A 57671-nucleotide genomic window follows, 5' to 3' on the forward strand; every position below is an offset into this window, starting at 1 on the left:
TGTCGTTATCTAATACATTGCCGGTAGCAACGGTATCTTCAGCGATAGTATTACTGTCATTAACCAGTACCGACGGATCATCAACAGGGGTCACTGTGATGGTTAATGTCGCGGTAATACCGGTATTGGTGGTGTAAGTGATCACAGGAACGCTGCCGTTCCAGTTTTCATTTGGGGTAAAGGTGTATGAGCCATCTTCATTGATAACTAAAACGCCACCTTCTAGAGTGACTTCTGTACCGGCATCATAGGTGTCGCCGTTCACTTCAAAGCTGACGACGCTGAGATCAGAATCTGGATCACTGTCGTTATCTAATACATTGCCGGTAGCAACGGTATCTTCAGCGATAGTATTACTGTCATTAACCAGTACCGACGGATCATCAACAGGGGTCACTGTGATGGTTAATGTCGCGGTAATACCGGTATTGGTGGTGTAAGTGATCACAGGAACGCTGCCGTTCCAGTTTTCATTTGGTGTAAAGGTGTACGAGCCATCAGCATTAAGTACTAAGATACCGCCTTCTAGGGTCACTTCAGTACCGGCATCATAGGTGTCGCCGTTCACTTCAAAGCTGACGATGCTGAGATCTGAGTCTGGATCACTGTCGTTATCTAATACATTGCCGGTAGCAACGGTATCTTCAGCGATAGTATTACTGTCATTAACCAGTACCGACGGATCATCAACAGGGGTCACTGTGATGGTTAATGTCGCGGTAACACCGGTATTGGTGGTGTAAGTGATCACAGGAACGCTGCCGTTCCAGTTTTCATTTGGTGTAAAGGTGTACGAGCCATCTTCATTGATAACTAAAACGCCACCTTCTAGAGTGACTTCAGTACCGGCATCATAGGTTTCGCCGTTCACTTCAAAGCTGACGATGCTGAGATCTGAGTCTGGATCACTGTCGTTATCTAATACATTGCCGGTAGCAACGGTATCTTCGGCGATAGTATTACTGTCATTAACCAGTACCGACGGATCATCAACAGGGGTCACTGTGATGGTTAATGTCGCGGTAACACCGGTATTGGTGGTGTAAGTGATCACAGGAACGCTGCCGTTCCAGTTTTCGTTTGGTGTAAAGGTGTATGAGCCATCTTCATTGATAACTAAAACGCCACCTTCTAGGGTCACTTCAGTACCGGCATCATAGGTTTCGCCGTTCACTTCAAAGCTGACCACACTTAATGCTGTATCTGCATCTGTGTCATTGCTTAAAACATTACCTGAAGCAATTTGATCTTCGCTAATTGTGATAGCATCGTTGACTAAAACTGATGGGGAATCGTTTTCACCTACGCCTTCTTCTTGAATAACAGCTGTTGGGGCAGCCGCTTGTCCAGTCGTGTCGTAGCCATTATCTGCAAGTGTTTCGCTTCCATCACGGGAAACCGCAATGTAACCTGAGTTGCCTTGATTAGCTGTTGGTGAGCCTGCGGCCGTTTCAGGTAATTCTTCTGTTGGATCTTCACCAGATGCAATAAGCGCTTGAAGAGCTTCAATTTCATCTAAAGCCGCTTGATCGACAACTTGATCGTCTTGTGCTGCATTAACAAGCGTGTCATCGCTAGGCAATTCTGAGCTATTAAAGATGGTACCATCATCAAAAGTGATAACGAAACTGATGTCTTCGTTACTTAAAACTTTAGCGCCCGCTGGAACGGTTTGGCCGAGTTGCAGCTCAACAGTTTCATTATTAATTGTTACGGTCACTTGGCCTTCTGAGGCAGAAAGTATACCATTTTGTGATGTTATCATCGATCCCATTTGAAGCTCCCAACAGCTTTGATAAACCAGATAATTAATACCTAAGTATGTACGATCTTGCGAAACTAGATACTAATACTATTAGTTAAAAAAATTTTTTAACTACAATCTAACAATACTACCACCTAACACCAATATGGTCAATTTTTTGACGTTACAGGAATATTAAATAAGTATCTGAAAAATAATTTGTTAACTTAAATTGACACAATGTTAGCCGTGTAAGAATTATACAAAATTTTACTTATGGTATTAGTAATTTTTATCGGCATAGATGAGTAATACTAAATAAAAAACCGCACAAAATGCGGTTTTTTATGTATGTGAAGATTTAAAATAATACTTAAGTACTAGGTTGTGATTGCGGCCTTGCGATAGCTTTGCGTCGCTGACGTGTTTTCACCAAGTTGCTCTTGCGCTTGAGCAAGTGCTAACCAAGTTTGTCGCGTAGGTGCTATTCTACAAACGTTTTGCCAATGGAGCTTAGCTTGTTTCGCATCACGTTTTTGCATCGCAAGCTTGGCGAGACAGGTTTGGAAGTCAGCATCATTTTCATGTGTTGGTTCTAGGCGCTCAATTAATTTATGTATTTCGACATCGTCTGCAGAAATTAAATCTGGTAATGCGTTAAATAGTGTTGATGATGGTTGTGTTTTTAGTTGTTTACTGAGTAATTTTAAAGCCTTTTCTTTGCGTTTAAAGGCGTTTAAACCATGCGCATAGGTAATAACAAGTTGCTCATTGCTACGTTCAGCTTTGCTCAGCCATTGCCAACACTTCTCTAGTTCAGCTTCAGATTCTTTAGCAGCATTTGTCAATAAAATGGTATTAGTTTGTATTGTTAATGTCGCTAGCTCGTTCTCGCTGAGTAACTTACGTTTAGCGACAATGGGTAATATTAATTTAAGCGCTTGCCAGTCTTGTTGCTGTTGATAAAGATCCATCGCTAATTTTAAAACAGGAGCACTACTTTTGCTGGTAGGACTAAGTTTATCAACAATGGCTCTTGCTTTAACTAAGTCACCTTGTTTGATGAAATAGCGTGCCCGAGACGTATTAACAGCCGTTTGAGCAACAGGATTTTTTTCTGCTTGAGTTAAATAGTGATCACGTGCGGTTGTTTTGCCTTGATAGTGAGCCGCTCGTGCTGCTGCGAATAAGTTTAACAAGGGGATTTCGCCTTGTTGTGCTCCCTTAGCCATTGCTGACTCTGCGGCTGGCCAGTCTTCTTCGGCAATGGCAAGTGCGCCAATCAAAGTGTGTTTTTTAGCTGCCTTTTTTCGCCACTTAGCAGGTAAATAACGGCTACTTAATATTATATTAAGGAGCAGTACCAACAGCCATTCAATTAATTGCAGTGCAAAATAAAAGACAATTAAACCAACAACGGCAGCAACCAAACTGGTTTCAATTTGATATTCACCTATTGCGATATAAACATAACCACTTTGCCCAATAATGAGCGGGCTTAAACATAACCCAATTAATATAATCAACACATACACTAATGTTTTAATCATTGTGCAAGTTCCTCCGCCGGCATGATTTCACCGTAGGTAACCAGTTGTTGAAGCAAGGGTGAGGCTTGGAATTTGTTGAGCGTCACTTTCTCAATTTTGACTTTAGCAAGCTTATCTAATGCTTCAATAGCCTGCTGGGTTTTTGGATCTGTTAAATCAAAATATTGTTGCAACCATTTGTCAGCTAGCGCAATAGACTGCTGATAATTAGTTTGGTCAAAGCGGTATAAAGACAGCTGTGCTTGCAGCAATTTATTACGAATATTTTCGACCAAATACCATTGTTGCTCTGGTGATAACAGTGGTTCTAAATCCGTGGTACGTTTACGGATGGTGATAAAACCGTCGGTGAGATCATGCCAGGTACGCGCGAGGTTTTGTTGCCAGTCGTCAATTGAGTTTGTAATTGGCTGTGTGCCAGATCCCTTGGCAAAATTTTCGTTTGCTCGGTTCAGTGGCAATAGCGTTAGACTGTCGATAACGGTGTCTAATTCAAAAATAGTATTGGTAATATCAGTGGTTTTTAATGTTTTTACTTTGTTTATGTCATCCGCTAACGCTTTACGTAAAGCGGTTAACGCAGGATCTTTCATTGCACTGATACGTTCATCTGCTGATTGCAATAGGCCCATTGCAGTTTGTGGGTCATTTTCTAGCCACAGTTTTCTACCGGCCATTCGCACTAGATATTCAGCTTCAGAAGCCATCCAATGATTAGGGCTACGTTGAGCAATAACGTTGACACGCTCTTGTAATAACTTAGTTGATTGTTGAAGCTCAGCAAGCTTGGCATACGCTTTGGTATCGTTAAGTTGCTGCTGTTCTAATGTTGACAAGCGTTTATTGCTAGTCATTTCAACTTGTTGTATTTCATACTTTAATGATTGATTTTGCTTGACTTGCTCGGAGATGTTTTTCCCTAATTGAGCTTGACTACCGTCTTGCTTATCTAATTGTAAATAAAGCCAATAGCAGCCTAAGGTTGCAGTAATCGCTATCACTAAACTCAATAGCACGCCAAGCCTAATCCACCAAGAACTGGATTGGCGATGGCCTTGCTGATTCGTGGGTGTGCTTTTGCTCTGCTCATGCGGCTTATTTTTGCCAGTTGAGGATTGGTTCGTTTGAGTTTTTTTGGCCGTTGCAGGCTTTTCATCAGCGCTAGGAGCAGGAGAGATGATTTTCTCTTCCTGGTTTGCTGGTGAGTTTGGATCTTTTTTATTGTTTTCCATGAACAGTCCTTGAAAGCAAAAATACAACCAATAAAAGCAATGTTAATTAATGCATGTCGATGCTACATAACAATATCATAACAAATTTATGCCCAAACTCGTAAGTGTCGCTTGAGTATTTGCTCCATTTGCATTGGTAATATGGCTTAATCCCATTGCTTTTGCTTGTATTTCGACGCGATTACTGGGGACTATGATATGACATGAGCGTAACCATGCAAATGATTCTTTTGGCGCAAGGTTAACTAGGTTGGATAATATTTCACCGCTGGTGACCACAATGGTGTCAATACCAAATGATTGCCATTGCCGGTAGATGTCATGACCGTTAAGCGCTGGTGTTGTGCGTTGATACACTTGCCAGTAGTTGACCTTGGCGCCACGTGCGGTTAATTGCTCTGCTAATGTTTCTCTGCCACCGACACCACGAATAATCAGAAAGTTTTGGTTTTCAACATGTTGTAGTTGTGGCAAAGACAGCAGTCCTTCACTGTCTTGGCTTGAGTCTGGGGATGTATAGGCATGAATATTAAATTGTGAGAGGCTATCAGTCGTGGCCTGACCGACGGCAAAATAACGACAATGACTTGGAAAGTGCTGCAATTTTTGAGCTGCAAACTTTACGGCATTGGTACTAATAAACAGTAAATTATCTGTGTGGAGCAGACTCGATTGATTGAATGCTTCGCTTGTTGCTGTGATGTCGAGTAAAGGCGTAACAAGATAAGCAACTCCGTTGAGTGCGAGTTGCTCCTCCATTGCTTGATTGCGCCCTTGTGGGCGCGTTAGCAAGACTTTCATTTTTATTATCTCATTGCCATAAGTTAGCTGGCATATACAGCATCTAAAATGGTTTTAGCGCCTCGACTTAATAAATCATCAGCTAATGCCTGGCCTAGGGTTACCGCATCTGTTTTAAGGCCAGAGACTGTGCCATGAATAATGTGGCTGCCATCTGGATTACCCACTAAACCACGTAAAGTTAACGTATCGCCATCGATTTCTGCAAATGCACCAATAGGAACCTGACAGCCGCCTTCTAAGCGAGTGTTCATGGCACGTTCAGCAAGTACTCTGTAACGTGTTTCTAGATGTTCAAGAGGGGCCAATAGTGCTTTTACGCGCTCGTCATCAGTACGACACTCAATTCCTACAGCACCTTGCCCATTCGCTGGCAGTGACTCTTCGGCAGAAATAAAGCTGGCAATACGATCATTAAGTTTTAAACGGATAAGGCCTGCAGCAGCAAGAATAATGGCGTCGTAGTCTCCACTGTCGAGTTTAGCTAAACGCGTGCCGACATTACCACGTAAGTCTTTAATGATTAAATCTGGTCGAGCAGCACGAATTTGACATTGGCGACGTAAGCTTGAAGTGCCCACTACAGCGCCCTGAGGTAGTTCGTTAATCGCTTTGTAGTTGTTTGAAACAAACGCATCACGTGGGTCTTCGCGCTCACAAATGACTTGTAATCCTAATCCATCAGGAAAATCGACCGGCACGTCTTTCATTGAATGGACCGCAATGTCTGCACGATTCTCTAACATGGCGACTTCAAGTTCTTTTACAAATAAGCCTTTACCGCCCACTTTTGCTAATGGAGTATCAAGAATGACATCACCTTTGGTGCTCATGGGCAGTAGTTCAACCCGTAATCCTGGGTGGAGACGTTCAAGCTCAGCTTGAACAAATTCTGCTTGCCACATAGCCAGTGGACTTTTACGGGTTGCAATACGAATTACATTTTCAGACATAGTAGTAAATCCAAGTCAGATAGCCTTAGTTAAGCTAATGCTATCATTGCCTAAGCTTGGATGTAACAAATCGATGCTAATTGTTTGAAGTCTGTAGTGCTTATTGGTCTTGTTGATATCTTTTTAGTGTAAGTTAATGGGTGATTCAATGTTACGATGATCACAGTTTTGATATAATTGTGATGTCCAACATTGCTTTATTAGTGGTAAATTCAATTATCATTAGTGTTAGCTCTGTTACGTATGCATTTAGCGAAAGATATAAGGAAGTAAGCTTTGGCAATTGTCACGGCATGTCATCAACAAGCATTAGCTCAGCAGCTTAATCGTATTCGAATGGCGCGAGTACTGAGTGTGCTGCCTCAAGCGCAACAGCAGTTATTTCATCTAATCCCGTTAATGTTGCAAGTTAACCATGCTGACTTACCCGGTGCCTTGAATGAGAATACGCCTTGTGGCATCGACTATTTTTCGTTGAGTGACGAGGCAATCGCAGCGTGTAAAGCCATGTCATTGCCTATCCCAACAGTGCTACAGCCTAACTCGATGGCCTTTGAAGGCGTTTATGCCATGGGCAGTTCGGCAAGTTTTGGCCAAAATCAGCAAAGTGATATTGATGTGTGGCTGGTGTATAAACACGGGCTAACCCAGGCAGAGCTAAACTTAGTCAATGATAAAAACAAACTATTGACAGATTGGTTTGCCAGTTTTGATTTTGAAGTTAATTTTTACCTTGTGCACCCAATGCAATTTCGTGACTCAAACGTATGTGAGAGCGGTCAATCTCTGGGTTTAGAGCACAGTGGCAGTAGCCAACATTGGTTATTGCTCGAGGAATTTTATCGGACACACATTTGTTTAGCGGGCAAAACCGTTGCATGGTGGCCAAGTGCCAGTCAGCACGCTACTGCACAATATCCGCATTTATTGTATCTAGGCGATGTCACGTCGTTACCAGCAGCAGAATACTTTGGTGCCTCGTTATGGCAGTTATACAAAGGGCTAAATAAGCCTCATAAAGCATTGTTGAAAGTTTTACTGCTTGAGACGTACGCGGCTGAGTACCCTAATACAACGCTTATTACACAACAAATTTGGCAATTGTGTGAGCAGCAAAATTTTAGTTGTGATAACGACGCTTATTTGCTGCTTTATTACAGAATTGAACAATATTTATTAGCACAAGAAGATCATCATCGTTTAGAAATAGTGAGACGTTGCTTTTACTTAAAGTCAGGGGTGATGTTATCGCAACTCTCTTTGCAAAATGAGCATGATTGGCGTGCTCATAAAATGAGGCAGTTAGTGGCTCAATGGCACTGGAGTCCAGAGTTAATAGCTGCGTTAGATAACAGCCCTAATTGGCACTCTGGACAGCTTAAATGGTTTAATCAGCAATTAAGCGAATTACTCCTCACCAGTTATAAAAATTTACTGCAATTTGCTTCTACCCAAGCGTTAAGTGATCGTATGCGTGTAGAAGAACTCGGTTTACTTGCGCGTAAGTTACACACCTATTTTAGTGATGATGACCATATACTGCAGCCGCTCAATCGGTTGTGGAGTTTGTCTATTCAAGAGCCTCAATTAGTTGTTCGCTATTGTGAGGCGTCTACTCGATTTTATCTCTACCGCCAGATGCCACCAGAAAGTGTCGCCTCAGAAGATGAGCTTTGCGATTCGTTGGCGAGCATTCATGCAAACCAGGTGATTCATGATGCAGACAATGTGTGTAGCCTTGTTTCGTGGGCAGTAATGAACGGCCTTGCCACAGCGGATACTAAGTGGACACAAGTGGGGAGAGGGCGCCGCCGCGCGGATAAACTTGGGTATTTAAGCCGTAAACTGATCCCTGTTTTACATAATGTGCCTATGGTGTCAAAACGCCATTTATGTGAGCCCTGGTTTTATCAAAAAATTGTATTTGTGGTTAACGTTGATGATGACCCAACAGTAAACTGGCAGGGACAAGAATTGATGTTTGATTATCTTGACCTTAATGTGTTGTCGTTTGGTCGTGATAAAACCAACCTGATATCTTCGGTTGCGGTGGTGTGTTTAAACAGTTGGGGTGAATGGCACAGTCACCGTTTTCATGGTGATACCGCATTATTAGAAGCGATTTCGTTTATTGTTTTGGGGTTAAAACGATCTGACGATAAGGTGGATTTGTCTATTATTAGTTGCTCGGCAAAATTGAAGCAGCCAATTTTTAATCAGCTTAAAGGGCTGTTATTTCGCTGTTATGGCTTGATGAAAAAAGTCAGTCAAACAAACACCTTAATGCATCAAATTACCGTGGGTGAATTTCGGTATGGCATGTACTTCAATTCATTAGGAATGATGTACCGCAAAATTGATACTACAGTGAAAAAAGACTTGGTGGAAAATTTGGTCTTAGCAAGGCCAGAACTAATTGATGATCCTTATGCCAGTGTTCCTTCGGTTATTCAGCAATTTGTAGCCACAGGTGCAAAGCAATATTTTTTGCGAGAGCGAAATGAAATATTAGATGTCTTTATTGTTGATGAAAATAATCAGCTTACACAAAAGCAATATCAACATGTCAGCATGAAAGACTTTGTCGGCAAAGAAAGCCATTTGTATGTATTTAATCAGCGACAGCAGCGTTTACCCGTATTTAATATGCCGCAGTTTTTTCAGCTTTGCAGAATAGAAGGCGAGTTACAGGTTCACCCTTTTGGGTTATCCGATGATGAAATGGGAACGGCATTTTAGCCAATGACGCAGTAGACACCAAAATGGGCTCAGTGATTGCCGAGCCCATTGAGTATGCTAAATATCTAGCTCAATACCACTTTGCTTTTTGATTGAATCAATAACAAAAGGCATAAACTCCAAACTGTTACGAGTGTCTAGCCATTTACCATCAGTGTAATTGAAGTGAAAACCGCCAAACTTTGTTGCTATCCATATTTCATGAAGCGGCTCTTGCTTGTTGATCACGATTTGCGAACCATCTTCAAAAGACAATTGCAACACGTTACCGCTCGCGTCAATATCGACATCGGCATCTTGCTCATCAATCGCTCGTTCAACAGCGTTATCAATCTCGCCAAACATTTCATCTGCTAATCGATGAAATTCAGTATCTGTCATTGCCATGCATTTCTATCCTTTGCTTTCTGCGTTATGAATGCGATTATAAGACCATTATTCACTAGATGCACAGATGTTGAGAAAAATGAGACTGCTTTTATTTATTTTGCTTGCTAGCCTATTTGTAACCGCATGTGGTCAAAAGGGGGCGTTGTACAAATCACCTGAGCCTGTGGCCAATCAAGTTGCCTCGAAAACAGTCAGTACTAATGGGCTTGATAAAACAGAAGCAGCAGAGTTACAACCCTCTATTTCACAACAAGAATAGCATTTATAAGGACCTTATTTTGGATTACTTTTCTTATCAAGACGATGCATTGTTTGCAGAAGAATGTGACGTGGCGCAGTTGGCAAAAGCACACGGCACGCCATTGTATATTTACTCAAGAGCAACGCTAGAGCGTCATTGGCATGCATTCAATAATGCGGTTGCTGATCACCCACACCTTATTTGTTACGCAGTAAAGGCGAACTCAAATTTAGCGGTATTAAACGTGCTTGCTCGTTTAGGCAGTGGTTTTGATATTGTGTCTGGCGGTGAACTGTCGCGAGTGTTACAGGCAGGTGGCGATCCTAAAAAAGTGGTGTTTTCTGGTGTGGGTAAAACGGTTGCAGAAATGGAGCAAGCACTGCAACTAGGCATTTATTGTTTTAATGTTGAGTCGAGTGCCGAACTTGAACAGCTTAACGACGTTGCAGGGCGTTTAAACAAAGTCGCGCCAGTGTCATTGCGCATAAACCCAGACGTTGATGCCGGTACACATCCTTATATTTCAACAGGCCTTAAAGAAAACAAATTTGGCATTGCAATGGAAGAAGCGGAACGCGTCTTTGCCCGTGCGGCCTCTCTACCTCACTTAAAGGTTAAAGGCGTTGACTGTCATATTGGTTCTCAGCTTACTGAAATTAAACCTTTTTTAGACGCAATGGATCGTATGTTAGCGTTAATCGATAGGTTAGCTAGCCAAGGTATTGTAATTGAACACTTTGACGTTGGCGGCGGTTTAGGGGTGACTTATAACGGCGAAACGCCACCACACCCAAATGCTTATGCTGCGGCTTTACTTGAGCGGTTAAATGGGCGCCCATTAAAGTTAATTTTTGAACCTGGACGCGCTATTGCGGCTAATGCAGGTATTTTTGTTACCCAAGTGTTGTATTTAAAAGAAAACAGTGACAAACGTTTTGCTATTGTCGATGGTGCGATGAACGATCTTATTCGACCATCACTGTACAGTGCCTGGCAAAATATTATTCCGGTGAAACAAACGGATGCAGACAAGTTTGCTTATGATATTGTAGGTCCAGTATGCGAAACGGGTGACTTTTTAGGGAAAGATAGACAGTTAGCCGTTAAAGCTGGTGATTTATTAGCCGTTCGTTCAAGCGGTGCTTATGGCTTTGCCATGTCATCTAATTATAATTCACGTCCTCGGGTGGCTGAAATTATGGTTGATGGGGCTAAAGATGTGGTGGTACGTCAGCGTGAAACACTAGAACAACTTTGGCAAGGTGAGCACCTGCTACCGTAAATTAACTTGTTATTGGTATAACGTTTTAAAAGGAAACTTTCGTGATCCATTTTACCAAAATGCATGGGCTAGGTAATGACTTTATGGTCGTTGATGGCGTAACACAAAATGTGTTTTTTTCGCCTGAGCAAATTCGACGTCTTGCCGATCGAAATTTTGGGATTGGCTTTGATCAATTATTATTGGTCGAACCGCCTTATGATCCGGATCTCGATTTTCATTATCGTATTTTTAATGCAGATGGCAGTGAAGTCGAACAATGCGGTAATGGTGCTCGCTGTTTTGCGCGATTTGTTAGAAATAAAGGCTTAACACAAAAAAACAAAATTCGCGTGAGCACCAGCTCGGGTAAAATTACTTTACGCATTGAACGGGATGGTCATATTACCGTTAACATGGGGGTGCCCGTTACCGAGCCGAGCCAAATACCGTTTAAAGCTAAAAAAAGCGAAAAAACCTATTTATTACAAACACCAATGCAAACTTACTTATGCGGTGCTATCTCAATGGGTAACCCGCATTGTGTTATTGAAGTTGATGATGTTGAGGCCGTCAATGTTGACGAGATAGGCAGTAGTTTGACGCGCCATGAACGTTTCCCTAAAGGGGTGAATGTCGGCTTTATGCAAATTATGAGCCCTAGCCACATTAAATTGCGTGTTTATGAGCGTGGTGCTGCCGAAACCTTAGCGTGTGGTACAGGTGCTTGTGCTGCCGCGGCTGTTGGTCAATTACAAGACAAACTCGATAAGCAAGTAAGGGTCGATTTACCCGGTGGCAGCTTAGTGATTAATTGGGACGGAGAAGGTAAACCCTTGTGGATGACGGGGCCTGCCGAACACGTATACGATGGACATATCCAACTATGAGCGACATGACCACAGACGTATCAACCACTAAAAACGACCATAATGCGCTGGAAACAGTGAGTAGTACAAAGGCGAAAGACATCAATACTATAGGGCATGATTTAGGCTCAGAAATGCGCACAAATATACACCAACTTCCATTTGATGAAATGCTGATCAGAGAGTATTTATTAGATAATCCTGATTTCTTTAACCGCTATCCTGAGCTATTGATTGCGATGCGTATTCCGCATGCTGAACGTGGCGCAGTCTCTTTGGTTGAGCGGCGTCAGGAGTTATTGCGACAGCGTGTGACTGAGCTAGAAGAAGAGATCACCTCTTTGATGAAAATCGCCACTTATAATGAAAGAATATTCAACTTTAATAATGAATTATCATTTAAATTGCTGGCATGTAAAGACCTGGGGGAATTACGTCAAACATTGTCTGATGGTTTAAAAGGTGAGTTTGGTTTTAGCCATGTTAGGTTGATTACCGTTCACGAAATTGACAGCGAGTTATCTAATATCTGGCGTCACCGTTTGCAAAGTGGTTACTATTTTGGCCGTTTAACTCACTCTGAATCGTCGCGTTTATTTGGCAGCGAAGTCGGCTCTGTGGCATTAACTAAGTTATCTGACAATAACGGCCAAGTGATTTTTGCCATTGCGAGTAAAGATCCTACTCACTTTAATCCAGATATGGACTCTTTATTATTTAGTCAGTTACGTCATTTATTAGACCATATATTACCGCAATTATAACCGAGGGACTGATCAATGAAGCCAACAGACTGGCAAGAGGTATTTGGCCAATATCTGACTTCAGAGCGGCAATTATCGGCATACACTGTGCGTAATTATTTATTTGAATTGCGCCGTGTTGATGCCTTATTGGCAGACGACATTGATTTAGTCGCGGTCACCACAGAGCAATTGCAAGCAGTGATAGCGGGGCTACACCGTAAAGGGTTAAGCCCGCGCTCTTTGTCTTTGTGCTTATCTGCAATAAAACAATTTTTTGAGTTTTTACTGCAAGAAGGTGTGGTCAGCGTTAATCCCGCTCAAACTTTAAGTGCTCCTAAGCAAAACAAACCGTTACCTAAAAACATGGATGTCGATGCTGTGAGTCATTTACTGGCGATTGAAGGAAATGACCCTTTGAGTTTACGAGACAAAGCGATCATGGAGTTATTTTATTCAAGCGGGCTTCGGTTAGCTGAGCTAGCCAGTTTAGATTGTGCTGATATTCGTTTTGAGCAAGCTGAAGTGAAAGTGTTAGGTAAAGGCAGTAAACAACGCATTGTACCAATAGGTAAAGTGGCATTAATGGCAATAAAAGACTGGCTAGACTGCCGTCAGCAACTGCCGTGTATAAATGCTGGTGATGCATTATTTGTGAGCCAACAGGGAAAGCGTTTGTCACATCGAAGCATCCAAACCCGCATGGCTAAATGGGGCCAAGATCAAGCGATGTCGGTAAAAGTTCATCCACATAAGTTGCGTCATTCATTTGCAACTCATTTGCTTGAATCAAGCCAAGATTTACGTGCGGTGCAAGAGTTACTGGGTCACGCTAATTTATCGACGACACAAATATACACCAGTTTAGACTTTCAACACCTTGCAAAAGTGTATGATGGAGCGCATCCAAGAGCGAAAAAAGATAGGGGAAAATAATGACATACCAACAATCAGCTTCTATTATCCAATATCAACGCCTACAACCCTTTAAAGCCATTAGTTTTGATTTAGATGACACGCTTTATAATAATCGTCCTTACGTTACACATGCCACTGAGCAATTATTTGAATTAATTAATCGTCTTTATCCTGCGACAACAGCTTGGCGTAGTGAGCAATGGCAACAGCTTAAACATCACCTTTTTACCTTGAGACCCGAACTGGCTCACGACACCAGTGCGGCGCGTTATGCAATGTTGCATCAGGGATTACTGCACTTTGGTTATTCCGAAACACAAGCAAGCCAAGGCGCACAATTAGGAATGGACTGTTTTCATCATCATCGCAGTGACTTTACTGTGGCGTCTGACGTATTAGCTGTGTTGCAGCAATTGGGGCAGCAGTTTCCTTTAATAGGCATAACCAATGGTAATGTTGACTCGAGGCGTATTGGTTTAAGTGAGGTGATGCAGTTTGTGTTGCACCCCGGGCATGGCGTTAAAATGAAACCTCACAGTGATATGTTTACACTTGCTTGCAAACAGCTTGTGATTGAGCCTTCACAGTTGTTGCATATTGGCGACCATCCATTGTCAGATATTGCTGGCGCGAAAATGGCAGGGTGCCAAAGTATTTGGTTAAACCCTTGCATGCAACAAAAACACAAAACCGCCCAAACGGTATTACCCCATGTTGAAGTTAACCAGTTAACCCTGTTGCTTAGATTGCTTTAATGTTAGGTCCACCCCAGCTTTTAAGCTCATTTGTTTAACTTGCTCTGGGCTAGCGTGCATATCGGCATCGCCTACACGAAAATAGGTTCCACTGAAGGGATCAGTACCGACATAAATGGGCCTGAGTTTAACGTCGACACTCGGGACGTGAATGCGGATAAGCTTTTTAGACATGATTTCGATAATTTGCACATCTGTTGGCGCTAAAATGTTATGGCTGATTTTTTTAGGATCATTAAGGATTGTCCAGATTTCGCTCAGCATAGGCATAGGATTGACTATCCCTTCGATAGTAAATTGCCCCTGTTGCTCTTTCACTCCTAAAATGATTTCGCCGCCCAAGGTATTAGCAAAAGCACTGTAACTTTCCCACATACCTTCAGGCAATTTGCCATTGCCGTCGCGCCCGCCAGCGAGTTTAAATTCTACTTGTGCTGACTCTTGTAAGTTGGCGATATCATCTAAAGCGAAGGTAGGATAATGGTGTGGCGACATATTGAGCTCCTATAACGCAGCATCTAGATAATGTCACTGTAAGAAGTTTCACCATAAAAAGAAAGCAAATCTGCAAAGGGAGAGCACAGATTTGCTTTTGAAAATATACCATTGTGTATTAATAAGTGACGACTCTTAATGTGTCCAAGCGCTTTGATTAAGGTGTCGCTGTACCGTCATTGTGCTGCCTTTCAAATCGCGAAAACGCAAAGCAAAAGCGGCAGGGGCGTTCTTTTGTGGCAAGCGTTAATAGGGCTTAAACATGCGTTGCATAGCTTTGAAAGAGTACCACTATTCATTCATCCGCCTCGTTCTACAGTAGACGTGTCTAACATACTCATTACAGAGTAACTCATGCGGTGAATCACTTAATTTCCAGCGCTTTTGGAAAAAGTAATGTATTTTCAACCTTAATATGGTTTTGTAAATCGGCATCAAACTCTGCCAAAGTGCGATAACAGGTTTGCCACGTTTGACAGACACCAGCAGGTGGGGTGTAGTTATTGGTAAGGCTTCTTATGGTATGCAACATTTGGTCTGCATTTTCATGCTCATGCAACATCATGCTGATGGGGTTGCTGATATGGCCAAAGCATCCATTGGTTGGTTGACCCAGGCTTAGTGATTTGATGGCTGGAAATAAAATACGCTCTTCTTTCATCAAATGTGGCATCAGTTCGGCTATTAGCTCACTCACCGCATGGGCTAATGGTTTTATTTCACTGTGCTGTTCACCATGTGCCTTGACCATTTTTTCAGTGTACTCGACTAATAACGGCGCCGTTTCACGAATATACTGATGATGGGTTGCTTCAATATGATCAATTAACGCGATTAAAGATAATTGCTGTAATACAGGTGTGGCGTGTTCGGTTAACATGGCAATCCCAAAGAGGCATACAAATTACATGTACTTTATATGCCTCTTTTGGTTTGCTCAAATAAAAACCATAAAGTTGTTAGCTAACTCACATATTGATTTGAACCATGGGTTAGATAGCGCATGTTTCACCGGGATTGAGTGCCGTGCTCAATACCAAATTACTCACCTGCTGCTCTGCCAGCATGCCACCAATGCGCAATAAATTATTTTGCCAACAAAGTAACCCTCGGTGATCCATACTCGGTTGCGATAAGGCTTGTGGCGTTAGCCACTGCTTACTCGCTAGATCAAAACGATACTGCTGGCCAGTTGGTTCACTTGGCTGCCCGTTATAGCCAATACCTGAATAATTGTACGGATTATCACTGCCACCTAAAAAGACGATTTGGCCACCTTTAGCTGTTATTACCCCTGTAGCCGCCATTCGGTAATGAGCGGTAGGTGAAGTTGATTGGTTTAAGGTTTGATTGCTAACAGAATAGTGCGGCAATAATTGCCAATCTATCCTTAAATGATTGTCAGGGTTTATCTGGCCAAATAAACATACTGGTGAGGCTTGATAGCTTCGGCGAGCATTAATACGTGGCTGCACTGTGACTCCATCACACAGCACTAGCTGGTTATCTACCATGCCTACCGCTTGACCAAACACAGCAGGCGCGGGAATGGGGCTGGCCTGTGCCCATGTGTTGGTTTGGGTGTCATACACCTGGACTAAATTAACATTGCCGTCGTTATGCCAGCCGCCAAACAAGTAAATGTAACGCTGCTGATAGGTCGCTGCGGTGGTGTCATCAACCGCGACAGGCATGTCAGCAATCCGCTGGTAGCTGTTGGTGCTAATTGCATATCGGTAATTGTCTATTGTGCTTATTTCATCATGATTTTTGGACACGGTATAACCACCAAACACATAGGCGTATTCGTTTAATCCCACGGCAATGGAGGCTAAGCGACCAGAGAGTGGCGCGACAAATGGCACAGCTTTAATCGATTGCCATTCATTATTTGGATGATTGAGCGCCAATGCCCACGCTTGATTATGTACAGCTTGATAATCTTTGCCTTTACCTAACCCCATAAAGCTCAGTAAGTATGTTTGTTTATTGGCATGCACCATGGCGACTGCGTTATTACTGACCGCTTGCGGCAACGGCGCCAGTTGAGCTGCTGTTGACGGTATCGCTATTGTCAGGGCAATCAATGCCATGATACTGGCTAAGCTTGGGTGCTGAGCAATAAATGGTAAGCGAGGAAAGTTAAGCTTGGTTAAGCAAAACATGGATTGAGTCCTTTAATTGATGGTTTTTACTGGCCGTGTTGTTTAATGCCAGTGACCGTAAGTACTGGATATTCGATTTATGGTTTAACGCCTTTACCCATACGTATTTCGATACTGTATTTGTTGGGTGGTTGGTTGTCTGCATTGTTGTGCTCGACAATAATAAACCAATCAAACCCCAGTTGTTCAGTTAACGTTGACGCCTGAGTGAGACTGTTAGTGTGTAGAGTGGCCTTATTTTTACTGACAATCTCTAGCATGTAATAGTTATCGGTAATTTTTCGCTCAAGATACTGGTACCCATTTGCTTGTTTGTATCGTGGGGTTAGTGTGTGGTTAGCACAACCACTGAGTGTGGCGATGGCGATAATGGCGATGACTAACCCAACAGTTATCTTGACCTTTTGATGCATGTTTACCTTCACTTTACCAATTGTTGTAATGCTTGTTGCTCTTGCGCCACAGTGAGTGGTGCGTCAGCCATAAGCTTATCGAGTTCTTCATCAAGTGGGGAGCCAGCACTTGCTGTTTGATATTGAGCTTGCTGCCCGCTTTGATTATTGGAATGGGTGTTATATTCTAAGCTGGCAACCTGCTGCCATTGCCCCTGTTGTGCACACGCAATGGTGTGACTTTTTTGAGTGGTATTTTGCACAGCATACTGGCGGCATAATTGCCCTTGCTGATTGTAAAAACTGAGCTCAACAGTCATTACGCTGTCGTTATCTAACATAGTGTCAACACCGCTGGGTAGTTGCGTGAGCTGTTCGTTAATTTCTTGTTGCAGCCACAAATCATTTTGCGCGGCAATACTGGTTTGACTTTGGGTTGGCGACTCTATTTGATAAACGCCATAGCCAGCAATGAGGGCAATAACGGCAATGGCCGCAGCATATTGTTGAACCTGTTGCTGCGCTTTGCGCCACCAAGGAAACTCGACAACATTGTTTTTCACTGGATTGTCTGTGACTGAATTATCTATCACAGGATTGGTTGCAACAGGCTCAGCATCGGCCAATAATGCTTGAGTCGCTGCGGGTATAGGTTGCTGAACAATTGCTTGATAATGGTCTTTTACCATCGCATCGACCATGGCTAACTCTGCTAATCGCTCAGCAATGGCTTCATCTTCTATTAATGCCATTCTGACCTTTTCCATGTCATGCTCTGGCAGCTCGGCATCTAAAAAGGCTGATAAGGTTTCATCGCTTAAGTTCATGCCATGCTCCCATTAGGTTGTTTAAAAAAGCTCACCATATTGGCCCTTGCTCTTGCTAGGCGGCTCATAATGGTGCCGGTTGGAATGGCTAAAATATCTGCCGCTTCAGTATAACTCATGCCTTGTACAGCAATTAATGACAATACTTCTCGTTGCTCGTTAGATAAGCTATTCATTGCTTGGTTTACTTCACCGAGTGTTATGTCGTTAATGATATCGGCCTCACCATCGCTGTAGTTTTCTGATTGTAGTTCTGGTTTTGCGGTTGCGAGAGTGCGCACTTTTTGTGCTCGATAGTCATCAATCCATTGATTGCGACATATTTTAAATGCCCACTTTGCTATAGGGACATCTTCTGGTGGCGGTGAATTTAACACCCGCAGCAGTGTATTTTGCACTAAGTCGTCGGCATCGGGCATTGAGCCTGTTAATGAATATGCAAAGCGTCTTAATGCGGGCAGTAATGTGGTTAATTCTGTCTTCATATTTTAAGTTATACTCTTTTTGCCTTAAAGTCGGCCTTGTATTGATAACGGGTCAACAGATTAATTTATTCCAAAGAGAGGGAATTTTTTATTGTTGTCAGACGTTTTAATGTTACACACTATACGCCAAGGTAGATCAATGAGAACAATGAAAAGATATAAACTGACATTATTAAGCTTAGCCTTTGTGCCTTGGGTTGCTACAGCCCAGCTATTACCTATTACTCAGTTGCCTGACACCATAGTGGATCACCTTGACCGCAGCGTAAATCGTAATGCTGAGCGTCTACAAGAATTAAAACAACAACGCTTAATTGAACAACAACTGCAAAAAACACTCACGATTAAAGCCCAGTTATTAGACCCGCTAGTGCAATTGCCTAGCGTGTTACCCATATTAGATACCCGTAAACAGCTTGTTTGGAATGAGGTTGAAGTGGAGCTTGGGCAGCGAGCGGTTGAGCGTGAATGGCTGATCTTGCTATCTGAACCTCAATGGCAACAGGTTTTGGCTGTTGAGCCGGCCTTAAATGAGTACGTACAACATCGCAAAAGTTTAGACAGTATCGGCTTACAATTGATTAAGTTGCGCGTTCCTGAGTCGTTAAATAATACCGCCCAACTTCGTCAACAATTACCTGAGCTGTTAGCGCCTTATTTAAGTCGTAATTTTATTTACCAACCACAAACGAGCTCTGTGGCTGAGCAAAATACTGTTAAAGATGTCAAAGCAGACACTCCCCTAGCCATGTGTGACGTTCCGATTGTGTTAGGTATGGTTGATACTGCAATTAACCCTAATCATCCGGCTTGGTCGGGTAAAAACAAGGATTTTGCGTTAATTCAACAAGACTTTTTACCCGCAACCATGCCTACCTCCTATAGCCATGGCACGGCAGTCGCCGGCGTTTTAGCCGGTAAAAGTGAAGTACTAAGCCCATTATTACCTTCGTTAACCTTATACAGTGCAGAGGCGTTTTATGCGCAAAATGAATACCAACAAGGAGCAACGCTCGAAAGCATTCTTCAGGCGTTAAATTGGTTGGTAGAGCAAAAAAATAGAGTGGTTAATATGAGTTTGACCGGGCCTAATAACCCCGTTTTAGCTGAGGTCGTTTCTCGATTAGTGGCAAAAGACGTTATTTTAGTGGCTGCGGCGGGTAATGGCGGCCCAGCTGCCGCACCTCTTTATCCCGCCGCCTATGATGGGGTCATTGCCGTTACCGCAGTAGATGATTCAAACCGATTATATCGCTGGGCTAATCAAGGTGAATATATCGACTTTGCAGCAAATGGGGTAAAAGTATTAACCGCTCGTGCAGATGGCTCAATAGGTCGTGAGAGTGGTACGTCAATGGCGACGCCTGTTGTGAGTGCTAAAGTAGCGTGTTTACTGGCATCATCTCCCACATTGACTCTGGCGCAAGTTGTGCAGCAACTACAACAACAAGCGCAAGACTTAGGCGAACCGGGAAAAGACTATCAATATGGTTATGGCTTGTTAAGCCGTCCTTTAAAAGCTGGCTTGTAGCATTAATCCTGCACGGGTTTCATCGTAGTCGGCAGTGCTCAATGTCGACTGAAAATCGCCGTATTCAACAGAGGTTAATACCGCCCAGTGTTGACCTAGATTAACTTCCCATGTCGCATCAAATTGCTGATGCACATCATCCCGACGATTATCCTTGTCAGCGGCTTGATAGTCGCGCTGACTCATTTTGGCTCCAAATTGGATTGTTTGCTGTATTTGCCATAATGAGAATTGATTAGACACGCGAGCGTTTAAGCCTGTCGAGGTATAGCTGAACTCAGTGGTATTGGCTTTTTCATCTTCATAGGTTACCCCTAGTGAAATAAAGCGCTGCCCCTGATTAAAAAACCAAAATGAATCAACAGCAACACTATTACTTTTGGCATCACGCGCTTGGATTTGGGCAAACTGTTTGTCTGCGTGGGTAACATTTGGGCGCAAAAACCAGCTGTCAGATAGGCTGTGCATAGTGTAAATGCTAAATTGGGTTAAGGTTAAAAAGTCGCTGCTATCTAGGTCGGCTTTGGCATAATACACATTGGCACCTAGAGTGGTTGAGGTCAGTGCATAGCTCATGTCAGCAAAGGCTAGTTGTAAGCGTGAATCATAATCGCTGGCCGTTTGGTAGCTTTTGTCATTAAAACTGTAGCCGCCATCGAGGCGCAAATTGTCGCTAATTTGCCACCCCATATCAATTTGTGCATCCACAACGACTGCCGTGTCAGACTCGCCGCTGGCTTGTTCAAGTTCACTAATATTGACGTTAGATTGATATTCCATCCCCGCCTTCGCTTTTCCGCTCACAGACCAGGCATCTGCGGTGTCGTTTGCCCATACTTTTGCCCATAATAATGGGCACGCACTGGCCAGTACGATTGCTGTTGAGAGTGCGGTATAACGAGTTAATAAGGCCATGATATCAGTTCCTAAAATCCACTGGGAAGATAAGCCGGCAAGGTTGCCGGCGTAAACGAGGTTGGATTAGTTTGGCTGGGTTATAAACCGCCGGTTAATCGAATCGTATTTTGGATCGTGTTATTCACTTCAGCATTAATGGTTTGACTGACCGCCTGTGTGACTTGCTCACGGGCATTTTGTTGTACTAATTCATTTGTACTTGCTTGTAACTGTTGTTGAACCGTGGTTAATGCCGTGGCGTTTATAGCCGATGAGGTTGCTTGTGAGATTGCTGAGTTGGTCGCTGCAGACACTGCGTTGCTGGTGTCAACGAGTGTATTGGCAGCCATGCTGCTTTGCAGTTGTGTTGCACTGTTAGCTGCTGCGGTCGTTGTTAATTCGGTTGCGCCATTCGTTGCGTTTTCGAGCGCAAGTTCGGTTGAGTTAGCCGTAGTCAGTGCGCTATTTGCTGCGCTTGCTATTAATTGGCTTGATGCATTCGCTGTTGTTTGTGCCGCTGTTGACACCGAGGCTAATGTTTGAGTTGATGCCATTTGGGCTGTGGTCGCCGCTTGACCTGCTAACTCAGTAGCCAGCGTCACGCTGCCACTGGCTAGATCAGTCAGTTGCGAGGTTGCAATTTGCGATACAGCATCCACATTAGCACTTGTAGTGTCTACCGCTGTACTCGTTAATGAGTTGACTGCCGTTAGCGTTTCTGTTGGCATTGATAACGTGACTTCGCCGTTAGCTGATGTTGATGATTCTGCCGTCATTGAGCCAGAGTCATTTGTTTCACTCGTGTCTGTAGTGTCAGTTGCAGTATTTTGCTCAGTAGTGGTTTCGTTACCGCTAGTATTGCTCGTTGCTGCAGTTTGGTTATTATTTTGTAGGGTAACACTGCCACTCATTTGGGTGGATTGACCTTGGCTAAATTGCACATCAGCTTGTGCAGATGTTGAGGTTGAAACAGACATTTCAGCACTCATTGCCATTGTTGAAAAACACGCTAGTGCGATTAAAGTTGGTTTAAATAATGTGTTCATTGTAGTTTCCTCGTTGTTGTCGTGATTGACATAGTGATAACGAGGCAGCGACATATTCTATTCCATTTATTTTAAAAAAAATTGCAAAAAATATTAAGCAACCAAATTGGTTTTTTTAAGTGTTTGTAAATATTGCTATTTTACTACTGTGCCGGTGTAAAACAAAACGGGCTTACCATTGCTGATAAGCCCGTTTTATTACAATCACTTAGACACTAGGTCTTAGTTCATGCCGTATTTCTTTAATTTTTTACGTAAAGTACCACGGTTGATACCTAACATATTAGCAGCGCGCGTTTGGTTGCCACGAGTGTGTTGCATAATGATGTCTAGTAAAGGTGCTTCTACTTCGCACAATACCATTTCATATACTTCAGAAGCTTCCTGACCGTCTAACTGAGAGAAGAAGTTAGTTACGGCACGTTTAACTGCGTCACGTAATAACTGCGGCTTGATAGTGCCGTTTGCTGTTTCGATTTTGCCTACGGTAAGCTGGTGAACTTCTGTGTTAGTTGTCTGATCAAACATTCTATTCTGCTCTTTATTAAATTCTAAACTAATTCATCAAAATAACATTCTACGAGGGAATGTTGCTGGGCAGCGGTTTCAAGCCGATTGAAGTCAGCACGAAATTGGCGCTGGTCCTCATGGTTTAGGTACCACCCGACATGCTTTCTAGCAAATCGGACACCTTTGTATTCGCCATATAAGTCGTAAAGTTTGTTAAGGTGTTCAAGCATCACACTGCGTTGCTCGTCCATCTTAACTGGCGCTAACTTTTTACCTGTTTCCAAGTAATGTAGGATTTCTTTAAAAATCCAGGGCCTTCCTTGTGCACCTCTTCCTATCATCAGGGCATCGGCACCGGTGTAGTCAAGCACAAACTTGGCTTTTTCCGGGCTGTCGATATCCCCGTTGGCGACAACAGGAATTGAGACATTCTGTTTAATTGCTTTGATAGTGTCGTACTCGGCAAAGCCTTTGTACATGCATTGTCTGGTTCGGCCGTGAACGGCGAGTGAAACAATGCCACAACGTTCAGCAATTTGGGCTATTTCAACACCATTACGGTGTTCAGGCTCCCAACCTGTGCGAATTTTTAACGTTACTGGCACATCGACAGCTCCCACCACGGCTTGCAAAATATCTTTGACTAAGTCGGGGGTTTGCATCAACGCTGAGCCGGCAAACTTTTTATTCACTTTTTTTGCCGGGCAGCCCATGTTGATATCAATGATATGCGCGCCTTGTTCAACATTGAACTTTGCGGCATTAGCCATTAACTCAGGGTCTGCACCTGCAATTTGTACGGAGCGTATACCTTCCTCACCAGAATGCGTCATACGCTGGCGGCTTTTATCGCTGTCCCAAACTTCAGGATTGGATGAAAGCATTTCTGATACTGCTAAAGCTGCGCCGTAGCGTAAACAGAGATTTCGGAAAGCTTGATCAGTGACACCTGCCATTGGTGCCACAATCAGCTGATTAGACAGTTGATAAGGGCCAATTTGCATTGCGAACTTCACCTTGCTCTTCAAAGGGGCGCTATAGTAGCCCTTTTTGGCGGCCGTGAAAAGGTCAATAAATGACCTAAATGCAACTTTTTTGCTTGACTTTTATTTGCTGTCACATCTTTGACTAATTATTGGCGTTTTTTGATGATATTTGAGTGCTGGTGCGAGTTGTAGCTGAGTATTTTTTATTGACGCGGGGTATTTTTACGTTTGTTAACAAGCTGTAAACAATAATGTGTGGCAAGTTTGCATAACTTGCCACACATGAGTACCTCGATGGCACTATTTACGAATACCGCTCAAGCGACTCCAGTCTTCTTTATGGCAAGCGGGCTCCATATCGAACCATTGGCTGTAAAAGTCAGACACTTCTTGTGCTTGTTCTTGTAATAAGCCAGATAAAGCAAGCTTGCCGCCGGTTTTTACTTTTTCAGCAATCAACGGAGCAAGTTCTTTTAATGGTCCGGCTAAAATATTGGCGACAAGCACATCGGCTTGTAAGTTTTCTGGCTGATTTTCTGGTAAATACAAGGCTAATTGATCGACCACGTCGTTTCGCTCAGCATTTGCTTTAGAAGCATCAATCGCCTGATAGTCAATGTCGACCCCCGTCACTTTTTTAGCGCCAAGTTTAATGGCGGCAATGGCTAAAATGCCTGAGCCACAACCAAAGTCGATCACTTCTTGGTCAGTTAAATCTAGACTGTCTAACCATTCTAAACACAGGGCTGTTGTTGGGTGGGTGCCGGTGCCAAAGGCTAAACCTGGGTCTAGAATAACGTTTACGGCTTGTGGATCTGGAATTTCGCGCCAGCTTGGGCAAATCCATAAGCGTTGGCCAAATTTAATCGGGTGAAAGCTGTCCATCCACTCACGGACCCAGTCTTTATCTTCAACTTGTTCAATTTTATGGCTAAACCCTTTCCCTAAGAACGGCATGGTTTCTAAAAACTCAATCGTGGGGGCTAAGTCGGTTTCGGCATCAAATAAGGCGATTAAGATGGTGTCTTGCCATAAGGGTGTCTCACCCAATTTAGGTTCAAAAATGGGCTCATCTTGACCATCTTCATAGGTGATGGAAACTGAACCTTGATCCATTAATAAGTCGCCAAGCATTTCAGCGTGGTCGCGATGAGTGTGAATACGCAATTGGATCCAAGCCATGGAATGTTCCTAATCAATAAATTAATTGAGCGCTATTATACCCAAACCTCCTGCATTTGTGCGTTTTATCGCGACTTTATCATGCTTATTGATAAAAGCGTGCTGCTGGCAAGCCAAGTTGATTGGGTATATGTGATCGGGTTCTAACAAACCAGTAAATATAGGTGAGCGCAGTCACGGATTGTTTTTTGCGCAGTGATGTTGTTGAACAACTCTTGCTATTGTCATCCTATCTTATTGTGTCAGCACAGGATGTATTGATTTATGGCCGCAAACCCTTTGCCGGCAAAAGCCGTTTTGTTAACCGATAAACCGAGGGGGTTCTCGCACCCTAAATGGGCAGCAAGAGCAGACAGATTACAAAGTGTAACCGGTGTGTTGTTAGGGCTTTTTCTGATTATGCATTTGCATTTTGAGTCGAGCATTTTATTAGGTAAAGAGGCCTTTTATCAGGTTGCGCAGTTTCTTGAGGGTGGCATTTTTAGTGAAACTGGCCATGGCTACCCCATTTTAACGCAAGTTTTTTCTGCTTTTATGTTGTTAATTGTGGTTGTTCATGCGGTGTTTGCATTACGGCGTTTTCCTAGTCAAATTGGCCAGTGGCGAGCCCTGCGTCAACAGATGAAATTTTTACCACATGAAGATACCCACATTTGGTTCTGGCAAATGGTCAGTGGTTTTTTACTGTTTTTTCTTGTTCCGGTGCACTTATTTGCCATGATGACAAACCCTGAAATTGGCCCGCATTTGTCGGCAGAACGGGTTGTGCATCACAATGCATGGATGCTCTATGTGTTGCTGTTACCCGCGGTGACTGTGCATGCCATCTTTGGTTTATATCGGGTGTCGGTGAAATGGGGCCTGACCACAAAGCGTTTTGCATTATTGAAGTTTGCAAAGGTATTGATTGCCTATTTGCTGGTGCTTGGTGTGGCAAGTTTGCTGACATACATCATTATCGGCCGGTCACTCAGCCTGCCTGTTGTGCCGTTTGTTCCTGGTTTGTAATAAGGATATGTTGTGAAAATTATCTATACCGATTCCTTAGTGGTTGGGGCTGGTTTAGCTGGCCTTAGGGTGGCAATTGCTTCTAAAGAGCGTGGCCTGGACACCATTGTTTTGTCACTTATTCCGGCAAAACGTTCTCATTCTGTTGCGGCCCAAGGGGGGATGCAAGCCAGTTTAGCCAATACTGTAAAAGGGATGGGCGATAATGAAGATGTGCACTTTCAAGATACTGTAAAAGGGTCTGATTGGGGCTGCGATCAGCACGTAGCGAGAATGTTTACTCATTGTGCTCCAAAGGCTGTGCGTGAATTAGCACACTGGGGCGTGCCGTGGAGCAGGGTGAGCCAAGGCGATCGTGAGGTCATTGTGAATGCGCAAAAAGTGACGCTCACAGAGGCAAAGCAAGCACATGGACTGATTAATGCCCGTGATTTTGGTGGCACTCAAAAATGGCGTACTTGTTACACCGCAGACGGCACGGGGCATTCACTGTTATATGCCGTTGATAACCGAGCGATTTCAATGGGGATCCCAGTGCATGAGCGCATAGAAGCACTGAAAATTATCCATGACGGTAAACGCTGCCATGGGGTTATTGCTCGTTGTTTAATTACCGGCGAAATAAGGGCTTATGTCGCTAAGTCGACAACCATTGCAACCGGCGGGTATGGTCGTATTTATGAGGTGTCGACCAATGCCATTATTTGCGAAGGTATCGGCCAAGCATTAGCACTCGAAACGGGCGTAGCGACATTAGGCAATATGGAAGCGGTGCAGTTTCACCCGACGGCGATTGTGCCCGTGGGGATTTTAACCACTGAAGGTTGCCGAGGTGATGGCGGTGTATTGCGTGACAAAGATGGCCATCGTTTTATGCCAGACTATGAACCCGATAAAAAAGAGCTCGCCTCGCGCGATGTGGTTTCTCGGCGTATGACTGAACATATGCGTAAAGGAAAAGGGGTCAACAGTCCATACGGGCCACATTTATGGCTCGACATCACTTTGCTGGGCAAGAAACACATTGATACCAACTTACGTGAAGTCAAAGAGATCTGTCAGCACTTTTTAGGCATTGATCCTGTGACAGATTGGATCCCGGTAAGGCCTACACAACATTATTCTATGGGCGGGATCCGTACCAAACCTAATGGTGAAAGCCCGCAATTAGCAGGGCTCTTTAGTGTAGGTGAAGCCGCGTGTTGGGACATGCATGGTTTTAATCGTTTGGGCGGCAACTCGTTGGCAGAAGCTGTGGTTGGCGGGATGATTATTGGGGAGTATGTTGCCGATTTCTGCCAGCAAACAACCTTGAAAGTGGATACTCGCTTAATTGAATACTTTGGCCAGCAAATTGAGGCGGAAATAAGCCAGCTTATAGAGGGAAATGGTACCGAGAAAGCGATAACATTGAAGCAAGAAATGCAGCAAATCATGATGGATTACGTTGGCATTTTTCGTAATGGCGCTCAACTCGAACAAGCTGTGAATGAGTTAAGTGAGCTGCTTAAGCGTTCACGAAATATTGGCTTAAGTTGTAAAAAACGTCATGCAAACCCTGAACTTGTTGATGCATTAAGAGTAAAGCGGATGCTTAAAGTGGCCTTAACGGTAGCCAGTGGTGCTTATGCTCGTACCGAAAGCCGAGGCGCGCACTCGCGTGAAGATTATCCTGAGCGAAATGACCGCGACTGGCTCAATCGTACACTCAGTTCATGGCCTGATGAAAATGCGTTAGTACCTACATTAAGCTACGAACCCATCGATGTGATGACCATGGAGTTACCGCCTGGCTACCGAGGCTATGGCACCAACAACGCGATTGCTCATCCAGATACAGAAAAACGTCAGCACCAGATTGAGCAAATACTAGCAGCCTTAGCAGAGCCCCATGATCGCCATGTGAGGCAGGCAGAATTGATGCCCTATGAGCTACCCGCTAAGTTTATGCCCGCTAATCAAAGGTTATTTGATAACGTTAATGCCAAAGGAGAGCAAGTTAAATGAACCAAGCCCGTCAATTGACGTTTTCAATATTCCGTTATGATCCACAAGATCCTAACGATAAGCCGCAAATGGTGAATTATTATATTACCGAAACCCCAGGCATGACGGTGTTTATTGCATTAAACAAATTACGTGAGACGCAAGACCCATCATTGCAGTTTGATTTTGTTTGCCGTGCGGGTATTTGTGGCAGTTGCGCCATGGTGATTAATGGTAAGCCTACACTGGCTTGCCGTACCCTAACGGCTAATTTCCCAAGCGCTGAAATAAGCTTAATGCCTTTGCCAGGGTTTGAATTGATTGGTGATTTATCAGTTAATACGGGTAAATTTATGCGTGAATTAGCCGAGCGTTTGCAATTGTGGTTGCACCCTAGTGACACGGCTATGGACATTCATCGCATTGAAGCGCCTATGGCACCAGAAGAAGCGGCAAAACTGTATGAGTTAGAGCGTTGTGTTGAGTGTGGGGTTTGTGTGTCGGCGTGTGCCACTAAGCAAATGCGTGACACCTTTGTGGGCGCCGTTGGGTTAATGAAAATTGCTCGCTTTGAACTCGACAGCCGTGACAGTCGCACGAGTGATGATTTTTATCATGTTATTGGTAACCAAGACGGGGTATTTGGTTGCATGACGCTACTCGGCTGCCAAGATGCCTGCCCTAAAGATTTACCGCACATGCAACAAATTGCCTATCTTCGTCGCAAAATGAGTATTAGTGTCTCCAATTTATAAATAAGTTAATGAATATTAATCTAGGCTAATGTTTTTTATTTATTATAAAACAGCAGTTTACTAAGTGTAACAACTGGGTGGACGGCTGTTTTTACCTTAGTTTGTTATGCTGTATTGTTAACTTGTGTTTTGCTGTTTATTGTAGGTAATGATCCGCGATAAACAGCGATTAAAAAGGAGTTCACGATGCAAGCTCAGTTTACTGTTCACATCGATTCATTTCATAAAATCAGCAAAATACCTAACGCTTGGTCAAATGATGATTATTTACACCTTATGGCATTGATGGGACTTGATGATGGCCTAGAGGGCATGGATTCTGCTGAGTTACGTGAAATGTGCATGATGTCGCTTAATGACCTAGGCGAGGTCGAAGCTGCTAAGGTTGTGTTAGGCCACTTATTTAGTGACGAGGTCACCGAAGGCAAAATAGACCAACTTGCAAATGACATGGCAGGTGACAGAATGTGGGAAGAATATTCTGATTGCTTGTTTCATGAACGTTTTTTCAGTGCTTATGCTTTACTGCGTGAAGCATTTAATGGTGTTTTTGCCCAGCCGACAGGCGTTGAGTTTAGCATTAACATTACGGCTGAAAACGGAGACGATTTAACCATTTTTGATGATTCGTTACATGCTGCTATGGTGCGTTTATTGGCTGGTGGGTTAAGTCCAGATGCATTGATGCACCGTTTGTACGAAGACCAGATTAAAGGCACGCATTTTCCTGAGTCAGAAGGGATTTTATGGAAGCTTGAGCTTGTTGCAAGTGAAGGATTATCGCGCCAATATAAAATGGTCAGTTCAGCATTTTGGTTTGAAGCATTTGCCAATATTGAGCAATTTACAGCAAGTAGCCATGCTGATGTAGCAGATGAAGATGAGTAATACTCTTTGTGAATGTAGCGTGAATTAATGTAGATCCCATAAATAAAAATGCCGCTAAGTTAGCGGCATTTTAATCGATAATCGACGCGTTAAGACTTAGCGCGCTTCATCGCAGTAAAGAATTCTTCGTTGGTTTTAGTCATCGCCAGTTTGTCAATTAAGAACTCCATGGCAGAGACTTCGTCCATTGGATGAAGGATTTTGCGTAAAATCCACATCTTTTGTAACTCATCTGGTGTCGTTAGTTTTTCTTCGCGACGAGTACCAGAACGGTTGAAATCAATGGCTGGGAACACACGCTTTTCAGCCGCTTTACGAGAAAGGTGTAACTCTTGGTTACCAGTACCTTTAAATTCTTCGTAAATCACTTCATCCATTTTAGAACCGGTATCAACTAAAGCGGTTGCAATAATGGTTAAGCTGCCGCCGTGCTCAATGTTACGAGCCGCACCAAAGAAACGCTTAGGACGGTGTAGAGCGTTTGCATCAACACCACCTGTAAGTACTTTGCCCGACGATGGAATAACCGTGTTGTAGGCACGTGCTAAACGGGTGATAGAGTCTAAAAGAATCACAACATCTTTTTTATGCTCAACTAAACGTTTGGCTTTTTCAATAACCATTTCAGCTACTTGCACATGACGGCTTGCTGGTTCATCAAAGGTAGATGCGATAACTTCACCTTTAACCATGCGCTGCATTTCGGTAACTTCTTCTGGGCGTTCATCGATAAGCAATACCATTAACACCACATCTGGGTTGTTGTAAGTAATACTTTGGGCAATGTTTTGCAGTAATAATGTTTTACCCGCTTTTGGTGGGGCAACAATCAAACCGCGCTGACCTTTACCGATAGGTGAACACAGATCAAGAATACGAGAGGTGATGTCTTCTGTTGAGCCATTACCACGTTCCATTCGCAAGCGTTCTTCGGCATGTAATGGGGTTAAGTTTTCAAACAAAATTTTGTTACGAGAACTTTCTGGCTTATCAAAGTTAACTTCGCTGACTTTTAACAGCGCAAAATATCTTTCGCCTTCTTTTGGCGGACGGATTTTACCAAAAATGGTATCACCGGTACGCATGTTAAAGCGACGAATTTGGCTCGGTGATACGTAGATATCGTCAGGACCCGCAAGGTATGATCCATCTGAACTTCTTAAAAATCCGAATCCATCTTGGAGGATTTCTAATACACCGCCACCAAAAATGTCTTCTCCGCTTTTAGCGTGAGCTTTTAAAATTGAGAAGATGATATCTTGCTTACGAGTACGAGCCATATTTTCTAATTTCATGCTTTCAGCAAGTGAAACTAGATCCGAAATGGGCGTGTCTTTTAATTCTGTTAAATTCATGTATGGGAGTCTTGTGTTACGCGACGAAGCTTACCGCAATCAATCAGTAAGGTTGAAAAGAAATTTTATGATTGATAAACGAGAAGAGGTTAATATGAAAAAATCTGATGAATAAATTAGCACTTTATGTGTTAGCCGTCCAGAAATTTAGGGCTAAAATGATCTAAAAACGGCACAAATTGTATAAAACTTGTGCCGATTAACACTTTTTGACAATTTAACGCTTAGATTTTAGCGTCAATGAACTCTTTAAGTTGGGTTTTAGACAATGCACCCACTTTAGTTGCCACTAATTCGCCACCTTTGAACATCAGCAATGTAGGAATACCACGTACGCCATACTTAGCAGGAGACACGTTGTTTTGGTCAACGTTTAATTTTGCAACGACCAACTTGCCAGCATACTCTTCAGCAACGTCGTTTAAGATTGGGGCGATCATTTTGCAAGGACCACACCACTCAGCCCAGAAGTCTACTAAAATCGGTAATTCTGATTTTAATACGTCGTTTTCAAAGCTGTCATCGCTTAGGTATACTATTTTATCACTCATGTTGTTCTCCAGATTTGGTTCCATTGCTAGTTTATTAATGGCTTACCATGTATATTGGGTCAGTTAAATAGCTTTTCAAGAGACCGTTTTAATAATGTAGCTATTTCAAACGATCGAATCTTTTTTTGCAACCCCTACAGGTATGCTTGTGCTATGAGTCAAACACATTTATCGACCCAAAAATTCGCCGACTTCCCTTTAAAGCCAGAAGTTATTGCGGCATTAAATGAAAACGGGTTTGAGTTTTGCACGCCAATTCAGGCGTTATCTTTACCTATTTTATTGAAAGCCAAAGACATTGCCGGACAAGCCCAAACCGGTACAGGTAAAACGATGGCCTTTTTAGTTGCCACGTTTAACCACTTGCTTACTGTTGCCGCGCCTGAGGGCCGCAAAGCAACTGAACCACGCGCTATTATCATGGCTCCAACCCGCGAATTGGCGATACAAATTGCCAAAGATGCAAACTTATTAACTAAACATAGTGGTCTAAAAGTCGGTATTGTTTATGGTGGTGAGAGCTATGAAACTCAGCGAGAGGTGCTAGACAAAGGTGTTGATATTTTAATTGGCACCACTGGGCGTATTATTGATTATGTTCGTCAGGGTGTGATTAGCTTAAATCATATTCAAGCTGTGGTGCTTGATGAAGCAGACCGCATGTTTGATTTGGGTTTTATTAAAGACATTCGCTTTTTATTCCGCAGAATGCCTGATGCTCAGTCACGATTAAATATGCTTTTTTCTGCCACACTTTCAATGAAAGTGCAGGAATTAGCGTATGATCACATGAACGATCCAGAAAAAGTTGAGATCGAACCGTTAGAAAAAACCTCTAAAAATATTAAAGAGGAAATATTCTACCCGTCGATGGAAGACAAAATGCGCTTATTGCTCACGCTAATCGAAGAAGATTGGCCAGAGAAAGCCATCGTGTTTTCTAACACCAAACACAGTTGTGAAAAGCTGTGGTCTTATTTAGAGGGTGATGGCCATCGTGTTGGGCTATTAACCGGTGATGTGCCGCAAAAGAAACGTATCCGTATTCTTGAGCAATTTACCTCAGGTGATTTAGATATTTTAGTGGCAACCGATGTGGCTGCGCGCGGGTTACACATCTCTGATGTGTCGCACGTTTATAACTATGATTTACCAGACGATTGTGAAGATTATGTGCATCGTATCGGTCGTACAGGTCGTGCGGGTAAAACAGGGGTGTCAGTGAGTTTTGCATGTGAAGAATATGCACTTAACTTACCCGCTATTGAAACCTACATTACCCATTCTATCCCGGTATCTAATTACGATCGTGATGCGTTATTAGATGATATTCCACCACCGGTGCGTATTCATCGTAAACATCCCACATCGCGTACTCGTGATGGCGGTGCAAGTAAAGGTGCCCACCGTAGCGGCGGTAATAACCGTCCACCACGTCACAGGACTCGCAGACCACAATAAATGCCAGAGTCGAACGTATCTACACCCTACGCAGCGATTACGTTAGGATCTAACAGTTTTAATATGTTAGTGGCTAATACGGTAGGCAGTAAGCCTACCGTTATCGCAAAGTACAAGCGTAAAGTGCGCCTGGCTGAGGGAATTGGCGCTGATGGCAACTTGTCTGAAGACGTGATATTGCGTGGTTTGGACTGTTTAGCCATGTTTGCGTCTATGTTACAGCAGCATAAGATAGCGTTTGAAAATGTGGCAGTGTTTGCTACGGCAACCTTACGCGTTATCAATAATGCTGACGAGTTTCATCGACGTGCATTGCCGATTTTACAGCATGAAATTGAAGTGATTTCAGGTCTACGTGAAGCCGAGCTTATTTATCAAGGTATGGTCGCAACAACACAAGGTGGTGGTCGTCGTTTAGTGATAGATATTGGTGGCGCGAGTACCGAGTTTATTATTGGTGACGGCAGTAACGTGTTGTTTAAAACCAGTGTGCCAATGGGCTGTGTGTTGTTTAATCAACGGTTTTTTAATCAGTATCCTTTGCATCATATCGACTTTGAACAAGCGATTGATTATGTGGCCGGCATGCTCAATGAGCATCGCGAACACATGCTCGCCTTAGGATGGCAAGCGGTACTTGGTGCATCGGGTGCGGTGCAATCTGTGGTGTCTGTGTTACAGCATCGGCAAGCACCTGCCATAATTAATCTTGAAATACTTCAGGCGTTTCGTGCTGAAATACTGGCACAGTCTGATGCGAGTTTAAGCGGGATTGCAGGTTTGGATGCCGAACAGGCACCCACATTTGCCTCAGGAGTGGCAATATTAATGGCCTTGTTTGAAATCTTAAAGATTAGCCGATTAGATCTTGCTGGTGGTGCACTGCGCGAAGGTGTATTGCAACTATTGGCCGATAGAATTGCTGCTAAATAACCCGAACGATAGAGCCTGTTGATCTTTGCTGCAAAAACAACCTTGATAGCTCAACTGGCTCAGATAACACGTCTTTCAAACCCCAAATAGGTCGCCACGGCGACCTATTTGGGGTTTATTACGATATTAAAAAATATTTATTTTACTATTTCTACAAGGTCAGCTTCTAAAGTGGCTTTTGGGCGTTCAACAATCCGACCTAATTCGTTACCTTGCTGCTTAACAATGAAGGTGGGAATACGGCTAAAAGCATACTTAGCGGCTAATCCTTCAGGGTCTTGCTTACTGCGGTCAACGCCAATGTATTCAACCTCAATATTGGGGTTTGCAGCGGCTTCGATTACCCGCATAAAGTGCGGTGTTTCACGGTGACAATCAGGGCACCAGGTACCAATAATAACCACTATTTGAGTGGGTACATCAATTGCTCTGAGCACATCAATTGCTTGCGCATCCACTTGGTAACTGGCAAAACCATCGGCGTAGCCGGGTAATGCAGTTGTTAAGGTTTGTGGTTCAATTACACCCGTTAAAATCACTTCTTGTTTCTCCTCGCTGCATGTTGCAATAAAGCCTTGTTGCTCTTCTTCAAATGTACAACCAGGATCTGCGCTAACGCTCATAGGTAACATTTGAGTACTGAAAAACAGTGCGGTTGTGGCCAATAATGTTTTAACGTTATTGTGCATGATAATGCCTCACTTAAGAAGAAGTTCTTCGGGAAATGCTTGGGTGTATTCAATCATGCTAATAAGGATCTGTTAAGACTGGGGCAGTATTGATGCTAGCTAGATCACTAAAAAATAAAGCCAGTCATTAAGATGATTGGCTTTACCGTTAATTATACCATTTCCATTAATTATGTGACCAATCAGAGCCACTCAGACTTTTCAGTTTGAGGCGCATTGTTGAAAGAATGGTCATTCCCTTTTAAGGCGATGCAACAAAGAAATGGACAGTCTGAGTGTCTCCTACAAGGCGGGTTTCTGTGCCTTCTATACTGCTTAATAGCATTTTGACGTAGAGCAACTATGCCTACAATCCTATTACTTGCCTAGAAGACACAGAATTCCCGCTGAATGACCAGATAATTGCTGGAATTGGTATTAGTGATGCTAAATTGAGCCGTTGATACTAGTTGTGTTCTTTTAACCACTGAGCAGCACGTTTGGCAAAGTAAGTTAAAATACCGTCAGCTCCCGCGCGTTTAAAGCAAAGTAGTGATTCCATTACTACGGCTTTTTCTGCTAGCCAGCCATTTTGGATTGCAGCCATGTGCATGGCGTATTCTCCACTAACCTGGTAAGCAAATGTTGGTACGGCAAGTTCAGTTTTAACACGATGAACGATATCTAAATAAGGCATACCTGGCTTTACCATGACCATGTCTGCACCTTCTTGAATGTCGAGTGCGACTTCGTGTAATGCTTCGTCGCTATTTGCTGGGTCCATTTGATAGCTATGCTTGTTGCCACCTTTAAGATTACCTGCAGAGCCAACTGCATCGCGAAAAGGACCATAGTAGTTTGAAGAGTATTTAGCTGAATACGCCATGATTTGCGTGTTCACAAAGCCATTGGCTTCTAATGCGTGGCGAATCGCGCCAATACGGCCGTCCATCATATCCGATGGGGCAACAATATCTGCTCCCGCTTCTGCATGTGAAAGTGCCTGTTTGACTAATATTTCCGTGGTGATGTCGTTAAGGATATAACCAGTGTCGTCAATAATGCCATCTTGGCCATGGGTGGTGAAAGGGTCTAGCGCGACATCTGTCATGATCCCAAGTTCAGGAAACGCCTGTTTTAGCTCGCGAACTGCACGTTGCACTAGGCCATCAGGGTTGTACGACTCTTCAGCCAATAAGCTTTTTTTGTCAATTGGAGTGACAGGAAATAGTGCAATAAGTGGAATGCCTAGTTCAACTAACTCAGCGGCTTCTTTTAATAACAAGTCTATTGAGTAGCGTTCAACACCAGGCATGGATGCGACTTTTTCAGAACGTTGAAACCCTTCTAGTACAAACATTGGGTAAATTAAATCGTTCACAGTGAGGGTGTTTTCGGACATTAAACGGCGACTAAAGTCATGTTTACGCATGCGTCGCATTCTTCGCTGAGGGAAGGCACTAGTAATAATATTCAATTTCGACTCCTGAATTAGACCTGGTCTGCTGTGAGTGCGTAATAGCACACTTTGTTTCTGCCACTGCGTTTTGCTTGGTACAGTGCTTTATCTGCTTGTTCGAGCAATAACATTGGGTGCTCATCGCTGTCGATTACATCGGCACTGACACCAATACTGACGGTGAGTGGGATAGGTTGACCATTATGTGTGATGTTTTGCTCGCAGATCGCTAGGCGAATTTGCTCGGCAACTTGCAAAGCGCCTTCTCCATCGGTGCTGGGTAAGATAATAGCAAATTCTTCACCGCCAAAACGTGACACAAGATCGGTTGGACGCTTTAACATCTCAGTTAAAATACGTGCAATGGTTTGAATGGAAAAATCACCGGTAAGATGACCGAACTCGTCATTAATATTTTTAAATTTGTCGATATCTATCATCAGTAGTGCCATTGGTGTCTGCTGACGTCGGCTGATACGCCCTTCAGCTACCAGGCGGCGATCAAATGCACTGCGGTTTTTTACCCCGGTGAGGCTATCAATGGTATTTTGTTCGGTAAGTTTTTGGTTTACTTCGTTAAGCTCGCGTAATGTTATCTCGAGTTCTAGGGTGCGTTCTTGCACCATTTGCTCAAGTTTTTCACTATTTTCGGCTTCAGCATGTAGAGCTTCTTCACGCACCTCGCGGATCCGTTGTGCTTGTGCTAATGCCTGCTGTTGAATGTTAAATTTGGCTTTACGTTCATCGCTGTAACGTAATGCAAGCAATGCGGCCATTGTGACGACTTCAAATGTTAGCCCTATCATTGTTGGAACTTGAGGTGAGATATCTAAAGTAAGGATATCGACATACAAGAGCCCTGTAACAATACAACCTGATAATAGCGCGATACGGCCGATGGCATATAAAGGCGCATTTCGTTGGCCTGTAAATGCTTGTATAAGCGAGAATGCAACTAAAATAGTACTCATGGTCAAGACAGTAAACACCAAAATATGTAGTGCAGTACTGTAGTGAATAAATGGCATTATTATTACCATTGAAAACGCAATAACAGCCATGATCCTACAGATCCGCAGCATAGTTAAATTGTGGTACTTAAGTTGTAATGCCTTCTCGGTAAACATTAACGAGAAGCCTAATGTCAGTGGGATGATGATGGTAAATATGTATTGCTGCATCATTGGCCATTGGGGCCATAAGTATCTAAACGATACGCCGTATATGCTGGCGGTAAGTAAAGTGAGTCCAAGTACATAGCCACTGTAGTAGCTGTAGCTATATGAACTTGAAGCGAAAGCAATAAAAAAACTAAATAAACTAATAGCGATAAGTAGCCCTATTTGCAGGCCAATGTACAAGTTTTTGGTTTCTGTTAATTGCGTTAGATCGTTAGATGACCATAAGACAATAGGTAGGCTAATACTGCCGAGGCTGTCTATTTTAACATAAAACTTATGCGTTTCTCCTGGCTGAAACTCAACCGGATATAAAAAAATATTACTTTGAAGTGGCCGTTGAGCAAAGGGGAGCGTGTCCCCCATTTTTTGTGAGCTAATCAGCTCGCCATTCACAAAATGATAAATCACGATACTGTCCAGAAGTGGGTTATCTATCGCAATGATGCGAGAGAGGTTGTCCTCTGGGTTGTAGATACTAAAGGTAACCCAGTAGTTGGTTACTCCTATATTTTGTGATTGATCCTGTTCAAACTTTTTCCATGTACTCTCTGGTTGCTCTAACAGTTTGGTTAACTGGCTAATATCCTGGTTATTATTGATGTACAGCCAGTCTTGTAAATCAATTTTAGTAATTGACTCAGATGTCAATCGCAGTGGAATTGTTTGCAAGGTGTTTGCCCAGCCTAGTTGGCAGGCAATAAGGAGTACAATGCCTAAAATCAGCGATGCGCTCGATAGGAATGAAAAACCTAAATAGTTCGTTATACGCATCAGTCATCGACCATCAGCTGAATAGGGTCTAAACCAAAAAAATCACAACTATTTTGAAAACAATAGTGGGCGAGTTCGGTTACTGGCTGTTGACGAAGTTGGGCCACAGACTGGACGATATAAGGTAAATATTGAGGTAAATTTTTACTGGATTTGGGCTTAGGACGCATGCTGCGAGGCAATAAATAAGGGCTGTCTGTTTCAGCCATAATGCGATTGTTAGGAATAAGCGGCACTAAGGTTGCTAGCTCTTGTCCACGGCGTTCATCGCATATCCAACCAGTAATTCCTATGTATAAATCAGCCTCTAGACAAGCGTTTAATTCACCATGCGTGCCAGTAAAACAGTGCAATAACGCTTTAGGTAAGGCGTTTCGGTATTCGTTAACAATGGCAATAAAATCGTCATGAGCATCACGGCAGTGCATTAGCACTGGCATGTTGAGTTGGCAGGCAAGCTCAAGTTGTGCTGCAAATACCTGTCTTTGAATGGCTCTGGGTGAAAAATCGCGATTATAGTCAAGACCACATTCTCCCATGGCGACCACGTGTGGCTGCAAAGCAAGTTGCGCAAGGGTTTCACTGCTTTTCTCGTTCCAGCTTGAGGCTTGATGCGGGTGCACTCCCGCAGTACTAAATAATTGTTGTGGATACTGCTGACAAAGCAGGCTTGCTTGCACGCTTTCATCAACATCGCTAGCAATAACAATTAACGGCGAAACATGTTGTTTCGCCGCATCACTAATAATAGTGTCAATGTCGTGTTTTAACCTTTCACTAAGCAGGTTAACCGCGATGTCGATGTATTGAGTCATAGGGAGTTAATAGCGCTGGCTATTTTAGACGTTTAACTCGAGTCGTCGAGTTTCGATCTTCACTGCCCATTAAAAAAGAGTTAAACGCGCCGGTTTCAATAAAGACTTTTTGGCCTTTTTTGACCTTGTAACGTTCAGCACTTGTTTGTCCCCAAACTTGGCCGTTATCGAACGTGACAACCAGTTTGCCGTATGGATCTTGTTTGGTACTTTTGACAATAAAATAAATACGATCTACTTCATCTTCGATGGTTTTTTTCTTTAACCCAAAATCGTTGATGTTTAGTTCAGGGGCTACAGTTTCTGTTGCTGCTGTATTTGTATTAACACTTGCTACGGCAGTCGTGACCGCTGGAGCAATAGCCACGCTGGTATTATCTTTTGCTACTGTGCTCGTTTCAATGGCTTGGGCGGTGACTGAGGCTGGGGCAATAGATGTATTATGATGAATGGCTAAATTATCATAACAACTCAAGCGTTTAGCATCATTGGACTCGGATGCACAAACTGATAATTGATCGCTGAGTTGAGTATTAGCTTGTGCATTAACTGACATCAATACAATGCCAGTGGCAATTAAACATAAACGCATTATTTCTTCCTTATTATTTGTCTGCGGCCTGTTGATCTTTGCTGGTTGTTAACAAGGATTTAATCGAGCAATTAGCTGTAAAAACAACCTTGAAACATCAACAATCCCTAGCTAAAAACAGCCAGTTGAGGCTATTTTTAGCTATCAGCGTGCTCGTTTTCTGGCACGTCATCCTGTTCTTTTTTACTGTAAAAACGTGCAGCTATCAAGCCACCTTCAAATAATAGTAACATGGGTACTGCTAGCATCGTTTGCGAAATCACATCTGGCGGGGTTAATAACATCCCAATCACAAACGCTCCAACCACAATATATGGCCTTTTTTGACGCAGCTCTTCAGGTGTTGTTACACCAGCCCAGCAGAGTAAAACCACAGCGACTGGAATTTCAAAGGCCAAACCAAAGGCAAAAAAGAGCTTTAAAATAAAGCTTAAATAGCTGCTGATATCGGTAGCTACTTGTACGCCTTCAGGTGCGACACTGGTGAAAAAGCCAAACACAACGGGGAACACAATATAATAAGCAAATGCGATCCCTAAATAAAACAAAAAGGTACTGCTAGTAAGCAAGGGTATCACTAAACGTTTTTCATGCTTGTATAAGCCTGGTGCAACAAATGACCATATTTGATAGAGCACGTAAGGAATCGCGATAAAAAAAGCCAGTACTAATGTGAGTTTAAAAGGAGCAAAAAAGGGCGCAGCAACATCTGTTGCAATCATGCTGCCCGTTTCTGGCAGTGAGCGCATCAATGGCAGTGCAATATAGTGATAGATATCATTTGCCCAATACACAATCGCAATAAATACAAATAACACACTGCCAATGGCTTTTAGCAGTTTGGTTCGTAATTCAAGCAAATGGCTGATAAGCGGTTGCTGTTGTGACATGAATTATCCGTTAGATTTAGGGAGTGAACTGTTTTCGGGCGTTTTGTCGGCGGGTTGAGTGTTTGTACTGCTCGCTGCCGATGCTGCCTCATTTGTCGATGCGACAGGAGAGACATCTTCGACCTTATAAGGTCTGTTGACTGACTCAGCCGCTTGTTTTAGCTGTTCAATCGACTCTTTTAGTTCAGGTGACAAATTGGCTAAACCTTTACTCTCAGCTTTTTTTAAATCTGAGTGTAACTGTTCAATTTTCAATTCTTGTTCAAGTTCATCTTTGACAGAGTTAGCCATGCGCTTGAGGGCGCGGATCCAACCTGTTACCGAACGTACCGCAACCGGTAGTCTTTCGGGGCCGAGAACCACAAGCCCCAAAACACCGATCAGCAGCAGCTCCATAAAGCCGATACCGTCAAACATAATAAATTACGCCTGTTTATCTTTAGATTCAGGTTGCTTTTCAGCTGCCTGTTGCGAAGTCGCTGCAGTTTGGTCTTTTTCTTTGTCTTCTATTGATTTGTTTTCTTCTTCCGGAGACATGGCATTTTTAAAGCCCTTGACTGCTCCACCTAAATCTCCGCCTAGAGAGCGTAATTTTTTTGTACCAAATAATAAAATGACAATTAGTGCAATAATTAACAGCTGCCAAATACTGATGCCGCCCATGAAGATTATCCTCTTTAAATAAAAAATGGTTTTTGTAAAACGTGATGTTAAAAAGCCACAATACCATCCAATTCTTTAAGTATTATGAACCTCTAATAAATTAGTGCTAGCTAAAATTTACGATTCTTTGGCCTAGATCGCCATCCTATCACCCAAATTAATACACCAGCGCCAATGCAGGCATATGCAGGCCATAGTGTAGCGGTTTGAGAAATTAAAATTGTGCCACAGATCAACAATACGGCTGATGTGATAAGTAGATAATTACTCTTGTGGGATTTTTGCTGGTAACGCAAATACTTATCTAGCATTTGTTGTTGCGTACCTAGGAGTTTTCGGCCCAGTTTGAGGTTGTCGTAAATCAGCTCTGGAAACTCGGGTAATTTATCTGCCCAAAATGGCGCATTAGATTTTACCTTTTGAAACATTGCTTTAGGGCCAACTTGTTCCGACATCCAATTTTCAAGAAAGGGTTTAGCCGTTTGCCATAAGTCGAGCTGTGGATATAACTGCCGTCCTAATCCTTCAATATAAAGAAGGGTTTTTTCAAGTAATACCAACTGAGGTTGAACCACAATATCAAAGTGCCTTGCAGTGCGAAAAAGCTCTAGCAGAACATGCCCAAACGAAATTTCGTCAAGGGGTTTGTTAAACATGGGTTCGCAGACGACCTTAACGGCCTGTTCAAAGGCGATGACGTCGGTATGTTCTGATACCCAACCTGACTCAATATAGAGCTGGGCAATACGATGATAGTCTCGATTGAAAAACGCGAGAAAGTTTTCAGCAAGATAGCGTTTGTCGACCTCAGTTAAGGTGCCCATAATGCCGCAGTCTAGGCCAATATAAAATGGGTCGTCTGGATGTTCTCGGCTGATAAAGATATTGCCTGGGTGCATGTCAGCATGGAAAAAATTATCGCGAAACACCTGGGTGAAAAACAACTCTACGCCACGCTCTGCGAGCAGTTTAAAGTTGGTTCCCTGGGCACGCAGTGCTTCGGTGTCAGATACTGGAATACCATAAATGCGTTCCATCACCATTAAACGTTTATAGCAGTGTTCTTCATAAACAAAGGGGATATACAGCGCATTTGAGTCGATAAAGTTATTGCGAAGCTTAATCGCGTTAAGGGCTTCAAGTTTGAGGTTTAGCTCACCTAAAATGGTGGTTTGGTAATCTTCAATGACTTCAGCGGGGCGCAGGCGATTCCCTTCGCCGAGTATGGTTTCAAGTAAGTTGGCGACTTGCGACATTAATTGCAAATCGGCCAATATTTTCTGTTCAACATTGGGGCGAAGTACTTTTAGTACAACATCTTTGCCGTTAGATTTTAGTGTTGCGGTATGTACTTGAGAAATCGACGCGGATGCCAGTGGGGTGTCATCAAAGTCATCAAAATAAGTGTCTATGGTCGTGCCAAGCTCGGCTTCGATAGCCTCGCGTGCGAGGGCTGAATCAAATGGGGGCACTCTATCTTGCAGCATTGCCAGCTGATAAGCCCATTCATCGTCGAGTAAATCTCGGCGAGTTGATAGCATTTGTCCCAGTTTGATGTAAACCGGACCAAGCTCTTGCATGGCTAATTTTAGGCGCTCGGCTGGTGACTTAGTTTTATGCTTATTACGGACCCAAAACAGTGAGTTTCGTAGCAGTGTAAAATACCAAGGCTTTTTGTGTCGAGGAATGAGATCATCTAGGCCAAAATGCAAAATGGTTTTAATGACATGATAACCATGCCTAATACTTGCAAATGTCATTGGATTATTTGCTCTCTTAATTTGGCTATTTTCGCTTCGATAAGGTCAGTTTGCCTAACCAGTTCATCCAGATTATCACGAAAATGCAGCAACTCAATTTTGTGTGGCGCCAGGCGATATTCTTCGGTTGTTAATTGGCTGAGGTGTGAGCGAGTTTTGTGCAGAATTTGTTGCATTTCGTGGCCAAATTGCTTTACGCCGGTGACCAGTTTGTGAGTTGGCGCATCACCAATATAACGCGACAGAGGCTCTGCAAAGTCAAAATGAATATTATGTAAGTAATGGCTTAGTGTTTGTAAAAGCTGAATATCACCGTCGAGGCTGAGTTTATCTTGTTTAATTAACTCAGTTAAATTGGCCCCTTCGGTTAATTGATACAGGGTTGATGCGTCAGCGTTGACTGTGACTGCCACGTCCCCTTCATAATAGCTCATCACCTGGATTTGTTTGGCAAAGATTAAGTAAATCGGCCAGCTTAATTGACTAAGCTGAATGCATATTACTTTGCCGTGCAATGATTTTTGACGGGCATAATCATCTTTTGCTTGTGGCGGTAATCGGTTAAAGCCTGTTTCGATTGCCGCACACAGTAATAATGCAAACTGATTGGGTGCCATTAGAACTTATAGCCTTTGTGCAATGCGACAACCCCATCGGTCATGTTGGTATAGTCAACCTGCTCAAACCCTGCATCAATCATCATTTGCTTTAATGTTTCTTGGTCTGGGTGCATACGAATTGACTCAGCGAGGTACTCATAGCTGTCGGCATCTTTAGTGATAAGTTCACCCATTTTAGGTAACACTTTAAAGCTATACATGTCATACACTTTACGCATCAGTTCGTGTTTAGGTGTTGAAAACTCAAGCACTAATAGCTTACCGCCAGGTTTAAGAACACGTTGCATTGAACGTAACGCGGCATCTTTATCGGTCACATTACGCAAACCAAATGCGATGGTAATGATGTCGAAATGGTTGTCTGGAAAGGGTAATGCTTCTGCATTTGCTTGCACATAACTGACGTTATTGACTATGCCTTTATCGCGCAGTTTAGTGCGGCCGACTTTGAGCATAGAATCGTTGATATCAGCGAGGATAACCTGGCCACGTTCGCCAACTAAATGTGAAAATTTAGCCGTTAAATCACCCGTGCCGCCAGCTAAGTCTAATACCTTCATACCTGGGCGTGCGGCGGCTGTTTCAATTGTGTGGCGCTTCCAAAAACGATGAATACCAAACGACATTACGTCATTCATAATGTCGTATTTAGCGGCCACAGAGTGAAACACATCGGCAACTAAGTCGGCTTTTTTATCTGCTTCAACGGTTTTATATCCAAAATGTGTGTTCTTTGGTTCGCCCTCAGACATGGGTCTATTCCTATAATGTGCGATGATTCATTGCGAGTGTGTGTAATTGCGAGTGTAAGCCATTGCGAATGATTGCTGAATCACTGTGGTGCTAGAGTGTGACAACAATCAATGAGTTGTCTGCCTATAGGCACGAAGAAATCCACATCATCTTAAAATACCGCAACGCTCTCGCGCCGATTACCCCTGATAAATTCAATATCAATGGTTAAAAATTTGCCCTGCATTAGAGCATAAAATTAGCTTTTAATGAATAGCCCTAGCGGATTCTAATTTAACCTTGCTAGTCGCCCTTGAATATAGGCGTAAATTAATTCGCTGAGCCCTTGGCCCACATCTCGAGAGCCTGCCATTTCACCCGCGTGATGGCATGCAGGAGCGGCCTCTGCAAAATGCACGTAATTGCATGGACAATGCTTGGCAATATAATGCACATAATAACAAGCATCGAGTAGTGGAATGCCTGCGAATGTTGACGCGCTACTGGGCATATTGGCTATGGCGTCAACATCAAGCTCTAATGCTACGGGTAATTGGGTTTGATTTAGTCCTGTGGCAATGTGTTTTAATGCGGCGTCGAGCGATAATTCACGGCGCACCCAAATTTGTTGAAAGCTATGCCAGGTGGCGCCAAAAAGGCTTAATTGTTCAAGAGTTGTTTCAGTGTTTTTAAGTTCGTGCAAACCCAAAACATGATAGTGGTCTAAGGCGCCACTAGCCGCGGCATAACTGAAGCCGTTACCGCTATGGCGCCCTTCGCGGGGCCTGAAATCACTATGAGGGTCAAGGTTAACAGCCGCCACGGGTAAGCCGTTATAAGCTTTGGTTGCCATTAATAAACCGTAAGCATTGTTATGGCCGCCGCCAATCACAATAGGCTCTAATCCGGTCTGTAATAGTTGTGTTGTCGCTTCGATAACGATGGTATCGAGTTCTGCGGTGGCGTGTCTCAGTTCATCAATGCTGGCGGTTAATTGTGGTGCCGAGGTTAGGCTGATTTGCCCGAGGATGACGCACTCATTACCGTCTAAAAAGCGATTTGATTGCAAGTTGATAAACTGTTTCATGCAAGCTAAAAATGCCTGGTTAGCACCCGCACGGCCAAAATTGGCTCGTGGGCCTATATCTTCTGCAATGGCAATGATGGCAAAACGCGCGCCCCTAGCAGCGGCATCTTGGGCATTTTGTTGTAATGATAGCCCTTGTTTGGCGAGTAAAACCCGTTGGCCTAACTTGGTTTCGTCAGTTCTGCTATGAAGAAGCTTGTTACAATCTTGCTGTGTGAATGCAGTAAACATGATGTGCCTCACTGTGATTTATTAAGTTGGCATAAAAAAACCAGCAAAGCTGGTTTTTAAGTGGGTTGTTGGCCAGCGTTAACAAAGTGTTTAGCGGTGACTCGATATTGGCTAGATGTTATTCAATATCAAGTGGCTCTGGAGATAAAATTACTCCAGTATTATCAGCATAAATATGATCACCAGGTAAGAAGGTGACGCCACCAAAGTTAACCGGAATTTCTACCTCGCCCACACCATTGCCTTCAGCGCCAACAGGGATAGATGCAATTGCCTGGATGCCAATGTCTAGCTCTTCTAGTGCATCAACATCACGTACCGAGCCATACACAATAATGCCTTCCCAATTGTTTGCTACAGCTAGTTCAGCGATTCGAGCATCGATTAGTGCTCTACGTAACGAACCACCGCCGTCGACGAGTAGCACTTTACCTTCACCGTCTTCTTCTAAAGCGTCTGCAATCAGGCCATTATCTTCAAAACACTTAATCGTACTGATTGAGCCACCGAAGGAGCTGCAACCACCGTAGTTACTGAACATTGGTTCGACGACATCAACTACATCAATATACATGTCGCAGAGTTCTGAGGTGTTGTATTCCATGTTTAACTCCTATTGGGCAGCAAAGATGATTGCTGGGTAAAGCAAAGATAGATGAATTATATGAGCTTTTTACGAAAATAAAAGCCTTATCAATCACGCAATTGTTGTAAATCAGCATAATCTTGATTGTGGTCGAATGTGCTGATTGACCTAAATACAGAACAAGGATCAATTTTGGAAGTAATTTTCTTTCAAATTGAACTGATTAGCTGATATATGTTGATTAAGGTCATCCTAATACGTTTTTTAATTACAATTTTGAGCGTCAGTTTGTTAGCATATTACTGTGTTTTTTAATGTTAGTTTACAATTTATGCTAGCTTTAGGGGCATGGATCCCCCGTTACGCTTACGGAAGGCAGAGAGCCTGAAACAGAGGTTCTTATGGAAAATATCGACTTGATTGAAGTCTTAGGTTACGCAGCATCAGTGATGGTTGCCATTTCGTTAATGATGAAAGACATCATTTTATTAAGATGGTTAAACTTTGTGGGTTGTTCTTTTTTTGTCGCTTACGGGTACTCAATCGGAGCGTGGCCTGTGGCAGGCATGAACGCGTTTGTTGCCTGCATTAATATTTATCACTTAGTGAAAATTTACCGCAACAGAACATTGCAAGCCCATACCGCCTAAGCTGCTGTATAGCGCGATGATAACCGCGCAAGCTCAGTCGATACAAAACCTCTCAAGCTTATGTTTGAGAGGTTTTTTTGTTTAACCCGTGTCATAAAACTTTAGACTAACTGTCACCTTCCGTTCATTCCCCCTGTTTACTATGCCATTTAAGTAGCGTGTTCAGTTTTGCAAATGTCCAGCCATGGGTATGGAGTTAAACATGAAGATGAGTATCAGCGAGTTAGATAAATATTGGTTTTACTGTGTAGTACAATTTAGTCGCGACAACCAGTTAAACCAGGCCGCTAAGCGGTTTTCTGTGACAGGTGATGGGCATTTTTATGTATACATCTCAGTGGCACTGCTTTTTTTTCACCCCCATGGACAGCACTTTTTTAATTTAGTGTTGGGCAGTTTTATCGTTGAGTTCCCACTGTATTTATTATTGAAAAATAGCATTCGGCGCCACCGCCCTTGCCATGCGTTGGCTGGATTTAATTCGGGCTTTGAGCCATCTGACAAGTTCAGTTTGCCGTCTGGGCATACTGCGGGCGCATTTGTATTTGCCAGTGTGGTGAATGTGGTGTTTCCGGTATTAGCCCCTATTGCATTTGCATGGGCTTGTTTTGTTGGCTTATCACGTATCGCCCTTGGTGTGCATTATCCGTTAGATATTTTGGCTGGTGCGGCGCTTGGGATGGGTGCGGTGATATTGGTTGTGCAATTAATGCAGTAATGACATTGATTGGGATGGTTGGCAAAACAATATGTTGAGGCATGGGGGACAAAAGGCGATATGAAGATTTTGTATGGTGTTCAAGGTACGGGAAATGGGCATATCAGTCGTGCCCGTGTGATGGCTAAGGCGCTTGCGCATCACCATATCGATGTCGACTTTTTATTTTCAGGACGTTCGCCAGAACAGTATTTTGACATGCAATGTTTTGGCCATTTCCAAACCCGAAATGGCATGACATTTATAACCGAAAATGGTCGGGTTAGTGTGGCCCAAACCGCTAAAAAAAATTTAATGACCAATATTTTTTCTGAAATTAAACAGTTAGATTTAAGTGGCTACGATCTCGTCTTAAACGATTTTGAACCTGTGTCTGCCTGGGCCGCAAAACAACAACAGGTGCCATCCATAGCTATAAGCCATCAGGCGGCATTGCAGTATCCGGTGCCTAAACAGGGGACGAGTTGGTTTAATGAATTACTATTAAATCGTTTTGCACCGGTTGATATTTCACTTGGTTGTCATTGGCATCATTTTGGTTTTCCGATATTGCCCCCCTTTGTTGAGGTGTCGGCAAGCCGTGGTGATTATAGCCATCAAATCTTGGTTTATTTACCGTTTGAAGATGCCGATCGAATTGCTGATTTTCTGGCGCCATTTGAACAGTACCAATTTTTTGTTTATCACAGCACCAAACCGTTAAAAAAGGGCGGCGACAACATTCATTGGCATGGCTTTAATCGCGATGGTTTTAAACAACATATGTCGCAATGCGGCGGTGTGATAGGTAATGCAGGATTTGAACTCGCCAGTGAAGCGATGACCCTAGGTAAAAAGCTTTTGGTAAAACCTTTGCTAGGGCAATTTGAGCAACTGGCCAATGTGGCCGCGTTACAATTATTGGCCGCAGCAGAAAGCATGAATACATTAGATTCTGCGGTATTGAAGCGTTGGCTAAAATCGCCTTCTCCTAAGCCTATTGCTTATCCGCAGGTGGGTGATGCATTAGTCAATTGGCTTAAGGCTGGTGATTGGCAGCATCCAGAAGAATTATGTCTAGATTTATGGTCGCAAGTGGATTTGCCAGAAAATTGGCATAAACGGCAATAAATGGCGTCATTAATTAACGAGTGTATTAACCTTTAACTTTATGCGCTCATTTTGCCGTTAAGCTTTATGACGAGTGACGGTTATGCAGTATTTCTAATAGCTGATCTTCTAATTCAAAACGAGACTCCATCGCTTGCGCTAATTTAGACAGATCAGCGTCTAATTGATACAGGATATTCTCGTCGGTAGCTTCGGTGTATTTGTCATTAAAATCGAGAGCGATGTCGGTACTTTCGCTGATTTGTGGCAATAGCGTCTTGGCTGTTTCAATACTTGATTCGCCAAATTTTTCGCAGGCTTTTACCACATTATTGTACACTTCAAAGTGGCCTTCTGAGACGTAGTCAACGAGCTGATCGCAAAATTCTTTCACTTGTTCAAGGCTTGGTAGAGACTTTTCTGCACGCGAATATGGCGCAAGCCCAGCAACAATAAAATATTGGATTAATAAATTTCTGCGGTGATTAAGCCACTGATCGATTAATTTATTAGCGCCGCCCCAGCGTTTTTCTGCTTTTTCTAATTTTGTTAGCATGTGTTTTCCCAAGTCAGCAACCTTTGTATAACATCTAATGTATTGGACAAAGTGTATTGTGATCAACTGTTTTATTTATATTTCAGGACCAACCAGCTAACGATGAGCAGTGATAAAGAATAGGGATCAGCAAACAATAAAAAACCCCGTGAAGGAAACCATCACGGGGTAACGAAGTTTTTTAAAGGCTCGATGTGTCGGGCTTCTTGATTGTTCTTGCTAGCGCACACTTTTTATACCAAACGAGTTACTTTGACGCAACGTTTAATCCGACAATTTGCGATTTACACGTCAGTATTGTGTGTTTTGTGAGCAATGAGGCCGATATGTTAAAAATTTAGCCACCAGATTTAGGAATAGCTCACATAAATTTCGCTTGAGTGGTTACATTAATCGCGTAAGTGCTAAACTAGCGCCCAGCAGAAATCATAACAGTCTAGGAAGAAAGCCCACATGGCAGAATTAAAGAATGATCGTTATTTACGTGCGTTGTTAAAGCAGCCAGTTGATGTCACCCCAGTATGGATGATGCGCCAAGCAGGTCGCTATTTACCAGAATACAAAGCAACCAGAGCGCAAGCGGGTGACTTTATGTCATTATGTCGTAATGCTGAGTTGGCATGCGAAGTGACGTTACAGCCGTTACGTCGTTATGATTTAGATGCTGCGATTTTATTCTCAGATATTTTGACTGTGCCTGACGCCATGGGCCTTGGTTTATATTTTGAAACAGGTGAAGGTCCACGTTTTGAGCGTCCTACAGACACCATAGACGCTATCAAAAAACTGAGCATCCCAGATCCAGAAGACGAGTTAGGTTATGTTATGCGTGCCGTGAGCACCATTCGTCGTGAACTTAACGGTGCTGTACCATTAATTGGCTTTTCAGGTTCACCTTGGACGCTAGCCACTTATATGGTTGAAGGTGGCTCAAGCAAAACCTTTGAAAAGATTAAACGTATGGCGTATGCAGAACCTGCCGCACTACACATGTTATTGGACAAGTTAGCCGACTCGGTGGTGTTATACCTTAACGCTCAGGTAGCTAACGGCGCACAATCGTTAATGATTTTCGACTCATGGGGCGGCGCATTATCGCACCACGCTTACCGTGAATTCTCATTACGTTATATGCAAAAAATTGTTGATGGCTTAACCCGCTTTGCCGATGGCCGTAAAGTACCAGTGACCTTATTTACTAAAGGTGGCGGCTTATGGTTAGAAGCAATGGCTGAAACCGGTTGTGATGCACTCGGTTTAGATTGGACGGTAGATATTGGTGATGCTCGTCGCCGCGTAGGTGATAAAGTGGCTCTACAAGGCAACATGGACCCATCAATGTTGTATGCCTCTCCTGAGCGTATTCATCAAGAAGTTGATCAAATTCTTGCCAGCTACGGTGAAGGTACAGGCCATGTATTTAACTTAGGTCATGGTATCCATCAGCATGTTGATCCTGAGCATGCGGGTTCATTTATCAACTCTGTACATGAGTTATCTAAGCAATATCACAAATAATTGAGTGGTATTAGCTAAAAAAGCGAATCTTCGGGTTCGCTTTTTTGTTGCTCGTTTTTTGTTTTTGAGCTTTGAATGTGAGCAGTTAGTTATTCTATTTCTCATCTTTCCGGTAATACTTGAGAGCCGCAATCCAGCTGTTTTTGGCTTTATGGCCTGCGGCCACTAACGTCGTGGCGCTTCGCCCACACCAGACCAAAAGGAAACCAACGGCAGCTCCCTCTTTACTCTTTATAAAAGAATTGGCCCAGCCGCCACATCAAAATTATCATTATTGTTACTAAACGATAGCTGCGAGAGGTTGCTATCGCGGTAATTTATTACTTAACCTGAGCTCGGGATAAGGGATGAACTTATACTATTTAAAATCAACATGTTACCCATTCTCACTTTCAAGCTTGTCATTTGTTCTGCTAACAAGGCGAATTGACGCGTCAATAGCTAGGGTCTATTGATCTTTCAAGGTTGTTTTTGCAGCGAATTGTTGGTCTTTTATACAAGGCAGAGACTTTGAAGTGTAGTTATTCTACATAAAAAGTCGATAACGCAGTAAAAATGACCAACAAACGCTGCCCACAGGGTTCGGCTAAAAACGTTTTACTCTTTGTTGAATAGATTTTGCTTAGGTGGCTAGGCTTCAATCCATTCGCCTCGATTCAAACGTTTTTAACTCGAACAAAATTCAACCAGCAAAGTTCAACAGACCCTAGCCTATTGTAAGTCGATTCAACGCAGTGAGCAGGGCAAAGGACTGTTTGAAAGGCATTTATTATCCCGAGCTCAGGTTAGTTACCAACTCTATCTTAAATTCGCTGCCTACGCCTGGTTGGCTGTCGATTTCAATTCTGCACTTTAATAAACCCAATAGCTGCCTGACGATGGCGAGTCCGACGCCAAGTTGCGGCAGGCTTTGATTCGGTTCAAATGACAGCGTGGTCATCGACAATTGTTTCAGGGCGTCGACTTCATGTTTGTGCATGCCAGCGCCAGTGTCGCGCACGGTTAACCATTGTTGGCCATTGTGTTGTGTGTTGATAATTTGAATTTTGCCACCAGCAGGTGTGTAGCGTAGTGCGTTATCGACTAAGTTGTTGAGGATGCGGCGCATTAACGTGGGGTCGGTATAGATTTGTTCTGCATGATTAATGTCAAAATCAAGTTGAACGCCGAGCTTTTTAGCGCGCGGGGTAAAGGTTTGTTCTATGTCGCTGAGCAGCTCAGTTAAATTAACCTGTTGCAGTTGCGCATCGATTTGGCCGTTTTCTAATGCGGCTAATTCCAATAACTGGGCGAGCAATTGCTGTAATGTTTGGCCTGAGTTAGCTGCATATTGGATCAGCGCCTCGTCGCGTTCATGGTCAGGTAAAATAAGCCAGGTATCGATATAGCCTAAGAGCGCGGTAAGCGGGGTTTTTAAGTCATGCGACAAATGCAATAAAAAGTCGTGTTTAGCTTGTTGTTGGCGCTTAACTTGCTGTTGTTGCAACTGGATTTCTTGCAGCAGGTGATTAATATGATGGCTCAGTTGGCTTATCTCTAAACTGCCTCGATAACGCTGTGGCAGCATTAGGTTGTCCGACATTGGGTTATTTTTAAGCTCAGTTAAGTCTTGGGCTAGCTTTTGGATCGGCCGGGTAAAATAGCGCAATAAAATCACAAACAGCACTAGGGCAAAAATGATCCAAAAACCGATGGTTGCTCCCCAAATTTTAGGTTGGTTTTCGGCATTGATAAGCGCTTGCCAGCTGTCGTAATCTTCACCACCAATGATGACGTACAAATAGCCACTGTGAAGCCCTTCTGGTGTTACCAGTTTACTGACAGAAAATATCTTGTGGGTGTCTTCGCTGCGCGGATCGGTGCCAAGCACTGGCAGGTTTTCGCCGGCTAAAAACTGTTGAATAATATGAGTATCAACGCGGTGGTTTTTAATTTTTTCGTCTTTGGCATCATAAGCAATCACTTTGCCATTTGGGTCTAGGGTATAAATTTCAAAGCTTGGGCCTAGCAACATAAAGTCATGAAAGGCTTCTTTAAGTGCCGCGTCAGAGGTAATCCCTTGAGATAATAACGGGTTAATGTGAGCCATGTGTTCGGCCAGTTCACGGTGCAGTGATTGTTGTATTTGGTTGCGGCTAAACTCATGGTTAAGTTGTAGCCATTGCCATAAGGCAACAAATAACAGTAATACAACTAGGGTTGCGGCTAAAAATAATCGATTAAATAAGCGATTCATTAGTGGGTTTGCACCTCTGGTGGTGAAAATTTGTAGCCTACGCCCCACACGGTTTTGACTAAGTCGTGTTCGGGTGAGCATTGCGACAGTTTATTGCGTAAACGATTGATATGGCTGTTTACTGTGTGCTCGTAACCGTCGTAGTTGTAACCCCATACCGCCTCCAATAACTGCATCCGGCTGAAGACTTGCTGCGGATGTTTGGCTAAAAACAGCAGTAAATCAAACTCGCGGGCGGTGAGGGTCAGTGCTTTGTTGAACGCTTTAACTTCGCGGGTGCTAGAGTTAATGGTGACACTATTAAATTCAATTTGTTGGGTTTGTTCTTGCTGGGCTTTACCACGCCTTAATAACGCTTTTACTCGTGCTCGCAGTTCTAACACACTAAAGGGTTTTACGAGGTAATCGTCGGCTCCTGCTTCAAGGCCTAATACTACGTCAGCCTCTGAATCTTTAGCTGTTAATAGCATGAGCGGAACTTCCTTACCGGCTTGGCGTAATTGCTCACACAACATAATGCCGTCGCCATCGGGGAGCATGCGGTCTAATAAAATTAAATCGAGCTTTTTATGTTCAATAATCTGCATGGCTTGCTTTAATGTGGTGGCGTGATCGACTTGGTAGTTGAGCGCTTTGAGGTTAAGCATGATCAATTTAGCCAGGTCTTGTTCATCTTCTACCAGTAAAATATGTTGTGGGCAGGCATGGCCGTTATGTTTAGTGGTTCCATTCATGTTGAGTTCCTCAAAGCAAATCCAGTTGTTGCATTAACAACTAGACCTGCTTTGAGGAGAATAAATTTCAGCTTGGTTGAAATTTATTCCGTTCTGGTGATGGTGACACCTAACACAGGGTTATCAAAACGGTGTGATGCATCCAATACTGAGTCATCTAAACCGTCATACATTGAAATTACCCCAGGATGAATATGGACAAAGTCGACATCATCACGTGCGGCGTTATATCCTTCGCCGCCATCGGCTGGCCCTGGAATGGTGCCTTTGGCTTCGGTGTTTGCCTCGGTGCCCGCATCATACGCCATAAACTTCATTGAGCTCGAGGCGTCGACTTGCATACCGGCAATGCTATAACTGTTTACACCGGTAAAAGCATCGTTAGTGTTCACTAGCATGGTCGCTAGGCTAATGCTGGCAACGTCTGTTTCATCTAACGTGATAGTGAGGGTTTCACTTGCGCCGGGCATTAATAAACCTGCACCGTTAACACTGCTAGTCAGCACATCTAATGCCGCGATATCAGCGGTGTCACCACCTTCGGCCATTTTTTCTATGGCTTTACTTGCCATTTCACCTGCGTTCCACAGCATGGCATCGCTAGCATGTGCCGCTAAAATCACCGGAGACATGGGTTGATTCGCGGTGAGGTTAGTGACGGTAACCGTGAAGGTTTGCATCACTGGTGCTGGTGGCGTCTCGTCAACAGTATCATTGTCATCATCGCCACACGCGGTTAGTAAGGTGGCCGCTGCCAACATGGCCAGTAAACTGGGCTTTAATGTAAAATCAGTGGGTTTCATGGGCTACCTCCTTATTTTACTGTTACCACAACTTTGGCAACAGGGTTCAACCAGCGGTGTACGCGGCTGTCTAGGTCACTCATGCCACCAGCAGGATCTGTGTCACCCAATACACCAGGGTGAGTATGTACGTTAGCGTTTTCGCTGCTGTCCATTACGCCGGTGCCATTGGTTCCGCCATCTCCACCTGGTGCTGCAGGTATACCCGGTGCACCTAACATACCGCCACCATTGATAATTTCATCATTGGCTTCGGTGCCTGCATCATAGGCATTAAGGTACACAGTATAAGTGCCCGCTTCAGTTGGAATTTCCCAGCCGTCTAGCCCAATAAAGGCGTCGTTGGTTGGAAGTACCATGGCCACAATCGATAAATGAGTGTTATCGCCAGTATCAAGCATTACCTCGCTCACACTTGCACCCGCTGCCAGTAGGCCCATTGCTGGATTTGTGACGGTTACACCCGCATTACCGGTTACAGCAGCATCTAAATCGGCAATGTCGCCGCCTTCAGCCATTTTTTGTAACGCGGCAGAGGCTTCGGTACCGACTTGAAATAAGTGGCTATCTGCATCGTGAGCGGCAATTAACAGTGGGGTAAAGTGATTTCCGTGAGTTAAATTGGTTACACTGACTTCAATGTCAGCAGCCAAAGTTGGAAGGCTAAATAATCCAGCAGCCATAAGACTTGCAGTCACTAATGTACGTTTCATAACCGAGCTCCTTTTGTTTAATTGCAATCAGTATGCAGCAGGAGTTTCACTAGGTTATTGCCAAATTATCACAAAAGTTTAACATCGTAGCTGGCTATATTGGCGTGTGCTAAAGTGTGCCCAAATAAACAAAAAAATAAGATTATGATCAGAGAACTAACCCACGCAGACTTTGATGCAGTGATTGCCCTAGGTGAAATAGTCCACGGTAGCGGCTATATGGATATTGCTGAATTAACTGCGATTTATCATAAAGGCATAAAGCATGGTATTAATGCCAATTTTGTCGCAATTGAAAACAATCAGCTAATTGGTTTTAGGTTGACCTATGCTGCAGGGCAATGGCCGCAAGATCAATGGTGCACAGTAGGCAAGTGGGGGGTTGCATTTGAGGACGTGTGTTATTTCAAATCAAATACCATTGCCGAATCTGCTCGTGGTAAAGGCCTTGGCGGACAATTATTAGCGGCATCCAAAGCGGCGGTTATTGCCCAAGGCGCTAAAGCGGGAGTGAGCCATTTGTGGCAACAAAGCCCTAATAATGCGGCGGTGCGCTATTTTACCAAAGCCGGAGGTGTGTTAATTGCCGAGCACCCACAACGCTGGCACCAGCGTTACATGGGCGAAGATTATATTTGCGTTATTTGTGATAACGACTGCCACTGCGTTGCCTGTGAAATGTTGTTAGTTTTTTAGCCTGATCCCCCTGACAAATAAGAAGAATAATATGTACGATCCACTGGTTAACTATCATCCTAACAATCAACCTTTTGCGCCAAGCTATTGGGCGACGACACAGGCATTGGGTGCTGCAACAGCGCCATTGTCGGGTCGGCAACATACTGATGTGGCGATTATTGGCGGCGGCTATACCGGGCTGTTAACTGCGTATTATTTGGCCAGTGAGTTTAATATTGACTGCCATGTGTTGGAGGCCAATCAAGTCGGGTTTGGTGCCAGCGCCCGTAATGCTGGTTTTGTCTTAAAAGGCTCTGGTCGTTTAGGGTACGCAGCCATGACTAAACGCTGGGACTTAGCCACCACCAAAGGTATTTATAATGAATTTACCCAAGCGGTCGCGCGCGTTGATGGCTTAATTAAACAACACAATATTGCCTGTGAGCCACAAGAAGCGGGTTACTTAAAGGTGGCCCATAATGCTAAGGCATTAGTCACATTACAAAGTGCGGCCAAGTATATTCAACAGCACCTTGCAGATGACCAAGACAGTGGCGCTGAGTTTATTAATAGCGGCGATTTTAGAGCGCAATATTTAGATCATCATCAAGCTTATGGTGCCTTGCGTTTAAAAGATGGTTTTGGCCTTAACCCGCTTAAATTATTGCTTGGTTATAAAGACATGGTTCATGCTCAAGGCGTGAGGATATCTGAGCAATCGTGTGTGTTAGAGTGGATTGAAGAGGGCGCTAAACATCGGATGATGACTTCTAACGGTGAATTGATTGCCAATAAAGTGGTTATGGCGGGCAATGCGTATACCCCCAAACGATTTAATCAACGTATAGATGACAAATTTTTACCCATATTAAGCAATGTGATCGTAACCGAGCCGCTTACCGCGCAAGAGCTGGCACAAGCTGGTTTGCATACGCACCAGGTCACCATGGACACCCGTATTTTAAAATACTATTACCGCTTATTGCCCGACAACCGCTTACTGTTTGGTGGGCGCGGTGCGGTATGGGGTAAAGACGCGGCCAACCCTGTGTATGGCGAGCGTTTAAAAATGGCACTGAATAAGTGTTTTCCGAGTTTATCGAGCAAAGCGATTGCCTATAACTGGACCGGCTGGATTGCCGCAGCAATGGACGATATGCCCCATGTGTATAGCAAAGGTGGCGTAGGGTACAGCTTAGGATATTGTGGTGCAGGAGTGTCGTTTAGCAGCCAAGCAGCGTACCGATTAGCACAAAGCATTGCGGGTGAAACCTTGCCTAATCTGCCTTTATACCAGCAACCGTTACCGACATTCCCCTTTACCCAAGCAAGACGCCTTGGGCAATGGGGTTATTATCATTATGGTTGGTTAAAAGACCGCTTTGGTTAACTGTCTATGTTGCCTTGTATGTTGCTTCGTTGATTAACCGACAACTTCGCCAGTGCTTATTTTGGTTTCGTCCAACGGCTCGATTTTGACATTGAAATAGGCATAAGTGGCACTCACAAATGGACACACCAAGTTAAAGAAGGCGTATGGCAAGTAGGCAATGGTTGCCACACCTAAGGTGCTGGCCATAAAGGCTCCGCAGGTGTTCCATGGCACTAACGGGCTGGTGACGGTTGCCGAGTCTTCAAGTGAACGGCTTAAATTCACCGCAGCCAACTTACGGCGGGTGTATTCAATTTTTAGCATTCGCCCAGGCAGTACAATAGCAATGTATTGGTCGGCAGTAATGATATTTGCGCCAATACACACACCTATGGTGGTAATAATTAGGCTGCTGGTGCCGGTCACGACAGTGAGGATGCTTTCTAAGATGCGCCCAAGTAAACCGGTGACTTCCATTACGCCACCAAATGCCATGGCGCATAAAATTAACCACACTGTGGTCACCATGCTGCTCATGCCGCCGCGGCTTAATAAACTGTCTAATACTTCATCGCCCGTGTTAGCCACATACCCGTCAAACATGGCAATCCATAAACCTTTAACTAACGCTACGATGGGCAGTAAGGTATCGTCGTGGACAAAAGCGATAACGTTATCAAATTGAAATAGTGCCGCGCATGCCGCCCCGGCTAACGTGCCTAATATCACCGTAGGAAATGCAGGCATTCTGCGATTTGCCAAATACAGCACCACTAATAATGGGATGAGTAAATGCAGCCCAGGGTGATAGGTTTTGTCTAATAGCGCTAGGGTGTCAGTCAGTTGGTTTTCAATTGGGGTGGCGTCTGCGGTTAAGCCTAAAAAGGTAAAGCCGATAAG

Annotated in this window: 58 protein-coding genes and 1 pseudogene (1 of these 59 running past the window's edge); 20 read left to right on the forward strand and 39 right to left on the reverse strand. The window is 43.5% G+C overall.

Features of this window, described 5'->3' with window-relative positions; translation table 11 throughout:
* The 5 genes from L2703_RS07005 to hemC form a co-directional block, all read right to left on the reverse strand.
* Window positions 1-1774 (reverse strand): retention module-containing protein (locus L2703_RS07005; protein WP_248970408.1); only part of this gene is annotated, 1774 nt, incomplete at its 3' end.
* A gap of 350 nt (window positions 1775-2124) precedes the next feature.
* Window positions 2125-3294 carry a heme biosynthesis HemY N-terminal domain-containing protein gene (locus L2703_RS07010; RefSeq protein WP_248970409.1) on the reverse strand — a complete coding sequence of 390 codons (1170 nt, stop codon included), beginning with the start codon at window positions 3292-3294 and terminating at the stop codon, window positions 2125-2127.
* A complete protein-coding gene (locus L2703_RS07015) occupies window positions 3291-4526 on the reverse strand; it encodes a uroporphyrinogen-III C-methyltransferase (protein WP_248970410.1) in 1236 nt (411 codons plus the stop codon). Before L2703_RS07015 ends, L2703_RS07010 begins: the two co-directional genes overlap by 4 nt.
* Before the next feature lie 75 nt (window positions 4527-4601).
* Window positions 4602-5327: a uroporphyrinogen-III synthase gene (locus L2703_RS07020; RefSeq protein ID WP_248970411.1), complete on the reverse strand. Its 726-nt coding sequence runs from the start codon at window positions 5325-5327 to the stop codon at window positions 4602-4604.
* A 23-nt stretch (window positions 5328-5350) separates the two neighbouring features.
* Entirely contained in the window at window positions 5351-6280 is a 930-nt protein-coding gene (hemC, locus tag L2703_RS07025; RefSeq protein ID WP_248970412.1) for a hydroxymethylbilane synthase, read from the reverse strand.
* A 276-nt stretch (window positions 6281-6556) separates the two neighbouring features.
* On the opposite strand from hemC, the gene L2703_RS07030 reads away from it, so the two are divergent.
* Window positions 6557-9019: a class I adenylate cyclase gene (locus L2703_RS07030; RefSeq protein WP_248970413.1), complete on the forward strand. Its 2463-nt coding sequence runs from the start codon at window positions 6557-6559 to the stop codon at window positions 9017-9019.
* Window positions 9020-9076: 57 nt separating this feature from the next.
* On the opposite strand, the gene cyaY is transcribed toward L2703_RS07030, so the two are convergent.
* Window positions 9077-9406, reverse strand: a complete 330-nt coding sequence (gene cyaY / locus L2703_RS07035; protein WP_248970414.1) for an iron donor protein CyaY — start codon at window positions 9404-9406, stop codon at window positions 9077-9079.
* A gap of 67 nt (window positions 9407-9473) precedes the next feature.
* Between cyaY and lptM the strand changes: the two genes are divergently transcribed.
* The 6 genes from lptM to L2703_RS07065 all read left to right on the forward strand — a co-directional run bounded on the left by lptM (window position 9474) and on the right by L2703_RS07065 (window position 14196).
* Complete coding sequence (gene lptM, locus L2703_RS07040) at window positions 9474-9668, forward strand: LPS translocon maturation chaperone LptM (protein WP_418357601.1); 195 nt, start codon at window positions 9474-9476, stop codon at window positions 9666-9668.
* Window positions 9669-9687: 19 nt separating this feature from the next.
* Window positions 9688-10932 carry a diaminopimelate decarboxylase gene (gene lysA / locus L2703_RS07045; RefSeq protein ID WP_248970416.1) on the forward strand — a complete coding sequence of 415 codons (1245 nt, stop codon included), beginning with the start codon at window positions 9688-9690 and terminating at the stop codon, window positions 10930-10932.
* Between the two features lie 41 nt (window positions 10933-10973).
* Window positions 10974-11801, forward strand: coding sequence for a diaminopimelate epimerase (dapF, locus tag L2703_RS07050; RefSeq protein WP_248970417.1), 828 nt, complete (start codon window positions 10974-10976; stop codon window positions 11799-11801).
* A gap of 113 nt (window positions 11802-11914) precedes the next feature.
* Entirely contained in the window at window positions 11915-12544 is a 630-nt protein-coding gene (locus tag L2703_RS07055) for a DUF484 family protein (RefSeq protein ID WP_248970529.1), read from the forward strand.
* A 15-nt stretch (window positions 12545-12559) separates the two neighbouring features.
* On the forward strand, window positions 12560-13459 hold the full coding sequence (gene xerC / locus L2703_RS07060) for a tyrosine recombinase XerC (protein ID WP_248970418.1): 900 nt from the start codon (window positions 12560-12562) through the stop codon (window positions 13457-13459).
* Complete coding sequence (locus L2703_RS07065; RefSeq protein WP_248970419.1) at window positions 13459-14196, forward strand: HAD-IA family hydrolase; 738 nt, start codon at window positions 13459-13461, stop codon at window positions 14194-14196. The genes xerC and L2703_RS07065 overlap by 1 nt, the downstream gene beginning before the upstream one ends.
* Here the strand turns inward: L2703_RS07065 and L2703_RS07070 are convergent.
* From L2703_RS07070 to L2703_RS07095, 6 genes are all read right to left on the reverse strand, one after another.
* Window positions 14170-14691, reverse strand: coding sequence for an AlbA family DNA-binding domain-containing protein (locus L2703_RS07070; protein ID WP_248970420.1), 522 nt, complete (start codon window positions 14689-14691; stop codon window positions 14170-14172). The two genes, L2703_RS07065 and L2703_RS07070, sit on opposite strands and share 27 nt — an antisense overlap.
* A gap of 364 nt (window positions 14692-15055) precedes the next feature.
* Window positions 15056-15571 carry a hemerythrin domain-containing protein gene (locus L2703_RS07075; RefSeq protein ID WP_248970421.1) on the reverse strand — a complete coding sequence of 172 codons (516 nt, stop codon included), beginning with the start codon at window positions 15569-15571 and terminating at the stop codon, window positions 15056-15058.
* Window positions 15572-15683: 112 nt separating this feature from the next.
* Window positions 15684-16856, reverse strand: a complete 1173-nt coding sequence (locus tag L2703_RS07080) for a Kelch repeat-containing protein (protein WP_346347545.1) — start codon at window positions 16854-16856, stop codon at window positions 15684-15686.
* Between the two features lie 77 nt (window positions 16857-16933).
* Window positions 16934-17269 carry a hypothetical protein gene (locus L2703_RS07085; protein WP_248970422.1) on the reverse strand — a complete coding sequence of 112 codons (336 nt, stop codon included), beginning with the start codon at window positions 17267-17269 and terminating at the stop codon, window positions 16934-16936.
* A gap of 8 nt (window positions 17270-17277) precedes the next feature.
* Window positions 17278-18075: an anti-sigma factor family protein gene (locus L2703_RS07090; protein ID WP_248970423.1), complete on the reverse strand. Its 798-nt coding sequence runs from the start codon at window positions 18073-18075 to the stop codon at window positions 17278-17280.
* Complete coding sequence (locus L2703_RS07095) at window positions 18072-18560, reverse strand: RNA polymerase sigma factor (protein ID WP_248970424.1); 489 nt, start codon at window positions 18558-18560, stop codon at window positions 18072-18074. The genes L2703_RS07090 and L2703_RS07095 overlap by 4 nt, the downstream gene beginning before the upstream one ends.
* A gap of 148 nt (window positions 18561-18708) precedes the next feature.
* On the opposite strand from L2703_RS07095, the gene L2703_RS07100 reads away from it, so the two are divergent.
* Window positions 18709-20091: a S8 family serine peptidase gene (locus tag L2703_RS07100; RefSeq protein ID WP_248970425.1), complete on the forward strand. Its 1383-nt coding sequence runs from the start codon at window positions 18709-18711 to the stop codon at window positions 20089-20091.
* Here the strand turns inward: L2703_RS07100 and L2703_RS07105 are convergent.
* The 5 genes from L2703_RS07105 to prmA all read right to left on the reverse strand — a co-directional run bounded on the left by L2703_RS07105 (window position 20074) and on the right by prmA (window position 24712).
* A complete protein-coding gene (locus tag L2703_RS07105) occupies window positions 20074-21006 on the reverse strand; it encodes a surface lipoprotein assembly modifier (RefSeq protein ID WP_248970426.1) in 933 nt (310 codons plus the stop codon). The genes L2703_RS07100 and L2703_RS07105 overlap by 18 nt on opposite strands.
* 80 nt (window positions 21007-21086) lie before the next feature.
* The gene (locus tag L2703_RS07110) at window positions 21087-22034 is read right to left on the reverse strand and encodes a hypothetical protein (RefSeq protein WP_248970427.1); all 948 of its coding nucleotides are present in this window, start codon (window positions 22032-22034) and stop codon (window positions 21087-21089) included.
* A 222-nt stretch (window positions 22035-22256) separates the two neighbouring features.
* On the reverse strand, window positions 22257-22562 hold the full coding sequence (fis, locus tag L2703_RS07115; protein ID WP_011635942.1) for a DNA-binding transcriptional regulator Fis: 306 nt from the start codon (window positions 22560-22562) through the stop codon (window positions 22257-22259).
* Window positions 22563-22585: 23 nt separating this feature from the next.
* Complete coding sequence (gene dusB, locus L2703_RS07120; protein ID WP_248970428.1) at window positions 22586-23548, reverse strand: tRNA dihydrouridine synthase DusB; 963 nt, start codon at window positions 23546-23548, stop codon at window positions 22586-22588.
* A gap of 282 nt (window positions 23549-23830) precedes the next feature.
* Window positions 23831-24712, reverse strand: coding sequence for a 50S ribosomal protein L11 methyltransferase (prmA, locus tag L2703_RS07125; protein WP_248970429.1), 882 nt, complete (start codon window positions 24710-24712; stop codon window positions 23831-23833).
* 264 nt (window positions 24713-24976) lie between these two features.
* Between prmA and L2703_RS07130 the strand changes: the two genes are divergently transcribed.
* From L2703_RS07130 to L2703_RS07145, 4 genes are all read left to right on the forward strand, one after another.
* The gene (locus L2703_RS07130; protein ID WP_248970430.1) at window positions 24977-25720 is read left to right on the forward strand and encodes a fumarate reductase cytochrome b subunit; all 744 of its coding nucleotides are present in this window, start codon (window positions 24977-24979) and stop codon (window positions 25718-25720) included.
* Window positions 25721-25732: 12 nt separating this feature from the next.
* On the forward strand, window positions 25733-27727 hold the full coding sequence (locus tag L2703_RS07135) for a fumarate reductase flavoprotein subunit (RefSeq protein ID WP_248970431.1): 1995 nt from the start codon (window positions 25733-25735) through the stop codon (window positions 27725-27727).
* On the forward strand, window positions 27724-28461 hold the full coding sequence (locus L2703_RS07140; protein ID WP_248970432.1) for a fumarate reductase iron-sulfur subunit: 738 nt from the start codon (window positions 27724-27726) through the stop codon (window positions 28459-28461). Before L2703_RS07135 ends, L2703_RS07140 begins: the two co-directional genes overlap by 4 nt.
* Before the next feature lie 186 nt (window positions 28462-28647).
* On the forward strand, window positions 28648-29349 hold the full coding sequence (locus tag L2703_RS07145; protein WP_248970433.1) for a hypothetical protein: 702 nt from the start codon (window positions 28648-28650) through the stop codon (window positions 29347-29349).
* A gap of 89 nt (window positions 29350-29438) precedes the next feature.
* Here the strand turns inward: L2703_RS07145 and rho are convergent, their stop codons facing one another.
* Entirely contained in the window at window positions 29439-30704 is a 1266-nt protein-coding gene (rho, locus tag L2703_RS07150; RefSeq protein WP_248970434.1) for a transcription termination factor Rho, read from the reverse strand.
* A gap of 224 nt (window positions 30705-30928) precedes the next feature.
* Window positions 30929-31255: a thioredoxin TrxA gene (gene trxA / locus L2703_RS07155; RefSeq protein WP_188740565.1), complete on the reverse strand. Its 327-nt coding sequence runs from the start codon at window positions 31253-31255 to the stop codon at window positions 30929-30931.
* Between the two features lie 153 nt (window positions 31256-31408).
* Between trxA and rhlB the strand changes: the two genes are divergently transcribed.
* A complete protein-coding gene (rhlB, locus tag L2703_RS07160; protein WP_248970435.1) occupies window positions 31409-32716 on the forward strand; it encodes an ATP-dependent RNA helicase RhlB in 1308 nt (435 codons plus the stop codon).
* The gene (locus L2703_RS07165) at window positions 32717-33649 is read left to right on the forward strand and encodes a Ppx/GppA phosphatase family protein (RefSeq protein WP_248970436.1); all 933 of its coding nucleotides are present in this window, start codon (window positions 32717-32719) and stop codon (window positions 33647-33649) included.
* A 137-nt stretch (window positions 33650-33786) separates the two neighbouring features.
* Here L2703_RS07165 and L2703_RS07170 read toward each other — a convergent pair whose 3' ends face one another.
* The 13 genes from L2703_RS07170 to rraA all read right to left on the reverse strand — a co-directional run bounded on the left by L2703_RS07170 (window position 33787) and on the right by rraA (window position 45722).
* Window positions 33787-34338: a thioredoxin family protein gene (locus L2703_RS07170; RefSeq protein ID WP_248970437.1), complete on the reverse strand. Its 552-nt coding sequence runs from the start codon at window positions 34336-34338 to the stop codon at window positions 33787-33789.
* A 445-nt stretch (window positions 34339-34783) separates the two neighbouring features.
* Complete coding sequence (gene hemB / locus L2703_RS07175) at window positions 34784-35794, reverse strand: porphobilinogen synthase (RefSeq protein WP_248970438.1); 1011 nt, start codon at window positions 35792-35794, stop codon at window positions 34784-34786.
* A 14-nt stretch (window positions 35795-35808) separates the two neighbouring features.
* Complete coding sequence (locus L2703_RS07180) at window positions 35809-37728, reverse strand: sensor domain-containing diguanylate cyclase (protein ID WP_248970439.1); 1920 nt, start codon at window positions 37726-37728, stop codon at window positions 35809-35811.
* Complete coding sequence (locus L2703_RS07185; protein ID WP_248970440.1) at window positions 37728-38543, reverse strand: TatD family hydrolase; 816 nt, start codon at window positions 38541-38543, stop codon at window positions 37728-37730. Before L2703_RS07185 ends, L2703_RS07180 begins: the two co-directional genes overlap by 1 nt.
* A gap of 19 nt (window positions 38544-38562) precedes the next feature.
* The gene (locus L2703_RS07190) at window positions 38563-39135 is read right to left on the reverse strand and encodes a hypothetical protein (RefSeq protein WP_248970441.1); all 573 of its coding nucleotides are present in this window, start codon (window positions 39133-39135) and stop codon (window positions 38563-38565) included.
* A gap of 137 nt (window positions 39136-39272) precedes the next feature.
* Window positions 39273-40025 (reverse strand): twin-arginine translocase subunit TatC, encoded by a 753-nt coding sequence (gene tatC / locus L2703_RS07195; RefSeq protein WP_248970442.1) that lies wholly within the window; start codon window positions 40023-40025, stop codon window positions 39273-39275.
* Between the two features lie 3 nt (window positions 40026-40028).
* Window positions 40029-40442, reverse strand: a complete 414-nt coding sequence (gene tatB, locus L2703_RS07200) for a Sec-independent protein translocase protein TatB (RefSeq protein ID WP_248970443.1) — start codon at window positions 40440-40442, stop codon at window positions 40029-40031.
* 6 nt (window positions 40443-40448) lie between these two features.
* Entirely contained in the window at window positions 40449-40688 is a 240-nt protein-coding gene (gene tatA / locus L2703_RS07205) for a Sec-independent protein translocase subunit TatA (protein WP_248970444.1), read from the reverse strand.
* Between the two features lie 110 nt (window positions 40689-40798).
* Complete coding sequence (ubiB, locus tag L2703_RS07210; protein WP_248970445.1) at window positions 40799-42448, reverse strand: ubiquinone biosynthesis regulatory protein kinase UbiB; 1650 nt, start codon at window positions 42446-42448, stop codon at window positions 40799-40801.
* Entirely contained in the window at window positions 42445-43065 is a 621-nt protein-coding gene (locus L2703_RS07215; protein ID WP_248970446.1) for a ubiquinone biosynthesis accessory factor UbiJ, read from the reverse strand. The genes ubiB and L2703_RS07215 overlap by 4 nt, the downstream gene beginning before the upstream one ends.
* Window positions 43065-43820, reverse strand: coding sequence for a bifunctional demethylmenaquinone methyltransferase/2-methoxy-6-polyprenyl-1,4-benzoquinol methylase UbiE (gene ubiE, locus L2703_RS07220; protein ID WP_248970447.1), 756 nt, complete (start codon window positions 43818-43820; stop codon window positions 43065-43067). Before ubiE ends, L2703_RS07215 begins: the two co-directional genes overlap by 1 nt.
* Before the next feature lie 269 nt (window positions 43821-44089).
* Complete coding sequence (locus tag L2703_RS07225) at window positions 44090-45118, reverse strand: formimidoylglutamase (RefSeq protein ID WP_248970448.1); 1029 nt, start codon at window positions 45116-45118, stop codon at window positions 44090-44092.
* 118 nt (window positions 45119-45236) lie between these two features.
* A complete protein-coding gene (gene rraA / locus L2703_RS07230) occupies window positions 45237-45722 on the reverse strand; it encodes a ribonuclease E activity regulator RraA (protein ID WP_188740578.1) in 486 nt (161 codons plus the stop codon).
* Between the two features lie 383 nt (window positions 45723-46105).
* Between rraA and L2703_RS07235 the strand changes: the two genes are divergently transcribed.
* The 3 genes from L2703_RS07235 (at window position 46106) to L2703_RS07245 (ending at window position 48182) form a co-directional block, all read left to right on the forward strand.
* Window positions 46106-46354 carry a YgjV family protein gene (locus L2703_RS07235; protein ID WP_248970449.1) on the forward strand — a complete coding sequence of 83 codons (249 nt, stop codon included), beginning with the start codon at window positions 46106-46108 and terminating at the stop codon, window positions 46352-46354.
* Between the two features lie 202 nt (window positions 46355-46556).
* The gene (locus L2703_RS07240; RefSeq protein WP_248970450.1) at window positions 46557-47072 is read left to right on the forward strand and encodes a phosphatase PAP2 family protein; all 516 of its coding nucleotides are present in this window, start codon (window positions 46557-46559) and stop codon (window positions 47070-47072) included.
* Between the two features lie 60 nt (window positions 47073-47132).
* A complete protein-coding gene (locus L2703_RS07245; protein WP_248970531.1) occupies window positions 47133-48182 on the forward strand; it encodes an MJ1255/VC2487 family glycosyltransferase in 1050 nt (349 codons plus the stop codon).
* 64 nt (window positions 48183-48246) lie between these two features.
* Here the strand turns inward: L2703_RS07245 and rsd are convergent, their stop codons facing one another.
* The gene (gene rsd, locus L2703_RS07250) at window positions 48247-48717 is read right to left on the reverse strand and encodes a sigma D regulator (RefSeq protein WP_248970451.1); all 471 of its coding nucleotides are present in this window, start codon (window positions 48715-48717) and stop codon (window positions 48247-48249) included.
* Between the two features lie 453 nt (window positions 48718-49170).
* Here rsd and hemE point away from each other — a divergent pair, with 453 nt between their 5' ends.
* On the forward strand, window positions 49171-50235 hold the full coding sequence (hemE, locus tag L2703_RS07255; RefSeq protein WP_248970452.1) for a uroporphyrinogen decarboxylase: 1065 nt from the start codon (window positions 49171-49173) through the stop codon (window positions 50233-50235).
* A 434-nt stretch (window positions 50236-50669) separates the two neighbouring features.
* On the opposite strand, the pseudogene L2703_RS07260 reads toward hemE, so the two are convergent.
* The 5 genes and pseudogenes from L2703_RS07260 to L2703_RS07280 form a co-directional block, all read right to left on the reverse strand.
* Window positions 50670-50876: pseudogene (locus tag L2703_RS07260) on the reverse strand (hypothetical protein).
* A gap of 128 nt (window positions 50877-51004) precedes the next feature.
* Window positions 51005-52471 carry a sensor histidine kinase gene (locus L2703_RS07265; RefSeq protein ID WP_248970453.1) on the reverse strand — a complete coding sequence of 489 codons (1467 nt, stop codon included), beginning with the start codon at window positions 52469-52471 and terminating at the stop codon, window positions 51005-51007.
* Complete coding sequence (locus L2703_RS07270) at window positions 52471-53205, reverse strand: response regulator transcription factor (protein ID WP_248970454.1); 735 nt, start codon at window positions 53203-53205, stop codon at window positions 52471-52473. The genes L2703_RS07265 and L2703_RS07270 overlap by 1 nt, the downstream gene beginning before the upstream one ends.
* Before the next feature lie 83 nt (window positions 53206-53288).
* Window positions 53289-54008, reverse strand: a complete 720-nt coding sequence (locus tag L2703_RS07275; protein ID WP_248970455.1) for a spondin domain-containing protein — start codon at window positions 54006-54008, stop codon at window positions 53289-53291.
* 11 nt (window positions 54009-54019) lie between these two features.
* Window positions 54020-54721: a spondin domain-containing protein gene (locus tag L2703_RS07280; RefSeq protein ID WP_248970456.1), complete on the reverse strand. Its 702-nt coding sequence runs from the start codon at window positions 54719-54721 to the stop codon at window positions 54020-54022.
* 144 nt (window positions 54722-54865) lie between these two features.
* Here L2703_RS07280 and L2703_RS07285 point away from each other — a divergent pair, with 144 nt between their 5' ends.
* A complete protein-coding gene (locus tag L2703_RS07285; RefSeq protein WP_238103091.1) occupies window positions 54866-55417 on the forward strand; it encodes a GNAT family N-acetyltransferase in 552 nt (183 codons plus the stop codon).
* Window positions 55418-55448: 31 nt separating this feature from the next.
* Window positions 55449-56789 (forward strand): NAD(P)/FAD-dependent oxidoreductase, encoded by a 1341-nt coding sequence (locus tag L2703_RS07290; RefSeq protein ID WP_248970457.1) that lies wholly within the window; start codon window positions 55449-55451, stop codon window positions 56787-56789.
* A 33-nt stretch (window positions 56790-56822) separates the two neighbouring features.
* Here L2703_RS07290 and nhaC read toward each other — a convergent pair whose 3' ends face one another.
* On the reverse strand, window positions 56823-57671 hold the 3' portion of the coding sequence (nhaC, locus tag L2703_RS07295) for a Na+/H+ antiporter NhaC (RefSeq protein ID WP_238103029.1). Its footprint extends 651 nt past the window's final position; only the last 849 of its 1500 coding nucleotides appear in the window; the start codon falls outside the window, past its right edge; it ends in the stop codon at window positions 56823-56825.

This window comes from Shewanella basaltis (assembly GCF_023283885.1).
GTDB classification, from domain to species: domain Bacteria; phylum Pseudomonadota; class Gammaproteobacteria; order Enterobacterales; family Shewanellaceae; genus Shewanella; species Shewanella basaltis.

Coding starts and splice junctions, on each gene's coding strand:
- L2703_RS07275 (WP_248970455.1), bottom strand. CDS start 54,008: ATGAAACCCACTGATTTTACATTAAAGCCCAGTTTACTGGCCATGTTG.
- ubiE (WP_248970447.1), bottom strand. CDS start 43,820: ATGTCTGAGGGCGAACCAAAGAACACACATTTTGGATATAAAACCGTT.
- xerC (WP_248970418.1), top strand. CDS start 12,560: ATGAAGCCAACAGACTGGCAAGAGGTATTTGGCCAATATCTGACTTCA.
- hemE (WP_248970452.1), top strand. CDS start 49,171: ATGGCAGAATTAAAGAATGATCGTTATTTACGTGCGTTGTTAAAGCAG.
- L2703_RS07020 (WP_248970411.1), bottom strand. CDS start 5,327: ATGAAAGTCTTGCTAACGCGCCCACAAGGGCGCAATCAAGCAATGGAG.
- hemC (WP_248970412.1), bottom strand. CDS start 6,280: ATGTCTGAAAATGTAATTCGTATTGCAACCCGTAAAAGTCCACTGGCT.
- L2703_RS07240 (WP_248970450.1), top strand. CDS start 46,557: ATGAAGATGAGTATCAGCGAGTTAGATAAATATTGGTTTTACTGTGTA.
- L2703_RS07245 (WP_248970531.1), top strand. CDS start 47,133: ATGAAGATTTTGTATGGTGTTCAAGGTACGGGAAATGGGCATATCAGT.
- L2703_RS07075 (WP_248970421.1), bottom strand. CDS start 15,571: ATGTTAACCGAACACGCCACACCTGTATTACAGCAATTATCTTTAATC.
- tatA (WP_248970444.1), bottom strand. CDS start 40,688: ATGGGCGGCATCAGTATTTGGCAGCTGTTAATTATTGCACTAATTGTC.
- L2703_RS07070 (WP_248970420.1), bottom strand. CDS start 14,691: ATGTCGCCACACCATTATCCTACCTTCGCTTTAGATGATATCGCCAAC.
- L2703_RS07080 (WP_346347545.1), bottom strand. CDS start 16,856: ATGTTTTGCTTAACCAAGCTTAACTTTCCTCGCTTACCATTTATTGCT.
- L2703_RS07235 (WP_248970449.1), top strand. CDS start 46,106: ATGGAAAATATCGACTTGATTGAAGTCTTAGGTTACGCAGCATCAGTG.
- L2703_RS07280 (WP_248970456.1), bottom strand. CDS start 54,721: ATGAAACGTACATTAGTGACTGCAAGTCTTATGGCTGCTGGATTATTT.
- L2703_RS07065 (WP_248970419.1), top strand. CDS start 13,459: ATGACATACCAACAATCAGCTTCTATTATCCAATATCAACGCCTACAA.
- tatB (WP_248970443.1), bottom strand. CDS start 40,442: ATGTTTGACGGTATCGGCTTTATGGAGCTGCTGCTGATCGGTGTTTTG.
- L2703_RS07090 (WP_248970423.1), bottom strand. CDS start 18,075: ATGAACTTAAGCGATGAAACCTTATCAGCCTTTTTAGATGCCGAGCTG.
- L2703_RS07140 (WP_248970432.1), top strand. CDS start 27,724: ATGAACCAAGCCCGTCAATTGACGTTTTCAATATTCCGTTATGATCCA.
- L2703_RS07265 (WP_248970453.1), bottom strand. CDS start 52,471: ATGAATCGCTTATTTAATCGATTATTTTTAGCCGCAACCCTAGTTGTA.
- rho (WP_248970434.1), bottom strand. CDS start 30,704: ATGAATTTAACAGAATTAAAAGACACGCCCATTTCGGATCTAGTTTCA.
- ubiB (WP_248970445.1), bottom strand. CDS start 42,448: ATGACATTTGCAAGTATTAGGCATGGTTATCATGTCATTAAAACCATT.
- L2703_RS07105 (WP_248970426.1), bottom strand. CDS start 21,006: ATGGCCTTATTAACTCGTTATACCGCACTCTCAACAGCAATCGTACTG.
- tatC (WP_248970442.1), bottom strand. CDS start 40,025: ATGTCACAACAGCAACCGCTTATCAGCCATTTGCTTGAATTACGAACC.
- rhlB (WP_248970435.1), top strand. CDS start 31,409: ATGAGTCAAACACATTTATCGACCCAAAAATTCGCCGACTTCCCTTTA.
- L2703_RS07270 (WP_248970454.1), bottom strand. CDS start 53,205: ATGAATGGAACCACTAAACATAACGGCCATGCCTGCCCACAACATATT.
- lptM (WP_418357601.1), top strand. CDS start 9,474: ATGTTGAGAAAAATGAGACTGCTTTTATTTATTTTGCTTGCTAGCCTA.
- L2703_RS07180 (WP_248970439.1), bottom strand. CDS start 37,728: ATGCGTATAACGAACTATTTAGGTTTTTCATTCCTATCGAGCGCATCG.
- L2703_RS07185 (WP_248970440.1), bottom strand. CDS start 38,543: ATGACTCAATACATCGACATCGCGGTTAACCTGCTTAGTGAAAGGTTA.
- L2703_RS07100 (WP_248970425.1), top strand. CDS start 18,709: ATGAAAAGATATAAACTGACATTATTAAGCTTAGCCTTTGTGCCTTGG.
- L2703_RS07215 (WP_248970446.1), bottom strand. CDS start 43,065: ATGGCACCCAATCAGTTTGCATTATTACTGTGTGCGGCAATCGAAACA.
- L2703_RS07165 (WP_248970436.1), top strand. CDS start 32,717: ATGCCAGAGTCGAACGTATCTACACCCTACGCAGCGATTACGTTAGGA.
- L2703_RS07145 (WP_248970433.1), top strand. CDS start 28,648: ATGCAAGCTCAGTTTACTGTTCACATCGATTCATTTCATAAAATCAGC.
- dusB (WP_248970428.1), bottom strand. CDS start 23,548: ATGCAAATTGGCCCTTATCAACTGTCTAATCAGCTGATTGTGGCACCA.
- L2703_RS07170 (WP_248970437.1), bottom strand. CDS start 34,338: ATGCACAATAACGTTAAAACATTATTGGCCACAACCGCACTGTTTTTC.
- L2703_RS07015 (WP_248970410.1), bottom strand. CDS start 4,526: ATGGAAAACAATAAAAAAGATCCAAACTCACCAGCAAACCAGGAAGAG.
- rraA (WP_188740578.1), bottom strand. CDS start 45,722: ATGGAATACAACACCTCAGAACTCTGCGACATGTATATTGATGTAGTT.
- L2703_RS07085 (WP_248970422.1), bottom strand. CDS start 17,269: ATGCATCAAAAGGTCAAGATAACTGTTGGGTTAGTCATCGCCATTATC.
- L2703_RS07095 (WP_248970424.1), bottom strand. CDS start 18,560: ATGAAGACAGAATTAACCACATTACTGCCCGCATTAAGACGCTTTGCA.
- fis (WP_011635942.1), bottom strand. CDS start 22,562: ATGTTTGATCAGACAACTAACACAGAAGTTCACCAGCTTACCGTAGGC.
- L2703_RS07130 (WP_248970430.1), top strand. CDS start 24,977: ATGGCCGCAAACCCTTTGCCGGCAAAAGCCGTTTTGTTAACCGATAAA.
- trxA (WP_188740565.1), bottom strand. CDS start 31,255: ATGAGTGATAAAATAGTATACCTAAGCGATGACAGCTTTGAAAACGAC.
- L2703_RS07055 (WP_248970529.1), top strand. CDS start 11,915: ATGCGCACAAATATACACCAACTTCCATTTGATGAAATGCTGATCAGA.
- L2703_RS07190 (WP_248970441.1), bottom strand. CDS start 39,135: ATGCGTTTATGTTTAATTGCCACTGGCATTGTATTGATGTCAGTTAAT.
- L2703_RS07290 (WP_248970457.1), top strand. CDS start 55,449: ATGTACGATCCACTGGTTAACTATCATCCTAACAATCAACCTTTTGCG.
- prmA (WP_248970429.1), bottom strand. CDS start 24,712: ATGGCTTGGATCCAATTGCGTATTCACACTCATCGCGACCACGCTGAA.
- L2703_RS07110 (WP_248970427.1), bottom strand. CDS start 22,034: ATGAACACATTATTTAAACCAACTTTAATCGCACTAGCGTGTTTTTCA.
- L2703_RS07225 (WP_248970448.1), bottom strand. CDS start 45,118: ATGTTTACTGCATTCACACAGCAAGATTGTAACAAGCTTCTTCATAGC.
- L2703_RS07285 (WP_238103091.1), top strand. CDS start 54,866: ATGATCAGAGAACTAACCCACGCAGACTTTGATGCAGTGATTGCCCTA.
- cyaY (WP_248970414.1), bottom strand. CDS start 9,406: ATGGCAATGACAGATACTGAATTTCATCGATTAGCAGATGAAATGTTT.
- L2703_RS07010 (WP_248970409.1), bottom strand. CDS start 3,294: ATGATTAAAACATTAGTGTATGTGTTGATTATATTAATTGGGTTATGT.
- rsd (WP_248970451.1), bottom strand. CDS start 48,717: ATGCTAACAAAATTAGAAAAAGCAGAAAAACGCTGGGGCGGCGCTAAT.